Annotated in this window: 46 protein-coding genes (2 of these 46 cut by a window edge); 21 read left to right on the plus strand and 25 right to left on the minus strand. The window is 62.8% G+C overall.

Annotated elements, in window-relative coordinates:
- The 12 genes from ACWBU6_RS15055 to ACWBU6_RS15110 all read right to left on the minus strand — a co-directional run.
- Positions 1-1,443: the 5' portion of a DUF4157 domain-containing protein gene (locus ACWBU6_RS15055; protein ID WP_452644147.1), read on the minus strand. 168 nt of this gene lie to the left of the window's left edge; only the first 1,443 of its 1,611 coding nucleotides appear in the window; its start codon is at positions 1,441-1,443; its stop codon lies off the left edge, out of view.
- Positions 1,440-1,727, minus strand: a complete 288-nt coding sequence (locus ACWBU6_RS15060) for a hypothetical protein (protein ID WP_452644149.1) — start codon at positions 1,725-1,727, stop codon at positions 1,440-1,442. The genes ACWBU6_RS15055 and ACWBU6_RS15060 overlap by 4 nt, the downstream gene beginning before the upstream one ends.
- Positions 1,724-3,859, minus strand: coding sequence for an ATP-binding protein (locus ACWBU6_RS15065; protein ID WP_452644151.1), 2,136 nt, complete (start codon positions 3,857-3,859; stop codon positions 1,724-1,726). Before ACWBU6_RS15065 ends, ACWBU6_RS15060 begins: the two co-directional genes overlap by 4 nt.
- Complete coding sequence (locus tag ACWBU6_RS15070) at positions 3,856-5,091, minus strand: DUF4255 domain-containing protein (protein ID WP_452644153.1); 1,236 nt, start codon at positions 5,089-5,091, stop codon at positions 3,856-3,858. The genes ACWBU6_RS15065 and ACWBU6_RS15070 overlap by 4 nt, the downstream gene beginning before the upstream one ends.
- 880 nt (positions 5,092-5,971) lie before the next feature.
- Positions 5,972-6,706: a T4 family baseplate hub assembly chaperone gene (locus ACWBU6_RS15075; RefSeq protein WP_452644155.1), complete on the minus strand. Its 735-nt coding sequence runs from the start codon at positions 6,704-6,706 to the stop codon at positions 5,972-5,974.
- A gap of 2 nt (positions 6,707-6,708) precedes the next feature.
- The gene (locus ACWBU6_RS15080; RefSeq protein WP_452644157.1) at positions 6,709-7,233 is read right to left on the minus strand and encodes a phage tail protein; all 525 of its coding nucleotides are present in this window, start codon (positions 7,231-7,233) and stop codon (positions 6,709-6,711) included.
- 22 nt (positions 7,234-7,255) lie between these two features.
- Positions 7,256-8,800: a phage tail sheath family protein gene (locus ACWBU6_RS15085; RefSeq protein ID WP_452644159.1), complete on the minus strand. Its 1,545-nt coding sequence runs from the start codon at positions 8,798-8,800 to the stop codon at positions 7,256-7,258.
- 521 nt (positions 8,801-9,321) lie between these two features.
- The gene (locus ACWBU6_RS15090) at positions 9,322-10,290 is read right to left on the minus strand and encodes a type VI immunity family protein (RefSeq protein WP_452644161.1); all 969 of its coding nucleotides are present in this window, start codon (positions 10,288-10,290) and stop codon (positions 9,322-9,324) included.
- Positions 10,291-10,315: 25 nt separating this feature from the next.
- Positions 10,316-11,200 (minus strand): PAAR-like domain-containing protein, encoded by an 885-nt coding sequence (locus ACWBU6_RS15095; protein ID WP_452644163.1) that lies wholly within the window; start codon positions 11,198-11,200, stop codon positions 10,316-10,318.
- 4 nt (positions 11,201-11,204) lie between these two features.
- Positions 11,205-12,278 carry a beta-ketoacyl synthase N-terminal-like domain-containing protein gene (locus ACWBU6_RS15100; RefSeq protein ID WP_452644165.1) on the minus strand — a complete coding sequence of 358 codons (1,074 nt, stop codon included), beginning with the start codon at positions 12,276-12,278 and terminating at the stop codon, positions 11,205-11,207.
- Complete coding sequence (locus tag ACWBU6_RS15105) at positions 12,278-13,282, minus strand: DUF2169 family type VI secretion system accessory protein (RefSeq protein WP_452644167.1); 1,005 nt, start codon at positions 13,280-13,282, stop codon at positions 12,278-12,280. Before ACWBU6_RS15105 ends, ACWBU6_RS15100 begins: the two co-directional genes overlap by 1 nt.
- Positions 13,283-13,285: 3 nt before the next feature.
- Complete coding sequence (locus ACWBU6_RS15110; RefSeq protein WP_452644169.1) at positions 13,286-14,581, minus strand: methyltransferase domain-containing protein; 1,296 nt, start codon at positions 14,579-14,581, stop codon at positions 13,286-13,288.
- 499 nt (positions 14,582-15,080) lie between these two features.
- On the opposite strand from ACWBU6_RS15110, the gene ACWBU6_RS15115 reads away from it, so the two are divergent.
- The 5 genes from ACWBU6_RS15115 to ACWBU6_RS15135 all read left to right on the plus strand — a co-directional run bounded on the left by ACWBU6_RS15115 (position 15,081) and on the right by ACWBU6_RS15135 (position 22,274).
- Positions 15,081-16,685, plus strand: coding sequence for a methyl-accepting chemotaxis protein (locus tag ACWBU6_RS15115; RefSeq protein ID WP_452644171.1), 1,605 nt, complete (start codon positions 15,081-15,083; stop codon positions 16,683-16,685).
- Between the two features lie 271 nt (positions 16,686-16,956).
- Complete coding sequence (locus ACWBU6_RS15120; protein WP_452644173.1) at positions 16,957-17,844, plus strand: universal stress protein; 888 nt, start codon at positions 16,957-16,959, stop codon at positions 17,842-17,844.
- 426 nt (positions 17,845-18,270) lie between these two features.
- Positions 18,271-19,161, plus strand: a complete 891-nt coding sequence (locus ACWBU6_RS15125; RefSeq protein WP_452644175.1) for a c-type cytochrome — start codon at positions 18,271-18,273, stop codon at positions 19,159-19,161.
- Positions 19,162-19,250: 89 nt separating this feature from the next.
- Complete coding sequence (locus ACWBU6_RS15130) at positions 19,251-21,386, plus strand: DNRLRE domain-containing protein (RefSeq protein ID WP_452644177.1); 2,136 nt, start codon at positions 19,251-19,253, stop codon at positions 21,384-21,386.
- A 66-nt stretch (positions 21,387-21,452) separates the two neighbouring features.
- The gene (locus ACWBU6_RS15135) at positions 21,453-22,274 is read left to right on the plus strand and encodes a tetratricopeptide repeat protein (RefSeq protein ID WP_452644179.1); all 822 of its coding nucleotides are present in this window, start codon (positions 21,453-21,455) and stop codon (positions 22,272-22,274) included.
- A 38-nt stretch (positions 22,275-22,312) separates the two neighbouring features.
- On the opposite strand, the gene ACWBU6_RS15140 is transcribed toward ACWBU6_RS15135, so the two are convergent.
- From ACWBU6_RS15140 to ACWBU6_RS15170, 7 genes are all read right to left on the minus strand, one after another.
- A complete protein-coding gene (locus ACWBU6_RS15140) occupies positions 22,313-23,563 on the minus strand; it encodes a styrene monooxygenase/indole monooxygenase family protein (RefSeq protein ID WP_452649570.1) in 1,251 nt (416 codons plus the stop codon).
- Positions 23,564-23,584: 21 nt separating this feature from the next.
- The gene (locus ACWBU6_RS15145; RefSeq protein WP_452644181.1) at positions 23,585-24,502 is read right to left on the minus strand and encodes a hypothetical protein; all 918 of its coding nucleotides are present in this window, start codon (positions 24,500-24,502) and stop codon (positions 23,585-23,587) included.
- A 36-nt stretch (positions 24,503-24,538) separates the two neighbouring features.
- Positions 24,539-25,540: a DUF4150 domain-containing protein gene (locus ACWBU6_RS15150; protein ID WP_452644183.1), complete on the minus strand. Its 1,002-nt coding sequence runs from the start codon at positions 25,538-25,540 to the stop codon at positions 24,539-24,541.
- Between the two features lie 8 nt (positions 25,541-25,548).
- Entirely contained in the window at positions 25,549-26,556 is a 1,008-nt protein-coding gene (locus ACWBU6_RS15155) for a hypothetical protein (protein WP_452644185.1), read from the minus strand.
- Positions 26,557-26,560: 4 nt separating this feature from the next.
- Positions 26,561-27,646 (minus strand): DUF2169 family type VI secretion system accessory protein, encoded by a 1,086-nt coding sequence (locus ACWBU6_RS15160; protein WP_452644187.1) that lies wholly within the window; start codon positions 27,644-27,646, stop codon positions 26,561-26,563.
- Between the two features lie 100 nt (positions 27,647-27,746).
- Positions 27,747-28,409, minus strand: coding sequence for a hypothetical protein (locus tag ACWBU6_RS15165; RefSeq protein ID WP_452644189.1), 663 nt, complete (start codon positions 28,407-28,409; stop codon positions 27,747-27,749).
- Positions 28,410-28,419: 10 nt separating this feature from the next.
- On the minus strand, positions 28,420-30,474 hold the full coding sequence (locus ACWBU6_RS15170) for an SUMF1/EgtB/PvdO family nonheme iron enzyme (protein WP_452644191.1): 2,055 nt from the start codon (positions 30,472-30,474) through the stop codon (positions 28,420-28,422).
- Between the two features lie 257 nt (positions 30,475-30,731).
- Between ACWBU6_RS15170 and ACWBU6_RS15175 the strand changes: the two genes are divergently transcribed.
- The 16 genes from ACWBU6_RS15175 (at position 30,732) to ACWBU6_RS15250 (ending at position 48,698) form a co-directional block, all read left to right on the plus strand.
- Entirely contained in the window at positions 30,732-31,823 is a 1,092-nt protein-coding gene (locus ACWBU6_RS15175) for a type VI secretion system protein TssA (RefSeq protein ID WP_452644193.1), read from the plus strand.
- A 90-nt stretch (positions 31,824-31,913) separates the two neighbouring features.
- Positions 31,914-32,426, plus strand: coding sequence for a type VI secretion system contractile sheath small subunit (gene tssB, locus ACWBU6_RS15180; RefSeq protein WP_452644195.1), 513 nt, complete (start codon positions 31,914-31,916; stop codon positions 32,424-32,426).
- Between the two features lie 41 nt (positions 32,427-32,467).
- Positions 32,468-33,961 (plus strand): type VI secretion system contractile sheath large subunit, encoded by a 1,494-nt coding sequence (tssC, locus tag ACWBU6_RS15185; protein WP_452644197.1) that lies wholly within the window; start codon positions 32,468-32,470, stop codon positions 33,959-33,961.
- A 50-nt stretch (positions 33,962-34,011) separates the two neighbouring features.
- Positions 34,012-34,494: an Hcp family type VI secretion system effector gene (locus ACWBU6_RS15190; RefSeq protein WP_452644199.1), complete on the plus strand. Its 483-nt coding sequence runs from the start codon at positions 34,012-34,014 to the stop codon at positions 34,492-34,494.
- Positions 34,495-34,513: 19 nt separating this feature from the next.
- On the plus strand, positions 34,514-35,005 hold the full coding sequence (locus ACWBU6_RS15195; protein ID WP_452644201.1) for an Hcp family type VI secretion system effector: 492 nt from the start codon (positions 34,514-34,516) through the stop codon (positions 35,003-35,005).
- 55 nt (positions 35,006-35,060) lie between these two features.
- Positions 35,061-35,894 carry a type VI secretion system accessory protein TagJ gene (locus ACWBU6_RS15200; protein WP_452644203.1) on the plus strand — a complete coding sequence of 278 codons (834 nt, stop codon included), beginning with the start codon at positions 35,061-35,063 and terminating at the stop codon, positions 35,892-35,894.
- 2 nt (positions 35,895-35,896) lie between these two features.
- Positions 35,897-36,409, plus strand: coding sequence for a type VI secretion system baseplate subunit TssE (gene tssE / locus ACWBU6_RS15205; RefSeq protein WP_452644205.1), 513 nt, complete (start codon positions 35,897-35,899; stop codon positions 36,407-36,409).
- 2 nt (positions 36,410-36,411) lie between these two features.
- The gene (gene tssF / locus ACWBU6_RS15210; protein WP_452644207.1) at positions 36,412-38,286 is read left to right on the plus strand and encodes a type VI secretion system baseplate subunit TssF; all 1,875 of its coding nucleotides are present in this window, start codon (positions 36,412-36,414) and stop codon (positions 38,284-38,286) included.
- Positions 38,262-39,317, plus strand: coding sequence for a type VI secretion system baseplate subunit TssG (gene tssG, locus ACWBU6_RS15215; protein ID WP_452644209.1), 1,056 nt, complete (start codon positions 38,262-38,264; stop codon positions 39,315-39,317). Before tssF ends, tssG begins: the two co-directional genes overlap by 25 nt.
- Positions 39,310-42,000: a type VI secretion system ATPase TssH gene (gene tssH, locus ACWBU6_RS15220; protein WP_452644211.1), complete on the plus strand. Its 2,691-nt coding sequence runs from the start codon at positions 39,310-39,312 to the stop codon at positions 41,998-42,000. Before tssG ends, tssH begins: the two co-directional genes overlap by 8 nt.
- A gap of 30 nt (positions 42,001-42,030) precedes the next feature.
- Positions 42,031-44,319, plus strand: coding sequence for a type VI secretion system Vgr family protein (locus tag ACWBU6_RS15225; RefSeq protein ID WP_452644213.1), 2,289 nt, complete (start codon positions 42,031-42,033; stop codon positions 44,317-44,319).
- A gap of 27 nt (positions 44,320-44,346) precedes the next feature.
- Positions 44,347-44,823, plus strand: a complete 477-nt coding sequence (locus ACWBU6_RS15230) for a DUF6484 domain-containing protein (protein WP_452644215.1) — start codon at positions 44,347-44,349, stop codon at positions 44,821-44,823.
- Between the two features lie 10 nt (positions 44,824-44,833).
- Positions 44,834-46,123, plus strand: coding sequence for a TIGR02270 family protein (locus ACWBU6_RS15235; protein WP_452644217.1), 1,290 nt, complete (start codon positions 44,834-44,836; stop codon positions 46,121-46,123).
- Positions 46,124-46,125: 2 nt separating this feature from the next.
- Positions 46,126-46,287, plus strand: a complete 162-nt coding sequence (locus ACWBU6_RS15240; protein ID WP_452644219.1) for a hypothetical protein — start codon at positions 46,126-46,128, stop codon at positions 46,285-46,287.
- A gap of 40 nt (positions 46,288-46,327) precedes the next feature.
- Positions 46,328-47,899 (plus strand): type VI secretion system-associated FHA domain protein TagH, encoded by a 1,572-nt coding sequence (gene tagH, locus ACWBU6_RS15245; RefSeq protein ID WP_452644221.1) that lies wholly within the window; start codon positions 46,328-46,330, stop codon positions 47,897-47,899.
- A 16-nt stretch (positions 47,900-47,915) separates the two neighbouring features.
- A complete protein-coding gene (locus ACWBU6_RS15250; protein ID WP_452644223.1) occupies positions 47,916-48,698 on the plus strand; it encodes a PP2C family protein-serine/threonine phosphatase in 783 nt (260 codons plus the stop codon).
- Positions 48,699-48,701: 3 nt separating this feature from the next.
- Here the strand turns inward: ACWBU6_RS15250 and tagF are convergent, their stop codons facing one another.
- From tagF to ACWBU6_RS15280, 6 genes are all read right to left on the minus strand, one after another.
- Positions 48,702-49,433, minus strand: coding sequence for a type VI secretion system-associated protein TagF (gene tagF / locus ACWBU6_RS15255; protein WP_452644225.1), 732 nt, complete (start codon positions 49,431-49,433; stop codon positions 48,702-48,704).
- Complete coding sequence (gene tssM / locus ACWBU6_RS15260; RefSeq protein ID WP_452644227.1) at positions 49,415-53,023, minus strand: type VI secretion system membrane subunit TssM; 3,609 nt, start codon at positions 53,021-53,023, stop codon at positions 49,415-49,417. Before tssM ends, tagF begins: the two co-directional genes overlap by 19 nt.
- An 11-nt stretch (positions 53,024-53,034) precedes the next feature.
- On the minus strand, positions 53,035-54,348 hold the full coding sequence (locus ACWBU6_RS15265; RefSeq protein WP_452644229.1) for a DotU family type VI secretion system protein: 1,314 nt from the start codon (positions 54,346-54,348) through the stop codon (positions 53,035-53,037).
- Positions 54,349-54,350: 2 nt separating this feature from the next.
- Positions 54,351-55,682 carry a type VI secretion system baseplate subunit TssK gene (tssK, locus tag ACWBU6_RS15270; protein WP_452644231.1) on the minus strand — a complete coding sequence of 444 codons (1,332 nt, stop codon included), beginning with the start codon at positions 55,680-55,682 and terminating at the stop codon, positions 54,351-54,353.
- Positions 55,683-55,731: 49 nt separating this feature from the next.
- A complete protein-coding gene (gene tssJ / locus ACWBU6_RS15275) occupies positions 55,732-56,205 on the minus strand; it encodes a type VI secretion system lipoprotein TssJ (protein ID WP_452644233.1) in 474 nt (157 codons plus the stop codon).
- A 153-nt stretch (positions 56,206-56,358) separates the two neighbouring features.
- Positions 56,359-57,671: the 3' portion of a 3-oxoacyl-ACP reductase gene (locus ACWBU6_RS15280; protein ID WP_452644235.1), read on the minus strand. The gene runs 25 nt beyond the window's last position; the window shows 1,313 of its 1,338 coding nt (coding positions 26-1,338); the start codon falls outside the window, past its right edge — the gene reads right to left on this strand; the stop codon is at positions 56,359-56,361.

Here is a 57,671-nt window from a genome sequence, read left to right on the forward strand (position 1 = left end):
GCCGCTGGAAAGGACCGGTGCAGCGTAGTGGAAGTTCCATGAGTCATCCGGGTCGGCGGTGTACTGGAATCCCGGCATGTCCTTCTCCGTGACGATCGTCATGCCTTGTCCTACGCGCGGAACAGCGAATTTGTTGATGCCGTACTTGCGGTCGAACCTATCCTTTTTTCTGGGCGACAGGGCGTCGTAGGCGGCGTACGCCTCGGCGCGCGTCAGGTTGGCGCCGAATTCCTTCTTGTAGATTTCTTCCGCCCAGATTTCCGGTGTATTGGGGTTGTCGCCCTGATAGTCTTGGGCCGACAGTGCCTCCTCCTTTTGTTTGCCGGGAATGCTCTTCTCGATCGCCGAACCGGCAAAGGCGCCGGCTACGGCACCAATCACGCCGCCGAGCAGTCCAGCCGCCAGCGCGCCGTCCTCGCCGCCGCCGCCGAAATAGCCTATTGCGGCTGCGCCGCCGCCTAGCAATCCGGCGCCAAGGATACCCCCGAGTATGCCGCCCGTGATACCGCTGCGCTGTTCCGGTTTGCCCTTGATGACGCCCACATCCCTGCCGCCGCTGCCCATGATCTCCCGGCAGGCATGCCCGCAGTCGGATGCCAGGTTGATGGCGCTACCGTCCTGCTGTACCGGTTCCACTTCCGTCAGCGCGGACGGCCGCCATCCTTTGGGCGAACGGCCGGCGAGTTCGGCGCCGCCGGATCTTGGCCGCAGCCGGGCACGCGACGCCATCTTGCTGAGCACGGCGTTGGCGTCGTCGATCATCGATGCTTCCGCCCATGCGCGTTGGCTTGTGCCGGGGCCCCAGCCATTGTCCTCGGCCGCCATGCGTCCATCATCGGCCACTCGGAGCCGGGAACCCGAAGGGTGTTTCCAGCCCAGCGACATGTCCGCCAGTTGTTCGTCGGCCGTGAAGGCGGTGAAGCGCCGCACGGTGTGGCCATCCGCCTCGCCACCGGCGTGCTGGGCGACGTGCGCCAGTTCATGTGCCAGAACATGCCTGCCGCTGTCGGTGCCGGGCGCATACTGGCCCGGCGCGAAAGCGATATGGCTGCCGCTGGCAAAGGCCAGGGCGCCCAGCGACTGTGCCGAGCGGCCCGCTTCGGCATTGGTGTGCACCCGCACGGCAGCGAGGTCGACCTTGCCGGTCCCGGCGCCGGCGGCGTGGGACGCGGCCGGCGCCTGACCGCGCGCGGCTACGGCGAAACGCTCCGCCTGTCGTTCATGACGGTCGCCAGGTTCGCCGATCCGAGTGGCGGCGGGCGTCGCGGGCGTCACCCGCACGCCGCAAAACTCGCGCGCCAAACGCGGCTCCATCCAGGTCCGTGTGGCTTGATCGAGCGGCTGGCCGCCTGACGCAAGGCCGCTCCGCACGAGGGAGGACACGGAGGCCCCGGGCGTGCCCGCACGGTCACGCGAAGCAAGTGTGGCGGCGCTGCGGCTCACGATACGCCTCGCTGTGGATCCGGCCGTGCACTGCGCTGAATGCCTTCGTAGGTCGCGTGCGCGATGCGGCGTCCCAGCTCGGGAGTTGCCGGCGAGCCTGCCAATTCCAGCACTCCGCCGGCGACAGCGCGGGAAGATCCGCTTTTCAGCGGCGCCTGGCCATCACCTTGCGCCAACAGGCGCGCCAGTTCCTGTTCGATCGCCGCCTGCAGCCGCGGCAGCTGGCTTGGCCCCGGGTCGAGGCCTTCGAGCACGATGCGTTCGATGTGGACATAGGTCGTCACGGCCGCGCTCCTGTTTTGGCGGCGGTTTCCTGGCAGCGGAAATCGGCCTCATTGATGGGCCGTTCGAGCTTGCGGAACTCGCTGCGTGCAGCGTCCATCGCCAGCGGCATCGTGATCGGCATATTGGCCCGGGCCGCGAGAAATGCGGCGTTGATGGCGATGTTATGAATATGTCCTCCAGTGAGGTTCAACCTGGCCAGCCGGTCGAAATCGAGTCCTTCGGCGGGGGCGGCGGCAGGGAATGCCTTGCGCCAGATTGCCTTCCTTTCAGTCGCTGTAGGGAAAGGGAAATTCACCACGAAGCGCAGCCGGCGCAGGAATGCGGCGTCCAGCGCGCTCTTCATATTGGTGGCCAGGATCGCCAGGCCACGGTACGACTCCATCCGTTGCAGCAGGTAGTTGATCTCGATATTGGCATAGCGGTCGTGGCTGTCGCGCACTTCGCTGCGCTTGCCGAAGAGCGCATCGGCCTCGTCGAAGAACAGGATGGCGGCGCCGTCTTCGGCGGCATCGAACATCCGGCGCAGATTCTTTTCCGTCTCGCCGATATACTTGCTGACGACGGCGGAAAGATCGATGCGGTAAAGATCTAACCGCAAGTCGTTCGCCAGCACTTCGGCCGCCATTGTTTTGCCCGTGCCGCTGTCGCCCGCGAACAGGGCATTAATGCCCAAGCCGCGGTTCATGCGGTTGGCGAAGCCCCATTCCTGATAAACGGTGCCGCGCTGACGGACCTGCGAGGAGATCTGGCGCAGCATTTCCATCTCTGCCGGCGGCAGTACCAAGTCGTCCCAGGTCGCCTTCGGCACCAAGCGCACGGCCAGGGCGTCCATGCGCGGACGGGCGCTGGCCAGGCAGGCATCCCATAGGCGCCGGTGGAGTATTTCGGCGTCTGCGTCGCCGGCTTCACGCGCGCTGCGGGCCAGATGCTGCAGCCGTGCGAAATCGACATCGAATTGGGCCGCCAGCTGTGCCGCGCTTGCCTCGGCGCCAGTCCCTTTCAACGCTGCGCCCCACGCGGCCTGCTGTTCACCGCTGTCGGCACGTGCGATATCGACGGCCAGCACTGGCGCCGCAAGTCCAGGCCATGCTTCGCGCGTATCGAGAAACACCATGCCCCCGACCCGGCTAAGGAAGTTGGCGAAAACGGGGCTCTGGGCGGCGGCCTCGTCCGCTACCAGATACAGCGCCAGCGGCAGCAGCATGCTTTCGCGCTGCCAGAGGCGCAACAGCGCGTCGAGTTCGTGCGCCTGCTGCGGCAATTGCTGGACCGTCAGGCGGTGAACCTGCAACGGCAGTTCACGGGCCAGCACCTGAACCACCAGTTCCTTACTGGGTGTGTCGGGACCGAGCAATTGCACGACGGGCAGCCGGCCGCCGTGGTGGCGGCGCATGCGATGCAGTAATTGGTCGGCGGCTTGTCGGTGCGAGGGTGGAAGCGGGACGTCGGCCGCCAGCGTGAGCGGCGGCATGGGCACCAGCATGGGCGCCAGACGCTCATCAAGATAGTTCAGGCCTTTCAGATAGCTGAGAATGCGTTCATCGAGGCGCAGCGCACTGGCAGTTAGCGGCTGGGTGCCGGCCTGGTTGACTTCAAGCAGGCGCAGGGAGCGCAGCGGCCGTTCGGGCGACAACGCTCCCCATGCCGGGTCTGCGAACAGCGCGAGCGCCAGCGCGAAAGTTGGATAGGGCCGCGCCGAATCGCCCTGGGCCTGCGCGCACAAGGTTGGGATGCGGGTATCGAGCTCCATAGCCGCGCAAAGCAGCAGAATGTCCTGTTCGAACGGGTACAGCCCTAGCCGCTGCGCCAACAGGACCAGGGCAGGTGGCGTGGCGCCATTCTCGGTCGGCGGGGCGAGGTCGGCCACGCTGCGTGCGAGCGCCGGGTCTTGGGCGCCCGCCATCGATCCTGGAACCAAAGGCGCGGCCACAGCCTTGGCCGGCGTGCGCTTCCATGTAAATCTCGCGGGCTTCATTTCTGCGGCGAGCGCCGTCTCGGGCGGGCGCGCCGCCGGTGGCTTCGGGGCGGCGAACGCCTCCAGTCGCGCGCGCAGCCAGCTCAGCGCGGCGGAGAGGTAAGCGGCGTTGGCCTCGGCCCATTTGAGCTCGGCTTGATTGATATCTTCTTTCATGTCACGGTCACCTTTTGCGAGGCGTCGAACACGGGTGGGCTGGACGTGCGGTCGACCAGCAGGCTGTCGACGCCATCCACGCGCAACCGCACCCAATATTGACCGGCCGGCACGTCGCTGGCTTCGAACGTCAGCGTACCGGTCTGGTTGGCAAAGGGCTGCACCGCGATCTCGCGGGCGCCCAGCAGCAAAACGACGCGCTGTTCCGGCCGAACTTCAGGACTGCAGGTGACCGTCCAGGTAATGTCGCCTGACGGGGCGCTTGGCGGCGCAATGCTGATGGACGGGGCCAAGGCCAGGCCGATGCCATTACTGGTGCGGCGCTGAGTCTCGTTCGGCCGCTGCACCCGCACCTGCACCGTGTACAAGCCAGCCGGCCACGAAGCCGGCAGGTTGGGCACAACGACGGACAATGCGCCATCCAGCACGCCGGGGGCGGGCGCAATTTCGAGCGGGGCATCCCAGCTCTGATGCTGGAAGGCGACGCCAACTTTCGTGCCCCCCAGATGGTGGCCGGTGAGTGTTACCGAGTCGCCCAGCCGGGCGGCGGGCTGCAGACCAGGGGCGGCCGCAGCCTGCAAGGTGGGGAACGGCGGCAAGAGATCGCCCAGCGCCGCCGCGCCGCTGTCGCCCGGGCCGCGCGTCAGCACCGGCAGTGGCATCTTTGGCGGCAGCGTACTTTCGATCAGCACCACGGTGACCTGATAGGCGACCGACAGCCGGTATTGTGTCTGGAACGCGGTCCAGAGCTTGGAAATGTCTTCCACCGACATGGGTTGCAGCGTGATGCGTACGCGCTCCACTTGCCGGTCAAGGTCGCTGTCCGGCAGCGCTGCGGCGACGGCGGCGCGGATCTCGGCCGGCGCCAGCACTGCATGATCGTGCAGCACATTCATCGCGCGTGCCATCAATTGGTGACTGAACGGCTGCGAGGTATCGTTGTTGCGGCCGTAGGCCGTCATCAGGTAGTACAGCTCCAGCGCGAGCGGTGGCATGCCGCTTTCTCCCGGCATCAGCTGGCGCGGCAGGTCCTGGTTGCGCCATGCCGCGTTAGGCAGCATTTGATAGAGGAAAAGATTGATCTGGTTCGCCGTGTTGGCGCCGTCGCGGGCCCTGTCGGGTGTCAGGAACGTCACTGTAGTATCGCCTAGCCCCGGGCCGCTGCGCACGCCCTGTTCGATCAAGGCTTGCAGCGTGGAGGTGACAGCCGCGACGGCCAGCGCATTGCTCATGGCCTGTCTCCGCGCGCGCGCTGACGCAGGTAGTCGTCAAGGCCTATCGGCTTCGGTGCCGTGCTTTCCTTGCGCACTGGCGCCCGCGGGGGCGTCGTCGCGCGTATCTCGATGCGGCCGATGGATACATGGACGGACGGTGCGGCATAGCCGCCTTGATCTGGCTGGCCGCTGGGACGCTCGCGTAGACGCTTGGCGGAAGTAGGGACAAGTAGGCGGGGCACGGTTTCACGTGGCGGCAACGGGGCTGGCTGCAAGGCGCCGGCAAAAGCTGCGAGCGAGGCAGGCGCTGGGGGGGGCGGCTTTTCAGCGGTGGCAACAGGTATCTGGGCCGGGACTGGCGCGCCTCGTGCCGCAGCGGCGTCAGGATGGGGTTGCTCGTTCCCCGGGGGGGATGATGACCACGATTGGCTCGGAGTTTCCGATGCGGTTCGCTGCCGATCAGCACGCGCTTGCTCGCCGCGCGCAAGTTGCGCTTGAGTATGGGGCGCTTCCATCTGGTCGTAGGCAGCGGGCTGTGTGGCGCGCAACGGTGTTGGTGCTGCCATCGGGGTCTGTAATTGTTCCTGCGGCTGCGCCATCGAAGCTGACACGGCCGGCGTCGATACCGGACTCTCCAGTGGCGCGGCCCGTTCGGTCTCGGCGCGGTGATGCATCGCGTGTTGAGCTTGGGCGGGGGGCGTCTCGCGCTGGGATACGCTCCAACGAGCCCTGGGCGATTGTTCGGCGGCCAAGGCCGGCTCCGTGCCTTCCTCGATAGGGGGCGTGCGGGCAAGCGCGCTTTCCGCCTCGGGCTCGAACAGCGACCGCACGTGTGGTCGCACGGCGCCCGGCGCGCCGGGGCCCAATGTGCGTGCCACGAGCGTGTCGACAAAACCGTTCATGCTCCCACCATCTCCAAGTAGCAGCGGCGCCTAAACGGACTCAGGCCAAGGATCTCGCTCTCGCTCCAACCGTAGGCGCTGGCTAGCGCGTGAACTTCGCGCAGCAATCGACAGGCCCAGGATTCGATCTCATCCCAAAAGAACGAGACGATGTCGAATAAGGCCTGCCACCGGTGGCCGCAGGCAGGGCACTCGACCGCGATGCGCAAGTCGGCGCCAGCGTCGGCTTGCGCCATTCGCGCTTCGACCGCATCGAGCACGTGGGCCGGCAGACGATCGACGCGGACTTGCGTATCTGCCTGCCATGCCTCCAGCACGCAGCGCCCGAGCAATTCCAGGCGCGGCGCGGATTGGCCGGCAATGCCGGCGCACAGCGCTGCCAGGTCGTCGCTATTGACGCAGCGGAAGCGCAGCGCATAGCCATCGACCTCCAGTTGGTGCGGTTCGTCGTCGGCGGACCGTTGCTGCGGCAGGTCGGCATGGCTGAAGGCCAACTCCAGCTGCTCGCCGCATTGCGGGCAGGGTGCAACGCTGGCGATGCGCGAGCCGAATGTGGCTTCGCGCAGCGCAAGCAGCAAGGCATCGCGCTGGCCGATAGGCATTTGCGCCAGCTGGCCAGGTGGCGTGGACGGGTAAGCCGCCGCCAACAGCAGCGCGGCCCGTGGCAGCGGACCTTGCGCCCGCCCGCGCTCCCAGATGTCCATCAGGGCCATTGCCGACAGGGCGTGCATGATCACGCGCCGGCGGACAACGTGGGCTCGCTGGGTTCCGCCACTTCCTTATCGCGCTCCCATCCCTCATTCTCCAGTTTTATGTGCTGGATTGCTACGGCGTTGGCATTCGCATCGAGGTCTGGTAGTGCCTGGAATTCTGAAACCCAGCAGCGGTACACTTTGTACGTAAGCGCCAGCTGGCCCGATTCGTTGAATACTTCGATCAGGATATCCTTGCGAAAATCCTTCAGCGAGACTTCTGCGCCCAGGCCGGCCCCAACCTGCCAGACCTTGTTGGCCCACTTTTCAAACTCGAGATCGTGCGTGACGCCCCGTTCCAGCGTGATCGCTTCGAACTCGGTACGCCCCGGCGACTTGCGGCTGGTGCTCGGATCGCCGCCCTCACGGTGCTTGACGACCTCCGTAGTGCGCTTCAGCATGCCGACCTTGGAAACTCCGGCGACATAACGGCCATCCCACTTGACCCGGAATTTGAAGTTCTTATACGGATCGAAGCGCTGAGCATTGACGGTAAACTGGGCCATGATGAACTCTCCCCAAGTGCGGTCAGACGGCGATTTGTCCGGCGATCTGCTGGATCTGGACGACGACGAATTCAGCCGGCTTCAGCGGCGCGAATCCCACCGCGATGTTGACGATGCCCAGGTTGATGTCGTTTTGCGTCGTAGTCTCTTTGTCGCACTTGACGAAGTAGGCTTCTTGCGGCGTGCGGCCCTGGAAGGCGCCTTGCCGGAACAGGTTATGCATGAAGGCTCCGACGTTCAGCCTGATCTGCGCCCATAGCGGCTCATCGTTCGGTTCGAAGACGACCCATTTCAGTGCGCGGAACAGGCTTTCTTCGATGAAAAGCGCGGTACGGCGCACCGGTACGTATTTCCATTCGGAGCCCACTGCGTCGTTGCCGCGCAAGGTGCGGGCGCCCCACAAGATCGTGCCGTAGACACTGAAATTGCGGATGCAGTTGACCGCCTGCTGGTTGAGCACGCCGTTCTCCAGGTCCGTCAGTGGCACGGCCACGCCGGCCACACCGGTCAGGCTGGCATCGGTACCGGCGGGCGCTTTCCATACGCCGCGCGCACCATCGGTCTTGGCATACAGCCCGGCCACGAAGCCCGCCGGCGGGAACAGCCTCAGGCGATTTTCGGCGAGGGGGTCGGGCGCGCTGACCCATGGGAAATAAAAGGCGGCGTTGATGGCGTCCTCGCCAGTCAGCCCGGTCGGGCCATCCTTTTGGTTTGTGAACGTCGCATTCTCCGCGCAGTCGGCAATCAGGAACGCGCGGCGCTTGCGGCAGAATCCTTCCAGCGCCGCGAGGGTGGTATCTTTGCTGAGACCCGGCACGCTGAGGATGTTGAACAGGTCGATATAGTCCAGAAGGTAGGCGCCGCCCGTGCCGTCGGCTGGAAGCGCGGCGGTGGAGAAGGCGTCGTCCGTCGGCGCTAGCACCACGCCATCCTGGCCGCCGGTCAATTTGGCTGTATCCGGAATGATGCCATCGGCGGCGATGTCGGTATCGTCGGGTGGGTCGGTGGCGTTGTCCGCCACTTCAGCCGTGACGAAGGCGGAGCCGTTCTTCAGCACCGACTCGACAAAACGCGCATCGCCGGGCAGCATCGACAGGTTTTCGAAAACTTCGACCGGCACGCCTTTGGGATCGAGCTTGATATTCATCACCTGGAGCTGGAAACGCGTGGGCTCGTCAGGGCGCTGCCGTGTCACGATGGCGTAATCGTGCGACCAGATGCCGGGATTGGCTGCAGTGACTGTCAGTTCGCCCAGTGTGACGCTGGCGGCGACCGCATTGTCCGCCGCGGTGTCGCTGTCCAGAGTGGCGAGCCGGACGATATAAGCTTGCTGGCCTCCATTGGCAAAGAAGTGCGACACCGCGTAACCGAGCAGGCTGCGCTTGTCCATGCCCCCATATTGGCGGAAGTAGTCGGGCCAGCTCAGCACCAATCCGGCGCGGTCGACCGGGCCCTTAGGCGCCCAACCTATGAATGCGGCGATGGACGTTGCGACACCGGTGACGGTGCGCACGCCACTGGGGACTTCCTGGATATAGACGCCGGGATAATTGACGGCAACTGGCATGGGAGCATCTCCTCCGCAGGCGCCGGCGACCCATGGCCGGCACTGCCCTAAATTAGAAGCAACTGAACACGGTGCTGCGCGCGCGACACTGCTTCAAGAAGTCACGCCGTGCGACTTCAATCGGGTGTGGTCTGTGTTTGCTGGCGGCCGCCACGGTCTTGTGCGAAAGGCCGCATTCCACGTCTGGCCCCAGTGATTGTTCGTACGCTGTTGTGTCCCGGATGCGGAATCTGGGTAGCAGTACTGTAGTGATATTCTTATTATTGTCGTTAATGCCAGACTATAAGGGCCGATCGTAGCGCCAATGTGCCCAGTCCGTCAACGCGTTATTCTATTGATGAGTTGTTTTATGGAGAGAGAAGCGCACGCCTTTCGCTGCCTGCCTATTGGGGACGCGGTGATTGCCTGGATAGCTGTGGTCATTGAGCGCAGTGGCGCCGTTTTGACTTTTACGGCGGCGCGTGCAGGAACCACCGCGCACTGCCGCCTCCTTGCGTGGACGCGCGATTCGCCCTCTAGCTTCACGCGTTGTCCCAGTCGCCTGCCGCCAGCCCGTCGTACCGCCGCAACCACGCTTCGGCCGTGGCGGTCTCGTTCATCCCGACATAGTAGCCGTTGGGATAAAGAATCGGCTCGATCAGCCGGGCGACGTCGGGCAGTTTCCCGATGTCCGGACCAAGGCGGTTGCGGTCGACGACCGGCGGCAGCTTGGTCGAGCGGATCAGCAATCCCGTGCCCACCTTGCGCAACTCGCAGCTGGCGAGCGCCCGCCTGATCTCATCTTCGCCGCCAAGCGCCGTCACCCGGTCGGCATCCAGCAGGTTGAGCCAGTGCGCGGTCAGGACCTTACCGCGCATTTGCCGGGCGACGAAATCGTGGCCCAGGTCGAAGCCCAGAAAGCGTTGCGCGAGCTGTTCGATTTCGTCGCCCGATTGCGGCATGAAGGTCGTTGGGTGGATGTACGACATGCCGGCGTGGCCGCTACAGGTCGGGAACAGCTTTGCGAACTTTTCGAACATGGCGACCGTGGTGTCAGCCGTATTCCGTTCCACCCAGTCCCAGGGAAAATCCAGCCGCAGAACGCTCTCAGCCTTCTCCGCATTTTCGGCCAGGTCGAAATTTATGCCGGAAAACCTCAGTCCGTAGTCGCCCGCCTGCCCATCCAGCGTCGCCGACAGGACAAGGAAGTGGCCCTCCTCGTCGTCCGGCGTGTTGCCGAGCGCATTGAACACCGTCTGCCTTGCCGCGTCGTCGAAGGGGCTCCAATCCGAACCGGTCACCGGGTCCATGAAGCGTTCTTTAACAGCGGCGATCGCGTTCGGCGGCACCAGGCCAAGATAGGCGTCCAGGGCACGCGCCACGGCGGCCTTGAGCGCCACGTAATTCGCACGTGTGTAGAACACCATAGACACCGACGGCCGGACGATCACTTTCGGCTGGCCGCCGAAGTACTGGGTACGGGTGAAGACTTCGGGCGATCGGATGGGCATGCGACATCTCCGTAGCAGTGGTGGTTTATCGGCAAGCTTGGCTGGTGATGACTCGGGGTTGGGCAGTAATTCCCAATTGCTGGCTGAGTCTTGTGTAACGTTCGTACTGGCTTTCGGGCCCGTCGCCATAGAAGTCACTGGCGGCTTTTCCTTCTTTGCTGCAGGGGAACTTAAAGTCAAAAAACTGCGTGGGCTGGCCGCCGCTCATCGCACAGGCGTCGGGGAAGCACATGCCCTTTTTAATCTTCTTGGCGGCGCTCAAGGCCTTTCTCGACGTGGTCAGGAAGTTGCCGTCGACGTCGTAACCGCGCTCGCCCCCCAGGTCGGGAGGCGGCTTGTGCGCCGCGATGGCATCCTCGCAGCAATCGTGTGCCCGGATGCCGTCGATCTTGCAGTTGCCGGTTTTGGGCGTGTTCTGGTGACAGTCGCACATGATGTCCTGTAGCGCCCGTTCCTCGGCCGACGCATTCCGGTCATACTGGTGCACGCCCATCATGGTGGCGCCGGTGTTGGGTGGGCTGCCGCTGGGGCCGCAGTTGTTGAGCATGGGCTCGCCCAACAAATGCACACTCTTGCCTTCCACTTTGACGGTCATGGATCCGGGCGTGATGAACCTGGCCGGTCCATGGGTGTTGGCCGAGATCAATCCCCCGCCTGTGCCCTTGCTTGCCATGTCGCCCATGCTTTCAAACATCGCACCTCGAATCGCGATCGTGGCGCCATCGAACTTGACCGTGGTCGAGTAGTCCTTGGGCGACGTACCCGACTTGGCGATGTTGGGCAAGGGCGATGGGACGAACGGCGCTGGCGGCCCCGGCATCTTGCAGACGTTCGGCAAGGTGGCTTTGGCGATGCCGCGACTGCCGGAGGTGACCGGCGTTTTGGGTGGGTGGATTGCGACCGTCAGCATGGCGTCAATGCTCCGTGGGATCGGACGTTGATAGCAGCAAGGCCCCCCGCATCCCGCCTTCCGAGCTGCAGCACAACAGCGAGACGCGGCCGGCGGCGTATCCGCGCTGCGCGGCCTGGCAGGCCAAGCTGGCGAACAGCGGCCCCGAGGCTGCGCCGACGTCGCCCCAACAATCGGCTGGCGATTGGTAGGCTGTCGGGTCGCTGAAGTGTTGTCCCAGGCGCAAACAGACAAATCCCCATTCCTCGCCACGATAGCGCTGGCCGTTCTGATCGAGGTAGATGGCGTCGACGCGGCCTCCGGCCTCCGGCATGCCGGCAAGCGCCGTGCGGACGGCCGCCGTCAGTCCCTCGCCCAGGCACAGCTCGCTCGTCTTGATCAACCTTGCCTCCTCGGCCAAGCCGCCGCGCCACACTGTCGCCAGGGGACGCAAGCCCAGCTGCTGGCAACGGGCGGCACCCATCAGGAGGCAAAATCCAGCCGCCTCGCCTGGCACAAAGCCGGAGCGGGAAACCGTGCCCATCAGTTGTCGGTTCCCGTCGAGCCATTCCATCGTTTCCGGATGGAGGTAGCTGTCGATGCCGCCAGCCAGGCACATTTCGAGCGAGCCGTCGCGGATGCGCGCCGCTGCGCTTATCAACGCAGCCAGCCCGGCCGCGTGCCCGTGCAAGGCTATATGGATAGGTGACAGCCCGGCTAGCCGACCGCCAGCCATGGAGAGCTGGGATAAACCTGTTTTCACCACCTGCGCATCGCCGGGAGCAAAGCCGGGCCGTATCTCGGGAAGGCCCAGGAACAGCGGCAATTCGTGGTGCAGCCCCGCTCCTTCGGCCGTCAACGGTGCGCAGGCCTCAAGCAAGGCGTGCTCCGCCAGCGCCTGGAAGCGTTCGGGGCCGATGAGCTCGGGGTGCAGGCAGCTGTCCAGTGCGGCGGGCATGGGCTCACCGGCCTGGTCCACCAGATAGGGATGTACCGACATGCCGCTGATCGCCGCCCGGTAGGCCGCCGCGCTGGACGCCGCGTGCAGGCCCAGCGGGGTGCGCGCGCCATGGGCGACTATGTACACGGGTGTGTCCATCAGAGGACTCTCTTTTCGCGCACGATGGTGTCTTCCAGGTAGTCGATATCACCGGGGCAACTGATCACGCTCTGCCACACCATGATGACGCGCGGGTAGTCTGGTTCGATGATCACCGAGGCCACACGCGCGCGGTGCTCGATGGTGCGTCCGTCGATGAGCGTATTGAAGGTCAGGTGGATCTTGGGCAGGGCGAAGCGCAGCAAACCGCCGGGCGTCAGGTTGACGAGGTTCACGGCCTCGCCGCCGCGCAGTGGTGCCGGTGGGCGCTGATCGGCTGGAGCGCATTGCAGGCTGTGCGGTTCCCAGTCTTCGGGCAGCAGCGGCATGCGCTGTTGCTGCCAGCGTTCGTCGTAGGTCCCGGCCAGTTCGCGCCGGGGAGACCACGAGCAGTCCAATGCACCGAAGCCGGCCGGCCCGGCCTGCTCGACGCTGCCATCTGGATAGGAAAAATTGGGCAAGGGCTGCCCCGGTTGGCGCAAGCCGGCGCTGGCCAGACCACAACCGACGGGATTCCGCGCCTCGAGCCGGTGCTTCGCGGGGTCGGGATCGTGGCGATCGTAGCCGCCATAAGCCCGTTCGTACATGATAGGCAGTCGCTCCACCGGCGATGTCACCGAGGGCCGCACGCCAAGCACACCCCGCTCCCAATGGCGCTCGCCGGTCACCCTGAGAACCTTCCTGACGGGCCCTACGCTCATGCCGATGGCGAATTCGGTGCTTGGCCGGCCCTCCGGCGCGCAGGCCGTGCCGTTTAGCAGGATGTCCGTCGTCGGCTTGGCCGCCACCAGGTCGGCCTCGTAACGCAAACTCGAACTACCCGGTGCGCCGTGGTGTTCGGGCGCCAGCAGGGGCGCGATCTGCTCCTGCGCCAGCACGGTCCGGCCGTCCGCCGTGATGTCGAAGGTGCCCTTGACGACAACGATCCATTCGTGAACGCCATTTTTGTCGCGCCCCCATCCTCCGGCGGCCTCGTAGGGAGTGCGGTTCTTCACGGCCCACATGGCTCAGTCTTCCATCGCAGCGCTCAGTGCAACGCGCATGTGGTGGGCATTGGTGACGTGCGCATCCATATGGTGCTGGGACTCGAACTCGTTGAGCGGATTGGGGTCGACACCGAACGCCTCCATGTCGACCTGCCGCAACTCCACCAAGCCATGGCGGTGCAAGGCCAGCAAATCACTCTGCACTGCGGCGACGTCGTCAAACAAGGCGCTGACAGGGGCGCTGCGGGGCCATAGGCGGTGCAGCATCTCCAGGGCGCGCGCCATCGACGCATGCCCGGCGTCCACCGTGTAGCCGGACGGGTGGACAAAACGCGCACAGGCGGCGCTGTCGCCTTGCCTGGCGGGCGTCAGTGACGAAGCGACGTGCAGTGCCGAGACATCCAGCAATGGCGGATGTCGCGCGGACGACGCGTGCGCCAGCAGCGGTGAATGTAGCTGGCGGTAGCAAAACAGGTCCATCGTTTCGTGCAGCGATCGGCCGATCATCTCTCCAGTCCTGAGCCTGGCTTCCAGGCCCTCTTGAACGCGCCCCGACGGATAACTGAAGTCGGCATCGGCCACGTAGTCGAAACCATGGGCGGCAGCGAGTTGCAGAAACTCGCTGCGCCAGAAGGCGTGATTGTCGGCGGTAAGGAATTCGTGGGCGACGTAGGACGCTTCGCTTTCCTGGACAAAGCGAAACTCATTGGCCAGCAAGGCCGAGTAAGCATGCTCGCCACCATCGAGCAGGTCGGCTGCCTTGGCCGATATCGCCTGGGCCATCAGGGCGCGGGAGCGCAAATCGACGTCGCGTGGGACCGATGCCGACAAGAAGTCACGCACCATGCCGCGCACGATCCAACCCGGCTTGGCGTTGTAATTGAGATAGAGCAGGCCATCGGGCGCCAGCCTGTCCGCGCACAGCTCGAGCAGATCCCGTAAGGTCTGTTCCGGAACCCAGGAACAGACGCCATGGGCGATGATGTAGTCGAACTGACCGGCCAGCCGGCGATTCGCCGCGCCGAAGTCGGCGTGGACGAATTCGACGTTACGCAGGCCCAGCGCGGCGGCGCGGCTGGACGCCGATGCGATTTGGCGCTCAGCGCCATCGACGCCAATGAACTCCGCATGCCGCCGGAAGTATGCCATGGGCAGCAAGTTGCCTCCGTCAGCGCACCCCAACTCGAGCACGCGGTAGTGGTCGAGCCGCGTGCGAGGGCCCCCGTGCAACAACGACGCGAGTGCCAGCCGCTCGGGCGCCGTCCACTCAATTGGTACGCAGCGATAGGGAAACTCGTCGTATGGGTTGACGGACACGGAGACCTCCCTGGAACTCCAGCAGGTATTGGCAATTTTAGTACAGCACTTGGAAAATTCTCATGTTCACTTCAAACATCGATGCAGTGAAGCTTGAGAACACAACACTATCAAATCAATGAGTTACGCGACTTCGCGATGCCGTGGCTACAGCCCGTAGTGCTTCCAACGATCCGGCCTATCTGGGCCACTGTGCGGAGGTCCATGCCACCTCGCACGATGCTGATTGCACTGTGGCGCAACGTGGAGGCGGTTGCAGTTATCCGGAGACCAGCGATCTGCAGCGCTTGCTTGATCGGTCGCCGTGGCAAGAAGGGCTGAGTTTCTTGGTGGAAATTGCATCCTGCCTCGGCCTCGCGAATGCTGTTCGGCGGCACTTGCGGAACCACGACTCATTTCAGCAACGAACCATGCCATTCGTACAGAATAGTCGTGCGGGTTGATGCATTGCCTCTACAATGAAGCTTGCAAGTTGGAATCATCCACTTTGGAGGATGTCATGATTTTGCATCGAATGAAAATCCGTGCACGCTTCCTTGTAATGCTGTGCATATTCGGGGCAGGCTTTGCGTTATATGGCGTGTGGTCGTTCCGCACCTTGAATGAACTCAAGGTCAATGGCCCGGTGTACGAGCGCATCGTTCAGAGTAAGGACCTGATCGCCGACGTTCTTCCTCCGCCTGAATACATCATCGAGTCTTACCTGGTCTGCCTGCAACTGGCCGATGCGCAGGACAAGTCCAGCCAGGATCAACTGATTGAGCGCCTGCGCAAATTGAACATGGACTATGTGGCGCGCCACGAGTACTGGATGAAGGCTGGGCTCGAGCCGGAGTTGGGCAACGCCTTGCTTAAAGAAGCGCACGACCCGGCCGAGGAGTTCTATAAGCTGGCGTTCAATGAGCTGGTGCCGGCCGCACGCTCGGCTGATGCCGACGTGATCAAGGCAGTGACCACCAAGATCAGCTCGGCATATGAAAGCCATCGCAAGGCGGTGGACAAGGTAGTTGAAATGTCGACCAAGCGCGCCGGGGACGACGAACTCCGGGCGCGCGAGAGGATCGGTTTCGCCTCGCGGCTGCTGCTATTGATTCTGGGCTTGTCGCTCGGCGCTGGTATTGGCTTCGCTTGGTTCATCATGCGGGGAATCCTTGCGCCGCTGAACGACGCGGTGCATGTGGCCCGGACGGTGGCGGAAGGGGACCTGAGGGAGGTCATCGTCGCTGAAGGGGATGACGAAACCAGCCAGTTGCTGAAATCACTGCGCGAGATGAATGAAAGCCTTGTGACGATCGTGCGGCAGGTACGCTCCGGAGCGAACGCGATCGCCGACGCCTCCAATCAGATCGCGGCAGGCAACATGGACCTGTCAACCAGGACTGAGCAGCAGGCGAGCTCGCTCGAAGAAACAGCGTCGTCGATGGAGGAGCTGACCAGCACGGTGCAGCATAACGCCGATAGCGCGGACCAGGCAAATCGGCTTGCCATGGCTGCGTCAAGAACCGCGGAGGAGGGCGGGCAGGTGGTGAGCAGGGTCGTTGAGACGATGGGGGCGATCAACAGCTCCTCGCAGCGCATCGTCGACATTATCAGCGTGATCGATGGTCTCGCGTTCCAGACAAATATCCTGGCGTTGAATGCGGCTGTCGAGGCCGCGCGGGCCGGAGAACAGGGGCGAGGATTTGCTGTCGTCGCGTCGGAGGTCCGCAATCTGGCACAGCGGTCCGCCGCTGCCGCAAAGGAAATCAAGGAGCTTATCAATCACTCGGTCGAGACCGTCAATAACGGCAGCATGCTTGTTACGCAGGCTGGGGATACCATGCAACAAGTGGTGCTGAGCGTGCGGCAAGTGGCAGAGATGATTGGTGAAATTGCCGCTGCAAGCCGAGAGCAGACAGATGGGATCGCACAGGTGAGCACCGCGATCACGCAGATGGACCAAGTGACGCAACAGAACGCGGCGTTGGTCGAACAGGCTGCCGCCGCAGCGGAAAGCATGCAGCAGCAGACCCAAGCACTTTCCAACGTCATTCGTATCTTCAAGCTTGATAGCGATGCTTCGATAGCGCCCCGGCGGCAGAGTAAGTTGGTGGCAACGCAATAGTGTGGTTCCCTGGGCGGTGCTATTCAACACGGGACGCGATGCGATCTCGTAGTTTGTGGCGGCTATGTGGCCCGTGACGGGAAGCAATTTTCAGAATATTCGGCGTACGTTTGATGCAGATCAAACGTGCGGCGGTACCATTGGTTCCGCCGTTGCTGCCGGGTGGCGAGGCGTGGACAATGTCGGCGTTGCCTGCAGTGGTTGCCGAGGCTGGCTGGTTGCCTCGAGACGCCCGAGCGCAAAAAAATAATAGCAAGGGGAGACAGTCGAAGTGAGCATTAACCTGAGCAAGGTCCTTGCAGCAACGGACTTGTCCGTCAATGCTGCGTATGCCATTGAACGCGCCGCGATGCTGAGCAAGGCTGCTGGGGCTCGGTTGGAAATTCTGCATGTGGCGAACTTGGCGCCACTGGAGCGGCTGCGACTTGCGGTGGAAGATAGCCCAGGAGCCATACGGTATCGCGTGCTGTCAATGGCGATGAAGGTACTGGATGATCTTGCCACATCTATCCATCATCGCCACGGCATATCGGCCGACACGCGCGCCATTGCCGGCCTTTTGCTGGCAGAACTGGCGAAAGAGGCGGATGCGTTGGCGGACGGACTGCTCGTCTGCAGCGCCGGAGGCGAGGGCGCTGACCGTCACTTCGGACCAGGAACGACCGCATTGCGGCTGCTAAGTACTGCCGCATGTCCGGTTCTGGTAGTTAAACAGGCGCCGATCGGCGGTTACAAGCGAGTCATGGTGCCGCTCGATTTGTCGGACGGCTCGTCGCGGATTCTTCATCATGCGCGAGCGGTAGCGCCGGAGGCGGAGCTGACCCTCTTGCATGTGGTTGAAGTGCCGTTCGAAAATGACCTGCGTTACGCGAGCATGGACGACGAGGTAATCGAACGGTACGTGCAATTGGCAAGAAGCGACGCGCTGGCGAGACTGCAAGTGCTGGCGAAAGATGCTGGGCTGCCGGCGCAGGACGTGCGCGTGTTGGTGATGGAGGGAGATCCGCTCGCCAGTATCCTGGAGGTCGAACTGGAGTATGCGTGCGACTTGGTCGCGATGGGCAAGGATGGGGAGGGCGCCCTGTCGGAGTTCCTGCTTGGCTGTCTCACGACGCGGGTGCTTGCCGCATCGCGAGGTGACTTGCTGGTTTCGGTGTAGCCGGGCGGCTGATCGGTCGCGCGCTGTACGGCGCCGGAGTCGGCAATGTGAATCAGGCCAGATTCAATGTCCACGTAGTAACGCCTTCTCTTGTGTCGGTGCTCATGGCGACGTCGCGACCCCAGCTTGCAATATAGGTCCAATCGTCGTCCTCCCTCCATGCCAAGGTGTCGAAACTCGTGGCGCGCAGACGGAACCGGACGCTTAGATCAACATTGTCCTTGATCCACATGTCGTCGCCGCGTATGCGCAACTGGATTTTCAGGTGACGGGTTTGTTCGCTGATGCCACAAGCAGATCTAGTGGAGCTATCGCCATGCTATTGATCGATTGCTCGCTGGCTGCAAATCGTGCTTGCGTTGTCATCGAGATGTCATTTAGTGTCGGTACTGTCTGCGGTTTCCCGCATTTTTTCCATACACTTCCATGATCGATAAAAATTCGGTTGCAGCTGAGGGAAAATATCCGCTGAAAGGCATGGCATCTTCGGCATTCGCGTCCATAGCGCTCTCGGCATCGCTGCTGTTTCTAAGCTTGGCCGCAGACACTTCGGCGCAGGAAAGTATTCGACCCGCATATACGGCTGATTTTGTGGCGCAGATGCTCGATTACGTCTCCCGCGACTATGCGCTCGCCGTATCGAATGGAAAAGTCATCGATGAAGACGAATACGTTGAGCAACTCGTCGTGAGCGGGTCCGCGCTGGAAGTCAGTGACCAGGTAAAGGCGATAAGATTACAGCCTGCTATTCGTGCGGATATCGGCAGGCTCATTGAGCTTATCAAAGAAAAAGCGCAACCCGAGGCTATCAAGAAGCAGGCGTTGAAAGCGCGCGATGCCATTTATGTGGCAGCCGGAACTGCGATGGCACCCCGGAACTGGCCCAGCCTGACTCAGGGAAAGCAAATCTTCTCCGCACACTGCGCATCCTGTCACGGCGCAATGGGCGATGGCCGTGGTGTCACAGCACAGGCACCGGGTTCGATGCCCATGAATTTTCTGGATTCGGCACGCATGGCATCCATGTCCCCGTTGTCCGTCTTTAACACCGTCAAACTGGGTGTTCAGAACACCGCAATGCCAAGCTTTCCTTCCCTGGCAGAAGAAGAATTGTGGGCCGTTTCGTTTTACGTACTTTCGCTCAGATCTCGAATGGAGCTACCCGCCGCAGCCAGGCTTGACAGGACGGCCGCAGATCTTTGGTTGAAGGCAGCGGCCACGCTTCCCGATGAGGAGTTGATGCAGACACTGCCGGGTTCTTCCAGTGAGCGCCTGAAGTCGCTGGCGCTGCTCAGGACCCATTCCTCGGACCGCTAGTGACCCGAATTAGTCGATATGACTACCAAAGCTGCGCCGTCAATGAAACGATAGCGCTGTTCTACAAACCAAGAAGATAGAGGGAACAAATGCTATATAAAGGAATGTATCGCGTTTCGAAGTCCTGCGTCGTGCTCTTCGTTCTGCTTTCGTCATCGCTCGCCTTTGCTGCGACGGTGGTACGCGGGCCTTACCTTCAAAGCGCAAGCAGCGATAGCATTACTGTGCGCTGGCGGACCGATGTTGCAACCGATAGCCGGGTCCAGTTTGGTACCAGTTCAGGCAGCCTGACGTCAATCGCATCGAATGCCACATCAACCACCGAACACATCGTCAAACTGACTGGCCTCAGCCCGAACACGAAGTACTTCTACAACGTTGGTTCCAGTAGCGCCGTGCAAGCAGGCGACGCCACGTACTATTTCGAAACCTCGCCGACGGCCGGTACGTCGGTACCCACCCGTATCTGGGTGATCGGCGATGCAGGCACAGGTACGTCCGGCCAGGCAGCCGTGTACAACGCCTACCGCAATTACACCGGAACCACCTACACGGATTTCTGGATGATGCTCGGCGATAATGCGTACAACAGCGGTACCGACGCTGAATACCAGACCAAGATGTTCAATATGTATCCGGAGATGATGCGCCAGTCGCCACTGTGGGCCACGCTGGGCAACCATGACGGCGCCAGCGCCGATTCCGCGACGCAGACCGGCCCATACTATGACATCCACACCTTCCCGAAGAACGGCGAGGCCGGTGGCGTCGCCTCCGGAACCGAGGCTTACTACTCGTTTGACTATGGCAATATCCACGTCATCGTACTGGACTCGAACGAGACCAGCCGTTCGACCACCGGCGCGATGATGAACTGGCTGAAAGCCGACCTGGCCAATGTAACCGCAACCTGGTTGATCGCCATCTGGCACCATCCGCCCTACACCAAGGGCTCGCACAATTCGGACACCGAGACGAACCTGATCGAAATGCGCAAGAACTTCCTGCCTGTTCTGGAAAACTATGGCGTCGACCTTGTGCTTACCGGGCACAGCCATTCGTATGAACGCTCGAAGTTCATCGACGGTCACTACGGTCTCTCGAGCACCTACAACAGCTCGTTTGAGATCAATGGCGGCAGTGGCCGTGTCGATGGCACGGGCGCTTATACGAAGACCGCCAGCTTGCCGCATTCCGGCGCAGTCTATTCGGTCGTCGGCGCATCGGGCCAGGTCAGTGGCGGCTTGTTGAATCACCCCGCCATGTATTTGTCGCTCAATGAACTGGGTTCAATGGTCCTTGATGTCTCGGGCCAAACCATGGACATCAAGTATCTCAACAACAACGGCACAGTGCGCGACTATTTCACCATCAGCAAAAGCACCACGCCACCTACTATTCCTGCGGCGCCTGGCAGCTTGACGGCAACAGCCGCGTCGTCGTCTGCGATTAACTTGACCTGGGCCGACAATTCGAACAACGAAACCGGCTTCGATATCGAGCGTTCCACGGACAACGTCAATTGGGCAGCGCTGTCCCAGGTCGGCAGCAACATCCAGGCCTACAGCAATACCGGGCTGGCCGCCAGCACCAGCTACTACTACCGGGTCCGTGCCAAGAACAGTGCCGGCGCTTCGAGCTATTCCAATGTGGCCAACGCCGCCACGCTGGCTGCCGGCAGCACGACGGTGACGGTGGACCTGCGCGATGGATTGAACGGCTACGCCGGCACCCAGGACACCTACGTCGCCAGCGGTGCTTCCGGCGCCAACTTCGGCACTTCTTCCGCAATGCTGGCCGATGGTTCTGACGGCACGAACGGCGAACTGGTCTCCCTGCTCAAATGGAGCCTGACGGGCATCCCGAGCTCCGCCACCATCAAATCGGCCCGTGTCAACTTGCAAGCCTTTAACCCGAGCGGCGGCACGTACCGGCTCTATGCTCGAAACGTTGCCTGGGCCGAAAGCACAGCCACCTGGGCCAATGCCAATATTGCCGGCAACCAGGGGGCCGAGATCGGCAGCTTTGTGCCGAATACTAACGGTGTTCACACAATCGCACTCAATCCCGCCGGCATCGCCCTGGTGCAGGGATGGTTGAACGGTACGGTAGCCAATAATGGCCTGACCGTCCGCTCTACCAGCAGCGACGGCGTCGATTTCCGCTCCAGTGAATATGGCACTGTTTCCCAACGGCCGACCTTGAGCATTACGTATCAAAACTAATCGGTAATGTTAAGCACGAATCTGGCGGGGGAAGTACCCCGCCATTTCGCTTGTTGAGGACCCATCATGCAGTTCAATCAACTGTTATTCGCGCTGTTCTTCTTCACTGGGCAGGCGCTGGCGCATGGCTCCTTGCACCACCAGATCCAGGATCTTACCAAGACGATGCTGCGAGAAGGTAAGAGCTCGAAGTTGCTCGTCAAACGGGGCAGGCTTCACATGGAACACGGCAACAACAAGTCCGCAAGCCAGGATTTCCTGCTGGCCCTGAAGTTGAATCCTGAGGAGCGGTCCGCCTACTATTACTTGTCGGAGCAGGCCTTTCACCAGAAAAAACTACCCGACGCGCGTAGGTATGCGGAAAAGTTCCTGGCGACACTGAAAGGTGAGCCCGGTGCAATAGTGCGGGGCCAAAGCCTTTACGGGCAGATCCTGCTTGCGCAGGGACAGTACCGTGCCGCCGAGGCATCCTTCCGTACTGCGGTGGATCAGGCAGCAGAACCCTCGCCGGAGCATTACCTCCACCTTGCCGATGCACAGAGTAAAGCGGGCGCCACTGTGCAGGCGCTCGCGAGCCTGGATGAAGGCATGCAAAAACTCGGGATGTTGAACGTGCTGCAGAACAAGTCCATTAGCCTGAACGTTGAGTCCCAAGCGTGGGACGACGCCTTGAAACGCCTGGATGCGATGATAAGGCAAGGCCAGGGCCTGCCCGAGCTTTACCTGCGCAAGGCAAGGGTCCTGCTCGCAGCAGATCGCCAATATGCGGCACAAGAGGCGGTGCGCGAGGGGTTGACGTCAATCGACCAGATCCCGAACGCACGCCGAGAGACCCCGGCAATGAAGCAGGTGCAAACCGAATTGATTGCACTGCAACCAGTGCATTGAAATCCCTTTGCAATTGCACCGTTCTGCCAGGGCTTTGCTCAGGCCGCGGCGCGATCAGGGTTCGCCATTTTCTGCGCAACGAACCGCTCGCAGGCGTTAGCGTCGACCCACCATGGGAAGTAGTCCGGCGGGTTGTTGAAACCGTTGGCGACAGCGCTTGCCAGGGGAGGGCAGTTGCCGGCGGCGCCCAGCAAGTCGAGTACGTGCGGCGGCGGCGGGCAGAGCAGGGAATTGGTCCATGTAACGACCTTTTCGCCATACTCCCAGAAGCGTTCGAAGGTTTGTTCCATCCAGTTGCGAGTGTAGGGCCGGCCGCCATGGGCAAGGATGGCGTCGAGATAGACGCGGGCCGCCTTGGTGGCGTTATTTGAACCCTGGCCGGTGATCGGGTCATTGATCACCACAGCGTCGCCGAGGCCGAACACCAGGTTTCCGGAAGGGAGCGTGGCGACAGGCTTGCGCACTGTGGGCGCGAAGCTGCCGGCCAAGATGCCGTTGGCGTCGGTCAGTTCCACGTGCCTGGCACGCTCCGCTTCCCACGGCAGGAAAGCGCGCAGCAGGTGCAGGCTTTGCTCGAGATGGGCAAGGGGGGACTTGATCTCGCGCCAGCAATCCATCGGGCCGCCAGGAACGCCTTCGAACACCATGATGTCGCAAGGACCGCTGGTGGTCAGGGCGGGGAACACGAAATATTCGCCGACACCGGGGATCAGATTGAATGCCACGCGTGAATATTCAGGTGCCGGGTGCAAACCGTTCACGTACGTCAGGGCCAGGGCGCGCTGCGGCTTGTCAAACACCGAGCGGTCGGCATCCCGCTCGAACATCCGGGCGATTTCGCCTTTACCCGCAGCCATGAGCACCAGGTCGTTCTCGGCAGCCAGGCGTTCCAGTTCCTTGATGCCCACGTCCTCAATCAGCAATTTGCCGCCGCGCTTTACAAATTCCTCCATCCAGGCAGGCACCTTGATGCGCTGGTCGACGGCTTGTGCGGGACGATCCAGCCGGGCACTCCAGTCGATCAGTTTTTCCTGTGGTGCGGCGGGATTGGGAACAGTCAGTCCAATGCCATCCACCGCCGGACATGCATCATCCCAGTAATTCAGGCTGAGATCCCGTTCAATCTGCAGGGAGGCATCGAACATGCATTGGCTTGACATGACACGTCCATTCTGAATGTCGCCAGGCGTGCGGTTGCTTGCTACGGTAACGCCGTACCCCTTGGCCAACAAGCCCAACGCAAGGGGCAAGCCAGCCTGCCCACTGCCAACAATTGCGATCTTGCGCATCATCTTTCTCCTATGCGAAAACTAAGCGGGAATGCTGTGGCCAAAGAAGTAGCGTTTTCCCTGTCTATATTTTTTGATCTCATTTGAATCGAGGAAGTCTCGTATGGCAGCGGATATTGTCAGGAACTGAGGTTCGCCATTTCGGAAGAAGTGGCGGCAATCTATGCCGGTGTTGGCTTCCAGCTTGTGCCGGTATTTATAGAACGATACCGGTGCGGCCTCGCGGACCAGGTCCAGAAACTGCTGTGCGAAAACACGCACATCAAACGGCGCTCCGTTCCAGACCGTCACACGGCCGGCGCCATGCGCTTCTTGTAGCTTGGCGTGCGCGGCCTGGACAAGATTCGGGAAGCGGAGCTGCTCGTCGGCTAGTATGCCCAGGTTCTTGGTCATTGCCGCAAAACGCGGATTCGCTTTCACGCGATCAAGGAGTTTCGTTGGCGCAAATACCTTGGCTTCGGCTGCAATCTCCCCGTCGTCGTGTTCCAGCAAATCGGAAATGGCATAGCCGATCACTTCGTGGTCATGCAAGCCTTCGGCGCGATGCCATGCATCCAGCATCGCTGGAACCAGCCAGAGGCAGCCTGCAAGGGAGGCCGCTTCGCATGCGTACATGCGGGACGACGCATCATCGCCGCCCATCACCTCGGCCAACATGTCCAGATCTTGGTCGCGACCCAGATCGCCGACGAGAAGAATGGCCACTCGGGCTAGCGCAGGTGGTTTATGGTCATTGAATAGTCGGCTTAGCAAAGGCACGCCGGAGTGGTCGCCATGCTTTGCGTGCTCAAGTACGGAAGCCAATATCAGCCAGGGATTGTCCGACTGCAATAGTGATGGCGCCAGGAGGTCGAAGGGCGGTGCCGAATGCAGTTGCAAGCCATCCAGGCGCCAATCGAAAGTCCCGTGTAAAAATGCAGGCAGTTCTTTTGAGTTCATGGTGGCGGATTCGTTTTTACAAGGACTAAGACCATACTACAAGCCAAGTGCACGCTGATGATAGCGGGATATTTGCCCCTGCACAGTTCCGAGTACCCCTTCAAGTTCGGAACATTTCGGCGAAACTGGCGAATGATTGCCTGCCCCGATAGGGCAGCCACCAGCCGAAAGAGCTGTCTTATGCGCAATGCTTGTAGCGCCAGCCCGGCGTGCACTACGATTCTGCTCAGCCTGCCGCAACACTTGCTTTGCGACCTCCTCGCCATATGTGTCAACGAAGTAGTCTTCAGGAGTCAGCGGGGACATCTGATCTTGAAAATCCTGTCGTCCCTTCTTGCTTTCAGCCGATGAGACCGCATAGTGGGTGCTGCAGGGATCGGTGGGCTCGTTACTGGGCAGTATATTGGTACAGTTTTCGAGTTGCGCCATCTGGATCGCGGTGTCAGCCAGTTCGATTGCCGCTTGCTCGGCCTTGTTAGGCGGGCAACCAGGGTAGCTTGGGTTATACCATGCGCTGGCGGGCATACCATTATTCGCGGCCTGGGCGGCAGAATGTACCGGACCGTTGCAGCAAGGACACTTGCCCGCATCAATGAGCAAGGCCTGCGCCTCGAGCGTCATTGAGGGAAGTGTTGCGCCTGGATCGCTTGCGTGGTTGCTGGTCGCAATGTCCCCATGGCGGCAGACATTCCTTCCCTCAATGAGAACGTCCATCGACCAGGCCTGGAAGCAGGTTTTCCCGGTAATCTGGTGGGTTATGACACTCATTCCAAAGCTTCTCGTGGCAGCCTCGTTTCCTAGAGTCGCGGGTTGATAATAAGACTGTTGCGCAAGCGCGGCTGGTTGGCCCCCGAGCTTGACAGTCTTCGACCCTTCTTTGAGGTCAGTGGAAAATGAAGTGTCCGGATAAGGCACGGGGATCGGCCCGGCTGGTGGGGATGGTGGTGACAGGCAAACATCTGGAAACTGCGCAATCGCTTTGTTCATTCCGGATTTGGCAGCGATCTCCATCCCGTCGGCATAGACTTCGTGTGACATGAGCTTCCCTAACTTGTGACTAATGCCGCTGCCCGGGAACCCGTGGCTGTGCTCGCATGGGCGAGAGCGGTTGGGCCAGGCGCGTAGCCGTGCCGGAAAGCCTGCTCAGCCCAGGCAAGCTGGAGCAGGCCTGACACTGCGCCACAATCACCGACTGAACTGGCCGGGTGCCAAATGACCTGGCTTTGGCGCGTTTGCAGCATCAGGCGCGACTGCGCAAGAGCGAGCTCCTCGAATCCATAAGATTCGCCCGAAATATCACACAGGCGAAAGTCCACATCGTGCATGGGGATGCGTGCTTCTTCCAGCGCTTCTTTGACCGCCGCAGCCATTCCTGTGCCAAGCATGGGGTGATCATTCAGCGCCGTGGCTGTTTCGGTAGCGAAACCAAGGCCCTGGACCTTGACGTGGCTGACAGCCATGGGCTTCGAGCTGACCAATGACACGCAGGCGGCTTCACCCGGAATCACTCCGTCAGGCAATACGGGGGTCTTCAGGCGGCGTCCGCGGCTTAACCAATTGAGGCTTCGGGGATCGATAAACGTATCGACCGCGGCAACCAGGCAGGCATCGTAGCCGTCCGCGATCAACCTGCGCGCTTGCGCCAGGGCCTTAAAAGTTGCGGCGGAGCCATAGTCGAGGTGGCTGGAGGCAGCGCGGTCAAAGCTGAATCCAAGGTGTGACTCGACTTCAGCGACAAGGTGGTGCAAACTGCCGCCTGGCTGTTCTGGCTCACGAGTACAGAGAAGAAGTGGTGACCGGATCAAATCTTGCGCGAAGCGCCCATCGATACCGTCGAAGGCTCCCGTCAGGAGCTTGATAAGACGTTCCCGGCCACAAAGGTCGCTCGTGATCCCCGGCACGACGGCGCCGGTGATCGCTTCCCCGTTGTTATCGACAAAATGCAGTTCCCCAAAAGCTGAAATTCCGGCCCTCATCGCAGCCGCAGCGCTGGCGGGAGTGAGTCCGACGGGGCAGGCCAGGCCCAGGCAACTGACATAAAGAGGCTGCGGCATTCGCTCAGATTCCCTTCCGTAACGCTGCTACTGCGTCAGCCAGATTCCTGTAATGCGGTTTCCATGCGAGTGTGGACCGGCGCTGTACTCCCAATTGAATTTCGCGTAGCGCTAATACTTTGCGCGGCAGGACGACGCCCGCGCGCCCCAGTAGTATTACTCGCCGTGCAGCGGGCTCCAGAATCAGGGTATCGGCCTTCAATGCCAATGCCTCGGTTCGATCATCAAAGTAGAAGCGCACCGGGACTTCGAAGGATGGGAGCCGGACAGCGAACAGCCCCTCTTCACTCATATTGCGGCAGGCAAAGGCCGCGCCGGGCCATAACGTTGGCAGTTGCTGATCCTGTGGAGCAGACTGAAAGTACTGGTCATCGAAATCTTTGGGCAGGAAGGGACGGGTTGTCTCCATCCAAGCCTGATCATAGGTTCCTGCGAAGCCGATCCTGGGCCGCCAGTTGCGGCCAACCGGCGCGAATCCTATGGGGCTGGGTTTATCGAACCAGAAGCGCATGGGCTTGCCTGGCAATTCAATATTGGGAAGCGCCTTGCCAAGAATCGTTGACGGATCGCTATTCAGATGGAAACCCACGCCAGCCGGGTTTCGGAGTTCGCATCCGTTTTCCGTTACCTGTTCATTGGATAAATCTGCGCCCCCAAAAGCACGGTCCCACACCAAGGGAAGACTTGTAAAAAGCTGTGGCGCCGAGGGCGAGATGCCCAGGATACCTCTTTGCCAGCATCGATCGCCGGTTACCAGCGCTTCCTTCATAAAGCCGGGCCCCGACAATGCGACGACCAGTTCGGAAAGGGCACGGTGCCCAGGAACAATCGCTTGCGCATGCAGCAGTACATCCGCCCGCAACTTTACCGGCGCAAAATCGCATTCATGACGCAAGGAGCTTGACCCAGGCTCACCATAATGCTGGTCGCAATATACGAAAGGTACCTGGGCCGCTGCGGGCTTGCATTCGCTGTCAAGGCCAACGTCGAATGTCGCTTTGACGACTACGACAAATCGTTTTATTCCGCCTTTGCCTGTGTATGCAAATGGCTCAGCGAGAAAGGGAGTGGTGTTCGATGTGATCTGCACTCGCCCCCCCTTTGAGAAGCGTGGATGTCTGCAAGATGGCGGTCAGCGAAACCGTTGCCGCTCCAGGGTATATGCAGGTACTCAAAGGTGCTTTACGCGTTTACGCGGAGGCCGGCGGCAGCGGCGTTACCGAAATCCGTTTAACGGTGATGACCACATCCTGGTACATGCTCTTGTAGTTCCTGTCCTTCCCTTCGGCGTTTGCCAGTTCTGCCAGCGAAACGTCCCGGGTGCCGAAGTACTGGTTTTGCGGCGAAATCTGGATCTGGACCTGCTTGGGCAGTGAGCGAACGATGCGCTGGCGTTTGCCGGCGCATGCTGCCGATTGGCAGACCTGGACTTCGATGTAGTCGACGACGGTGTCCAGTATTACCATGTAGGTCCCGATGGCCAGCCGCGCCGGCCGTTTGGGTTGCTGCGAAACGGTCAGCCTCACGCGTTCGCCCCGAAGAGGCTTCTGCAAATCGAAAACCCCGATAGCGTTGGGTCGCGGCTTGAGGCCGATACTGCCCTCATCGATCTTGAACACATTGAAATAGCTCTTCTGCAAGGACAGCAGGCGCTGCGTTTCTTCCTCGAGCTCCTTGGCGTTGATGGCGGGCTTGCTTTCTGCTGGGAGCTGCTGGGCCGACGCATCGGGCGGCGCAGGCTCGGCCGCAGCGGGGCCAGTTGCCTGTCCGGCAGGTGGCGCGGTCTCCAGGCTGGCGCAGGCCGCCAGTGCGGCGGCCATCAGGACGGTCAGTATGTAGTGGTGGCGTTTCATTCAGACCCTTTCAGCGGGCAACCCGGAAGCCGACGCGCGCATCTGCGTTGGCGCGATCGTCCCAGGTGCGGGCGGATGGACGGACGTCAGCTTCAACGGAATCATAAGCGCCTCCTTTTTGCACCTTCTTCCTGCAGCTGGCGTTCTCTTTCGAATCACGTTTCGAAGGAGCATCGGCGTGGCTGCCATACCAGCAATCGTCGACCCATTCATAAACGTTGCCGACCATATCGTACAGGCCCCGGTTGTCCTTGAAGCTGCCGACCGGTGCAGGCGACGTGATCGGAAGATGGCTGTCGCATTGGCCGCAGTGGGCGTTATCCTGGCCAATCGCGTCGCCCCAGGGATAGGCCGTCGTGCTACCGGCGCGTGCGGCGTACTCCCACTCGGCCTCAGTGGGAAGGCGATAGGCGATTCCCGTTTTGCCGGATAGCCAGCTGACAAACTGTTGGCTGGCATCCCAGCTCACTTGCGTTACCGGCAGCTTGCCTTGGGTGTTTGCCGCTGTCTTGATTGCCGGGCAGGCGCCATCGGCAACGCAAAGCTGCCATTGCTCGACGCTGACTTCATGCGCGGCGATGCTGAAGGCTGCGACAGGTCGGGTGACATCGCCGAACTCCTCGCTGGCAGCACGCGTATCTCCCGGCATCGCGCCCATGCGGTAGTTGCCGGCAGGGATGTCCACCATGAGCGGACAAGCGGGCGAGCCGTCGCTGAATGTCAGCGTGCAAGCCGCTGGCACTGGTGGTGCCTCGGGTTTTGGCAAAACGGCGGGTGCGGGCTTGGGTACTTCCTTGACGGCTACTTGTGCGACAGGCTTTGGCTTGGAGGACGGCCAGAACAAGGCCGCTCCGAGCAAGCCAAGTACAGCGGCAATGCCGTATATTTTTGCTCCACGCCGCCAGGCAGGTCCGCCTGGTTCCGGAGGCGCGGCGGCGGGTTCCGCATCGGCCTGCGGCGCTACCGTCACGGCCCGCGGCATTGCCACGATGGTAGCTTCCGGATCGGCGACGGGAGCGCCAGGACCCGTTTGCGTCATCCGCCCCGTGGTGCGCACGGTCCGCGGTGCGGACTTCGGTCCTTCGGTGTCGGGCGCGCGAGTGAATGGCATGGAGACCGGACCATGGCCTTCCGGCGACTCGAATCCGAGCATGGTGCGGAACTGGGCCACGCTTTGAGGCCGGTGCTCGGGCCTCAGGTTCAGCGCCGCATCGAGCGCTTCCAGGAAAGTGGTGCTGTAACGCCCCCTGGCGCTGACCGCCAGCGGTACCATGGAGTCGGATAACAGCCGCGACATGGCCGCCGGCGGCACCGACTCGGTGATGATGTAATACGCCACCGAGGCCAGGGCGTACAAGTCGGTCCAGGGGCCGTGGCTGATATGGTTCATGTCCCCATATTGCTCGATGGGAGCATAGCCGGGCTTCAGGATGACGGTCAGGGTTTGCGTCACATCGCCGATCACATGGCGTGCCGCGCCGAAGTCCAGCAACAGCGGGGTGCGGCCTTCGATCATCAGGATGTTGTCGGGCGCGATGTCGCGGTGATAGCAGCGCTTATCGTGCAGCACCTCAAGGGCGTCCAGGATCTGACCGAGAAACTTCTTCAGCCATGCTTCGTCGGTGAACGCCGCGCGTTCAAGCTTGAGTAGCTGCTTGAGGGTCGGCGCATCGTAGAAGGGCATCGCCATATAGCCGGTGCCATTGTCTTCCCAGAAGCGGTACACCTTGACCAGGGAAGGGTGGTCGAACTTGGCAAGCAGCTGCGCCTCCTTCACGAAGCTTTGCAGGCCGATCCGGAACGCCTCCGCGTAGTGCTCGGAAAGGATGGTCACATGGGTGTTGTCCTGCCTGCCGGCGAAGGACACCGGCATATATTCCTTCAATGCGACTTCGCGTCCGAGCGAATGGTCGTAGGCGCGATAGACGATGCCGAATCCGCCTTGCCCGACCACACTCCTGATCTCGAACTCCGCCAGCATGGTGCCGGGAGCGAGGGCATGTGGCGACACGCGTCCGGGCCTGAGCACGGTCTGGTCATTGTCGCTGAAAGACTGGTCGGTCATGTTGATCCTGGAATGGAAGGAAACCTTAACGGGTGGCGAATACTGTCGATTTGCTCATGCTCCTTATGCGGAAGTATAACGATTAGTCGCACATCGGGTGCAGGAAAAATTCACGCGGCACGTGTGGCGGCGCGCCTTATATGGAAGGCCGTATCGAAAATGGGCCGATATTTTTCGCGCGGAAATTTCATCGGCATGCGCGGTGACAAAGCGAGAGATTTGAATGATATTTCGGAGATAAAATTGCAGAAGACGCCATGCTTTTTGCGCATCGGATTTTCGGAGAATCTCCTGTAACGACGGGCTGTATCGATCGAGCGGAATCATCGGCGAAGTATCAATCGAACGTGGAGGGTTACTGCGTGCTTGATATGAATGAGTTGCTGGCGGAGGTTGCCGAGCACCCTCCGTGCGGTCCATATCTTGAATACGATCCCTTGTACCAGGAGTTGGAGCGCATTGCAGGTGGCAAGGCGGAGCAAAGGCTTGGCGATAATGTGGTCCCTGCCGAACCGCCCGATTGGTCGCAACTCAAAAGCAAGTCTCTCCATCTTTTTTCGCGGACAAAGGACCTTCGCATAGCGGCGTTGCTGACGCGCGCGCTGGTTCGCACGGAAGGCATTGTTGGCTTGAATGAGGGCTTGTCCTTGCTGCGTGCGATGCTGGAGCGCTATTGGGACGAAGTGCATCCCCGGCTTGAAATCGATGGCGAGCACGACCCCGCTGTGCGTATCAACACAATCGCGTTCCTGGCCGATAGCGGAGCATTACTGGCGGATGTGCGCAATGCCTTGATCGTACCGGCTGGCCCGATGGGGCGGGTCAGTGTGCGTGACCTGCTGGCAGGCATTGGCAAGCACAAGCCGGTGGGCGGGGAAGTAGCGCCTTCCATGGCGCAGATATCTGCGGCAATCGCTGTCGCTGCATCGAAAGACTCCAGCGCTTTTGACGCAGCGCATAGCGGCATGAAAGAGATCGATGCGATCCGCGCGCTTCTTCTCGATAAGCTGGGACCCGGCCAGGTGCCGGACCTGGCAGGCTTGCAAGAGATGCTCAAGGCGGTAGCGCAGGCCTATGATGAGGCAATGGGCACCGCAACGCCAGGCGGCACCGAGGCCGGGATGGAAGAGGTCCCACCGTCCGGCGAAGTACGCGATCGCGAAGATGCGATTCGGCAGCTGGAGAAGATTTGCCTGTTCTTTGAAAGGACGGAACCCGGCAATCCGGCGCCCTTGCTGATCCGGCGCGCGCAGCGATTGATGAACAAGAATTTTGTGGAGATCATCCAGGACCTGGCCCCCGACAGTCTGGGCCGCATCCAGGATATTGCCGGCGTCAAGAAGACCTGAGCGGACAAGTTCCGGCCACCGGTTTGCAGGGAAAAGGGAGAGCGGTTCTGCGGACGCTCAATGTATTGGCTTTCTTTGTAGGAGCAGGTCATGGCAAAAGACAGCAGTCAGAAATTCATCGCCCGCAATCGTGCGCCGCGCGTTCAGATCGAGTACGACGTGGAGTTGTACGGAGCCGAGAAAAAGATTCAATTGCCGTTCGTGATGGGCGTCCTGGCTGACTTGTCCGGCAAACCTGTTGATCCGCTGGCGCCGGTCGACGAACGAAAGTTCCTGGATATCGACGTCGACAATTTCAATAGCCGGATGAAAGCCATCAAGCCGCGCGTAGCCTTCCAGGTACCGAATACCCTGACAGGCGAGGGCAATATCAGCGTCGATATCAGCTTTGAGAACATGGACGATTTTTCACCTGGCGCGGTGGCACGCAAGACCGATGCTCTGAACAAGCTGCTGGAGGCGCGCCAGCAATTGTCCAACCTGATGACCTATATGGATGGCAAGTCCGGGGCGGAGGAGCTGATCGCCAAGGTGCTGAATGATCCCGCCTTGCTCAAGTCCCTGGCCAGCAGCGCCAAGCCGGCTGACAACCCGGCAAGCTGAGCATCCAGTCAAACGCGCCATCACCTACCGGAGCTAAGGAAATGTCTGAAACCGAACTGATTGCGGAAAAGTCCGAAAGCGTCGCATTGGCGGAGAATGAATTCGCGTCATTGTTGCAAAGGGAATTCAAGCCCAAAAGCGACGAGGCAAAATCCGCTGTTGAACAGGCCGTCCGTACCCTGGCGGAGCAGGCCCTGTCGCAAACGAAGCTGGTCGGCACCGATGTGCTGAAGTCGATCGAGGCAATCATTGCGGCGCTCGATCACAAGATGACTGAACAGATCAACCTGGTCATGCACCATCCGGACTTCCAGAAACTGGAAGGCAGCTGGCGCGGACTGCATTATCTGATCAATAACACGGAAACGGACGAGATGCTGAAGATCCGTGTCATGAATATTTCAAAGCAGGAGTTCGGCAAGACGCTGAAGCGCTTCAAGGGAACCAAGTGGGACCAGAGCCCCTTGTTCAAAAAGATCTACGAAGAAGAATACGGCGTGTTCGGTGGCGAGCCTTTCGGCTGCCTGGTCGGCGACTTCGCCTTCGACCATAGCCCGCCGGACGTCGAGCTGCTGGGGGAAATGGCCAAGGTCTCGGCCGCCGCCCACTGCCCCTTCATCGCGGGCGCCTCGCCGACCGTCATGCAAATGGACTCGTGGCAGGAACTCGCCAACCCGCGCGACCTGACCAAGATCTTCACCACGCCGGAGTATGCGGCCTGGCGCTCGCTGCGCGAATCCGAGGATGCGCGCTATATCGGGCTTGCCATGCCGCGCTTCCTGGCGCGCCTGCCTTATGGCGCCAGGACCTCGCCGGTCGAAGAGTTTGATTTTGAAGAGGACACGGGCGCAGCCGATCACAGCAAGTACACCTGGACCAACGCTGCCTATGCAATGGCCGTGAACATCAACCGCTCCTTCAAGCTGTATGGCTGGTGCTCGCGCATCCGCGGCATTGAAGCGGGCGGCTCGGTGGAAGGCCTGCCTGCCCACACCTTCCCGACCGACGATGGCGGGGTCGACATGAAGTGTCCAACCGAAATCGCGATCAGCGACCGGCGCGAGGCGGAACTGGCGAAGAACGGCTTCATGCCCTTGGTCCATCGCAAGAACTCCGACTTCGCCGCCTTTATTGGCGCGCAGTCGCTGCAAAAGCCCTTCGAGTACGACGACCCGGATGCGACTGCGAACGCCAACCTGGCGGCACGCTTGCCTTACCTGTTTGCCTGCTGCCGCTTTGCGCATTACCTCAAGTGCATCGTACGCGACAAGATCGGCACGTTCAAGGAGCGCGAGGACATGCAGCGCTGGCTGCAGGACTGGATCATGAACTACGTCGACGGCGACCCGGCCCATTCGTCGGAAAGCACCAAGGCGCGCAAGCCTCTGGCCGCCGCCGAAGTGGTGGTAGAGGAAGTGGAGGGCAATCCCGGCTATTACACCTCCCGGTTCTCCCTGCGCCCGCATTTCCAGCTGGAAGGCCTGACGGTCTCGCTCAGCCTGGTTTCGAAGTTACCTTCAGCAAAAGCGGCATGAAGCAACTGCACCGAACTTAAACGAAGCGCGAACAATCAAGGAGGAAGGCCATGGCTGTCGATATGTTTTTGAAGCTGGATGATATCAAGGGCGAGTCGCGGGACGACAAGCATAAGGATGAAATCGACGTGCTGGCCTGGACCTGGGGCCTTAGCCAGTCCGGCACCATGCACTCGGGCGGCGGCGGCGGCGCGGGCAAGGTGAGCGTGCAGGACCTGAACCTGACCAAGTTCGTAGACAAGTCCTCGCCCAACCTGATCATGGCCGCATGCAACGGCAAGCACCACAAGGAAGCCCAGCTGACCATCCGCAAGGCCGGTGAAAAGCCGCTGGAGTACATCAAGATCACGATGAAGGAGGTGCTGGTCTCCTCGATCGAAACCGGCGGCAGCGGCGGCGAAGACCGCCTGACCGAAAACATCCGCCTCAACTTCGCCGAATTCAAGGTGGAGTACACGCCGCAGAAATCGGACGGCGCGGGCGAGGCCGCGGTGGAGGCGGCCTGGCATATTGCGAAGAACGTCAAGGCATAGCGCGGGCGCGGGAGGGCAGATGGCGCAAGGCGATATGTTCCTGAAAATTGATGGCGCCAGGCAAGGCGCCATCAAGGGCGAGGCGCAGGATTCCCTCCACAAGGACGAGATCGATGTACTGGGCTGGTCCTGGGGCATGGAAGGCAACTACCTGCACGGCCAGACCACAGGAAAAACCTCGGTCCGGGAACTCAAGGTCGCCAAGCGGGTGGACCGCGCCAGTACCGCCCTGATGGCGGCGCTGCGCGGCAACGAGGTGCTGAAGGAAGCTGTGCTCACAGTGCGCAAGGCGGGCGGCGCCGATCCGGTGGAATACTTCACCATCTCGATGTCGAAAGCGCGCATCTCGGCCATCAGTCTGCAATCGAGCCCGCCTGGCGAGTTTGCCGAACTGACCGAGGAACTGAGCATTGCGTTCAGCAAGCTGGTGGTGGAGTACAAGCCGCAAGGCGCCGACGGCGGCTACCGCGGCAGCACGTCGTTTGAGATGGACATTTACGAAAGCCAATAATGAAACGCTGCATCTGCCTTGATCGCGCGCTGCAGGCAACGGGCGGGGTGGGCCCATGAGGGATACCTGGGAAGCTGAACAGAGCTTGCGCAATGGCGACCCCGCCGCCGCCCTGCAACTGCTGCAGGAATCGGTGCGCCTGGCGCCGGACGATGCCAAGCTGCGTATCTTCCTATTCCAGCTCTTGCTGGTGCTTGGCCAATGGGACAGGGCGTTGACGCAGCTCGGCGTGGCGGCGGAGCTGGATGCGGCGGCCCTGCCCATGGCGCAGATGTATGGCGATGCCATCCGGTGCGAGGCGCAGCGAGCCCGCGTGTTCGAGGGAAGCACGGCGCCAATGGTATTTGGCCAGCCCGACGAATGGCTGGCCCTGCTGGTCGAGTCGGCGCTGCAGGCAGGCCGCGGACAGGCCCTGCAGGCGGAGCAGTTGCGCGAGATGGCCTTCGGACGGGCGCCGGCTTCCAGCGGAACGATCGACGGCCAGCCGTTCAACTGGATTGCCGATGCGGATCCGCGCCTGGGACCGGTGCTGGAGGCCGTCATCAACGGGAAGTATTACTGGCTGCCGTTTTCCCACCTGAGCGAAATTGTGCTCGAGGCGCCCGAAGACCTGCGCGACCTGGTGTGGATGCCGGCCCATTTTTCATTCATCAATGGTGGCGAGGCGGTCGGCCTGATCCCCACGCGCTATCCGGGATCGGAGTCGTCCGGCGACAGCGCCTTACTGCTGGGCAGGAAGACCGACTGGCGGCAGGTGGCGCCGGGCAACTTCCAGGGGCTGGGCCAGCGCATGCTCGCCACCGATGCCGGCGAGCTGCCGCTGATGGACATACGGCGCATCAGGATCGACGCGCCGTCCGCCCCTGCCGCCGACGGCGGGATGGGCTAGCAATGGCAGAACTGACGCCGCAAGAGCGGCTGCAACCGGCGCTGCTCGATCGCCTGGTGGACGAAGCCCCGGATGAGAAACTGGAGGCGCCTGCGGACCGGCTGTTCGGCAGGGAGCGCCTGCGGGCAGCGGTGCTGCGCGACCTGGCATGGCTGTTCAATGCGGTGCGCCCGGGCAGCGATGCCGGGCTGGCGGGATACGGGCAGGTACAGCGCTCGGTGCTCAATTTCGGGCTGCCAGCACTGTCCGGCGAGACGGCTTCCACCCTCGACCTGATGGGAATGGAACGCAGCATCATGCAGGCCATCCTGGATTTTGAACCGCGCATCCTGCCCGCCTCGCTGCAGGTGCGTGCGGTAGCGCTCGATTCGATGCTGGACCAGCACAATATCGTGCGCATCGAGATCCGCGGCGATCTGTGGTCCGATCCCGGCCCGCTTGCATTATGCCTGTGCACGGAGGTCGACCTGGAAACCGGCGTGGTGGAACTGCAGGATCTTGGCAAGGGCGGCTGAACATGGATCCACGCCTGCTTCGCTACTACAACCAGGAATTGCAGCACCTGCGTGAGATGGGGGCGGAGTTCTCGCGCCAGTTTCCAAAGATCGCCGCCCGGCTGGGCATGGACGGCATCGAGGTCAGCGACCCCTATGTGGAGCGCCTGCTGGAGGGCGTGGGCTTCATGGCGGCCCGCGTGCAGCTCAAGCTGGATGCCGAGTTTCCGCGCTTTACGCGCCGCCTGCAGGAGATCGTCTACCCGAATTTCCTCGCGCCTACGCCATCCATGCTCATCGCGCAATTCCGTCCGCAGCCGGACGACACCAACCTGGCGCAGGGCTTGACCATTGCCCGCGGCAGCATCTTGCGCAGCGCGCAGGGCAAGGGAGAAAGCGTGGCGTGCGAGTTCCGCACCGCGCAGGATGTGTCGCTGTGGCCGATTGAAGTGTCGTCGGCCGAATACTTTTCCTTCGCGCCAGACCTGCCGTTGACCTCGCTGCCGTCAGCGCAGCGCATCAAAGGCGGCGTGCGGCTGCGCCTGAGAACCACGGCCGGCCTCCAGTTCCAGCAACTGCGGCTGGAGCATTTGCCGGTTTTCCTCTCGGGCAGCGACGACATCGCCTATAAGTTGCATGAACTGTGCCTTGGCGCCTGCGTCGGCATGCTGGTGGCGCCCGCCGCGCGCCCCTGGCCCTGGCACGAGTTCCTGGCGGCAGCCAATGTCAGGCCGCTGGGCTATCTCGATGAGCAGGCGCTGCTGCCGGCCAGCTTGCGATCCTTCCAGGGTTACCGCCTGCTGCAGGAGTACTTCGCATTCCCGCAGCGCTTCCTGTTTGTCGACCTGCATGGCCTGGCGCCGGCGCTGCGCCGCTTTGATGGCGATGCACTGGAGCTGGTGCTATTGTTCGAGCGCGGCGATGCATCGCTGGAAAGCGTGGTCGATGCTTCCAATTTTTCCCTGTTCTGCGCACCGGCAGTCAACCTATTCCCGAAACGCGCCGACCGCGTGCACCTGGGCGACAGCAGCCATGACTACCATGTCGTGGCCGACCGCACCCGCCCGATGGATTATGAAATCTACGAGGTGAACAGCGTTACCGGGCATGGCGTGGGCAGCGACAGCGAACGCAGCTTTGCACCTTTCTACGCGGCCTACCATGCGGAGCCAAGGCAGCATACAGCTTACTTCACCACGCAGCGCGAGCCGCGCGTGCTGTCGGAAGCGCAGAAGCGCAACGGTTTCCGGTCGAGCTACGTCGGCAGCGAAGTGTTCATTTCGCTGGTGGACCCCGACGAGGCGCCATACCGGCACGATTTGCGCCAGCTCTCCATCACCACCTTGTGCACCAACCGCGACCTTCCATTGCATATGCCCCTGGGAACGGCAGCGTCGGACTTTGTGCTGGACCATGCGGCGCCAGTGGCAGCGATCCGTTGTCTCAAAGGGCCGTCCAAACCGCATGCCCCGCCTTGGGAAGGCGCAGCGGCCTGGCGCTTCATCAGCCATTTGTCGCTCAACTACCTGTCCTTGCTCAATACCGACGAGGGTGAGGGGGCGCAAGCCTTGCGCCAGATGCTCGCCCTGTACGCCACCAGCACCGGCGGCAGCCTGCAACGGCAGATCGATGCGCTGCATGCCGTGCGCGCCGCGCCTATCGTGCGCCGGCTGCGGGGCCCGGGACCGATCTCGTTCGGGCGCGGCTTGCGTGTCGAGCTGGAAGTCGACGAGATGGGTTTCCAGGGGGGCAGCGCATTCCTGTTCGGCAGCGTCATGGAGCAGTTCTTCGCCCGATACGTGTCCATCAACTCGTTCACCGAAACCGTGCTGCGCTCGACGGGACGCGGTGAAATCATGCGTTGGGAGCCCAAATGCGGGACAGGCTTGATCATCTGAGCTACTTCCAGGCGCTGGAGACGGAGCCGTACCGTCACGACTTCTTCCAGGCCCTGCGCCGTATCGAATGCCTGTTCCCGCAACTGCCGCGCATCGGGCAGGCGCTGCGGCCGGCCGACGAAGCGCTGCGCCTGGCGCAGCAGGCGGCCATGGATTTCGCACCGGCCACGCTGGCATCCTTCGGCATGCCGCCCGGTTCGGCGGTACCGCGGCTGGAGGTGCGCTTTTTCGGCCTGCTGGGGCCGAACGGCCCCTTGCCCCTGCACTTGACCGAGTTCGCGCGCAGCCGCAGCGAGCACGCGGGCGACCTTGCATTGACGCGCTTCCTGGACCTGTTCCACCACCGCTTCCTGGCCTTGTTCTACCGTGCCTGGGCCCAGGCCCAGCCGACCGTCAGCCTGGATCGGCCGCGCGAAGACCGCTTCTCGATTTACGTGGGCTCCCTGTGCGGCCTTGGCGATGCCAGCCTGCGCGAACGCGACGTGGTGCCCGATAGTGCCAAGCTGTTCTATGCCGGCCTGCTGTCGCGGCAGGTACGCAACAGTGACGGGCTGGTGGCCTTGCTGAGCGGCTACTTCCGCCTGCCGGTGACGCTGGAGCCGTATGTCGGGCACTGGCTGACGCTGGACGATGAGGACCGCACCCGCCTGGCCGGACGGCGAACCCTGCCGCAACCGCGACTGGGGCAAGGCGCCGTCCTGGGGCGCCGGGTGTGGGACCGTCAACACAAGTTCCGCCTCTGCCTTGGTCCGCTGGACTTGCGCCAGCTGGAAGAATTCCTGCCCGGCGGCCAGGCGCTTGGCAAACTGGTCGCCTGGGTGCGGCAATACCTGTGCCTGGAGCTCGAATGGGATGTGCGGCTGATCCTCCAACGTGGCGAGGTGCCGCCGGCGCGCCTGGGCAAGTCCCAGCGCCTCGGCTGGAGCACCTGGCTCGGCACCCAGCCGCGCCAGCAGGACGCACGCGACGTGGTACTGGACCCGGAGCGGCTGACAGCCGCAATTTCGTCAAAAGGAAAACATCATGGGTGAAATCAGCCGCATTGCCCTGTTCGGAAAGTTGAACAGCCTGGCATACAAGGCGATCGAGGGAGCAACCGTGCTGTGCAAGCTGCGCGGCAATCCCTATGTCGAACTGGAACACTGGATACAGCAGATCTTGCAGGAGCAGGATTCCGACCTGCTGCGCATCGTGCGCCATTTCGAGCTGGACGCATCGCGCCTGGCGGCCGATATGACAGCAGCGCTGGACCGCCTGCCGCGCGGCTCGACCTCGATTTCCGACCTGTCCATGCATATCGAGAACGCGGTCGAGCGGGCCTGGGTGTATGCCACCCTGATGTTCGGCGAAGCGCGGGTGCGCAGCGGACACCTGGCGGTAGGGATGCTGAAAACGCCTTCCCTGCGCAACGCCCTGTTGCATATATCGCCCCAGTTCGAGCGCATCAGGCTCGACACCCTGACCGAGGACTTTGCCGCCATCGTTGGCGGTTCGCCGGAAGAGCATCTGCACGCGAGCGACGGCAGCGGCCTGGCAGCGGGGCCGGGGGAGGCCAGTGGCGCCATGGCTCCGGCCCAGATGGGCAAGCAGGAAGCGCTCAAGCGTTTCGCAGTGGACCTGACCGAACGCGCGCGTAAAGGAGAAATCGATCCGGTAACGGGCCGCGACCAGGAAGTGCGGCAGATTGTCGACATCCTGATGCGGCGCCGCCAGAACAACCCGATCCTGACCGGCGAGGCCGGGGTCGGCAAGACGGCGGTGGTGGAGGGGTTTGCAGCACGTATCGCCTGCGGCGATGTGCCGCCGCCATTGCGCGAGGTGTCCCTGCTGATGCTCGATATCGGTCTGCTGCAGGCCGGCGCCAGCATGAAAGGCGAGTTCGAGAACCGACTGCGCCAGGTGATCGACGAGGTCCAGGCGTCGCCCAAGCCGATCATCCTGTTCATCGACGAAGCGCATACCCTGATCGGCGCCGGCGGCGCGGCCGGTACCGGCGATGCGGCGAACCTGCTGAAGCCGGCCCTGGCGCGCGGAACCTTGCGCACGATTGGCGCGACGACGTGGGCGGAGTACAAGAAGTACATCGAGAAGGACCCGGCGCTGACCCGGCGCTTCCAGGTGGTGCAGGTCGGCGAGCCGGACGAGGACAAGGCGATCCTGATGGTGCGCGGACTGGCCGGGGCGCTGGAAAAGCATCACCGCATCCAGGTGCTGGACGAGGCGATCGATGCTGCGGTGCGCCTGTCGCGCCGCTACATCCCGGCACGGCAGCTGCCCGACAAGGCCATCAGCCTGCTCGATACCAGTTGCGCGCGGGTTGCCATCAGCCAGCACGCGACGCCGGCCCAGGTGGAAGACAGCCAGCGGCGTATCGAGGCGCTCGAGACGGAACTGGACATTATCGGCCGCGAGGAGGCGATCGGGCTGGACGTTGCCGAACGGCGCAGCGCCGCGGAGCAGAAGGCCAGGGCGGAGCACAGCCGCCTCGACGGTCTGCAGACGCGCTGGCACAACGAAAAGAAGCTGGTCGACCAGATCCTTGCGCTGCGCGGCCAGTTGCGCGCCGATGGTATTGCGCTCGACGGGCGGCAGGAGGCGGCGGGACAAGCTGAAGATGCGCCGCCGCCGGCCGCAGGGCTGGAGCAGCTGCACGCCCTGCAGCGGCAACTGGCCGAGCTGCAGGGCGAGGCGCCCCTGATCATGCCGGCTGTAGACGCCCAGGCGGTGGCTTCGGTGGTCTCCGACTGGACCGGTGTTCCACTCGGGCGCATGGTGAAGAACGAGGTGACGGCCGTACTCAAGCTGGCGGACACCCTGAACCAGCGGGTGGTCGGGCAGCGCGCGGGACTGGAGACGATCGCGCGCCGGGTCCAGACCTCGCGTGCCAAACTGGACAATCCCAACCGGCCGATCGGCGTCTTCCTGCTGTGCGGCCCCTCGGGCGTAGGCAAGACCGAAACCGGCCTGGCCCTGGCCGAAGCGCTGTATGGCGGCGAGCACAACATCATCACCATCAATATGAGCGAGTTCCAAGAGGCCCATTCGGTGGCGACCCTGAAGGGATCGCCGCCGGGCTACGTCGGTTATGGTGAAGGCGGCATCCTGACGGAAGCGGTGCGCCGCAAACCATACAGCGTGGTCTTGCTGGACGAAGTGGAGAAGGCGCATGCGGATGTGCATGAGATCTTTTTCCAGGTGTTCGACAAAGGCTGGATGGAAGATGCGGAAGGCCGCCATATCGACTTCAGGAATACCCTGATCCTGCTGACTTCGAACGTGGGCTCCGAGCTCTTGATGAAGCTGTACAAGGATCCGGAACTGGCGCCGGCCGCCGACGGCATCGCCAGGGCGCTGCGCGAGCCGCTGCTGAAAGTGTTTCCGGCCGCCTTGCTGGGACGGCTGGTGGTGGTGCCGTACGCGCCGCTGTCGGACGAGATGCTGGGCAATATCATCCGCCTGCAACTGGATCGCATCGGCAAGCGGATCGCGGAACAGCACCGGATCCGCTTCAGCTATGACGACCAAGTGCCGGCACTGATCGCCGCGCGCTGCAACGAGCTGGAAAGCGGGGCGCGCGTGGTGGACGCACTATTGACCAATACGATGCTGCCAAGGATTAGCGCGGAACTCCTGATGCGCAGCCTGGGCGGCACGCCCGTCGCGCAGATAGGAGTCGGCGTGCGCGATGGCGAATTCGATTACAGTTTTGCATAGGCCTGTATGGGCCGGGACGAAGGGTGCCGTATGCGCAGGGCGATCGAGATCGTAACGCCGTTGGGGCAAGACGTACTGCTCTTTCAGCGCATGAATGCGAGTGAGGAGCTGTCGCGCCTGAGCGAGTTCGAACTGGATCTGCTGAGCGAGCAGGGGGACATCAACCTCGACCAGATTCTTGGCAAGAACGTGACGGTAAAACTCGAAACGCACGGCGAGGCTGTGCGCCATTTCAACGGCTACGTCACGCGCTTTGCGCAGGCGGGCATGTCGGGACGCTACCATGTGTACCGCGCCATGGTCCGCCCCTGGCTATGGTTCCTGACGCGCACCGCCGATTGCCGGATCTTCCAGGACAAGACGGTGCCGGAAATTATCAAGGAGGTGTTCAACGATCATGCGGTTGCCGACGTAAAGAGCAACCTGAGCGACAGCTACCATAAATGGAATTACTGTGTGCAGTACCGCGAGACCGACTTCAACTTCGTCAGCCGTCTCATGGAACAGGAAGGCATCTATTACTACTTCACGCATGCGGAAGGGCGCCACACCATGGTCCTGGTCGACGCCTACAGCGCCCATGAGCCGGCGGCGGGCTGCGACGCCTTGCCGTTTATCGATGCGGACCGGGTCGTGCGCCCCGAGCAGGAATACGTCAAGCAATGGAAGTACGCGCGGGAGATCCATCCCGGCAATTGCCAGATCACGGACTTCGACTTTGAGCGCCCTGCGGTCGACCTGGCGGTAAAAACCAAGCTGAAGCGCGAGCATGTATTGTCCGATTACGAGATATACGACTATCCGGGCTGCTATGTGCAGGCGGCCGACGGGAACCGCTATGTGCAAGCCAGGATGGACGAGTTGCAGGCCCGCTTCGAACTGGCGCGCGGCGACACCAATGCCCGCGGCCTGAGTGTGGGCCACCTGTTCAAACTGACCGGGCAGCCGCGCGCCGACCAGAACCGCGAATACCTGGTCACGGCGGCCACGCATATCCTGGAGTACAACGCCTACGAAACCCAGGATGCCGCGAGCGCCGGCGCCAGCTATGACTGCAGCTTCACAGCGCTTGCCAGCCGCCAGCAATTCCGGCCCGAGCGCACCACTTCGAAGCCGTTCGTGCAGGGGCCCCAGACGGCCATTGTGGTCGGTCCGGCCGGCGACGAGATCTACACCGACAAGTATGGCCGCGTGAAAGTGCAGTTCCACTGGGACCGCTACGGCAAGAAGAACGAGAACAGCTCGTGCTGGATCAGGCCTTCCCATCCATGGGCAGGCAAGAATTGGGGCATGGTGTCGATCCCGCGCATCGGCCAGGAAGTGATTGTGGACTTCCTGGAAGGCGACCCTGACCGGCCCATCATCACCGGCCGCGTGTACAACGCCGAGCAAATGCCGCCGTATGCCTTGCCGGCCAATATGACCCAGACCGGCATCCTGAGCCGCTCGTCCAAATCCGGCTCGGGGGCGAATGCCAACGAACTGCGCTTTGAAGACAAGAAGGGCGCGGAACAGGTTTTCCTGCACGCCGAAAAGGACCAGGATATTGAAGTTGAGAACGACGAAACCCATTGGGTGGGACATGACCGCCGCAAGACGATCGACAACGACGAGACGACGCACGTCAAGCATGACCGGACCGAGACGGTCGACAACAATGAAACGATTACGATCGGTGTCGACCGGACGGAGCAGGTGGGCAGCAACGAGACGATTACCATCGGCTCGAACCGGACGGAACAGGTCGGGTCCAACGAAACGATCACCATTGGCGCTAACCGGACCGAGAGCGTGGTTTCGAACGAAACGATCAGTATCGGGGCAAACCGTACCATCACGGTAGGCGCTAGCGAAACGGCGACAGTGACGGCCCAGCGTACGCATACCGTCGGCATCAACGAAACGATTACCGTGGGTGCGGCCCAGGAAGTGACGATCGGGGCCCTGCAGATGATCACCGTCGGCGCCAACCAGCTGGTGAACGTGGGCATCAACCAGTCGGTGGAGGTGGGCGGCAACCAGTCGACGGATGTGGGCGCCAATATGTCGGAGAGTGTCGGCGGTTCCCAGTCCAGCAAGGTCAGCAAGGGCCGCACCGCCTCGGTGGGCGATGACGACGCGCTCAAGGTCGGCAAACACCTTGTCATCGATGCCGGCGATTCGGTCACCATCAAGACCGGGAGTGCCAGCATCACCATGAAGAAGGATGGAACGATCGTCATCGAAGGCAAGGACATTACGGTAAAAGGCTCTGGCAAGATCAATGCCAAGGCGAGAAGCGATATCGTGATGAAGGGATCGAAGATTCTCCAGAACTGATTGCGAAGTGCCTGAGTGGAGGTGGCTATGAGTGGCAGGGATCTGATCGCCGAGGAAGCCGCGGCAGCGGCGGCAGCGGCTGCAGGTGTGGTGGTGGGCGAACTGATCGGGATGGCCGACGAGGGACGCGTCCCCGTTGTCCTGTACTCCGGACAGCACGGGACGGCGGGCGTCCGGGCCCGTACGGTGGTTGACTTGCATGCGCCCCATATCGGCGGCAAGGTCGTACTGATGTTCGAGGGTGGCGATATCGACAAGCCTATCGTGATGGGCGTGCTGCGTGGCGGAGTGGGTTGCCCGCTTGCGCAACGCCCGGGCCAGGTCGAAGCGGATGTGGATGGCGAGCGGCTGGTGGTCAGCGCCAGGGAGCAATTGGTCCTGCGCTGTGGCAAGGCCAGCGTGACGCTCACCAAGGCCGGCAAGGTGCTGATCCAGGGAAGCTATCTGCTGAGCCGCTCTTCCGGTGTCAATCGGATCAAGGGCGGGGCCGTTCAACTCAATTGAGAAAGGCGATATGCAGCTGAACCCCGTTCCGATCGCGCCGGCCCGTCCACAAAACGTGGTGCCCGATGTCATCTTGCAACACGTGGAAGAAGCTGCAGTGCTGCGCGGCGTGCGCGCGCTCCTGGTGCGGGCGCCGCACGTCGCGCTGCACCAGCTGCGGCGCCTGGATGACCGGCTGGCCGCCCACCTTGACGGGGTGTCGATTGCCGGCGAATTCGGCAAGGCAGCGTGCAGCGAGGCGCTCGAGGACCCGCAGACGGGACAGGTTTTCACGGCTACCGTGCGCGCCCTGGAAGATGGGGACATGCCGATGCTGAACCGGCTGCTTGCGCTGGCCGAAGCAATGCCGGAAACGCAGTCCGGCCTGGTATCGGCCACTGGCTGGGTGTCGGCGCGCTTCCTGCAAGGGACAGTGCGCGAATTGCTCCATTCGCCCAGCGCTTTTCGGCGGCGGGTTGGCATCAGCGCCTGTGCCATGCACCAGGTTGACCCGGGCGACGCGCTGGAGACGGCACTGCATGACCGGGACCATCGATTAAGGGCCAGGGCGCTGCGCAGTATCGGCGAAGCCGGCCGGCGCGATCTATTGGACATCTGCATGGATGCCATGGATGGCGACGATCCGGCTTGCCGCCTGTGGGCTGCCCGATCGGCTGTTTTACTGGGAGAGCGGGACAAGGGCATCGCGGTCCTGGGCGGTTTGGCGGCGCATGAGCCGGAAGCTCGCCCTTATGTGCTGCCCATCCTGCTCAAGGTGCTCGCTCCAGCCCAGGCTGCCGCCGCCTTGAAGCGCCTGGCGCAGGAACCTCGGGCGCTGCGCCTGCTGGTCATGGGCAGCGGCATGGCGGGTGACGTCGCCTGCATGCCATGGCTGCTCAAGCAGATGGAGGACGCGAAGCTGGCCCGCCTGGCCGGCGAAGCATTCGCGACAATCACCGGCCTCGACCTTGCCTCACAGGACCTTGAGCGCAAGCCGCCGGCCAACTTTGAAGCCGGCCCGAACGACGATCCTGCCGATGATGACGTCTCGATGGATGAGGATGAGGGTCTGCCGTGGCCTGATCCCGGGAAGATTCACGCGTGGTGGCAGGACAAGCAGGCCGGCTACCAGCCCGGCGTGCGTTATTTCATGGGCCAGCCTGTGGCGCTTGAGCACTGCAGGAAAGTCCTGCGCGACGCTTGCCAGCGGCAACGGATGGCGGCTGCGCAGTACCTTTGCCTGCTGCAGCCGGGGACACCCTTGTTTCCAACCAGCGCACCGGCCTGGCGGCAGGCGCGTTGGCTCAACAGGATGGGTTAGGCATGCATGCCAGGACCATTCTCGCCGTGCTCTCCCTGCTCTTCCTGGCAGCGGCAGCCTTGCGCTGTTTCCGTGACGGCGGCCACGTCGCCGCAGCCAGCAAGACATGGTTCCTGGTGGGCGCCATTTTCGCCCTGGTGAGCGGCTGGCTTTGGCTGTCCTGACCGGGCGGATAGCACTGAATGTCTTTCGTGAGGCCTACTGATGATTATGATCAAAGCAGTTTCCTTCAACGGCCAGCCGATCACCACCGCACTGGGCGCGGAATTCGGTGAGGACGGCGGCGTGATTGGCCGGGGAAGCGGCAATGCGCTGGTGCTGCCCGATCCCGAGCGCTTCGTGTCGCGCGCCCACGCCGCCATCGCTTACCGTGGCGGAAACTATGTCATCCGCGACCTGAGCAGCGCCTCGCCGGTCTACCTCAATGGCATCCCGTTGGGGAATGGACGGGAGGCCAACCTTGCCTGCGGCGACGAACTTCGCATCGGAGCCTACGCCTTGCAAGTGCTGCCTGAGGCGCCGCCAACGGCCGGTCCGTCGGGCCCGGACCGCGCCGGCGTGCCGGTTGACGATCCGTTGGGAATGTTTGGCGATAGCGCCATGGCGCCGCTAGCGCAGCAAGTGCCGGACAGCACGGCACGCGGATCGGGCGGCATTCCGGACGATTTCGATCCTTTTGCCGACTTGGCGCCGGCGAGCGCTGCCGGCGAGGGGCATGGCTCCGGCCCAAGTGCGCCGGACGGCCTGCAGTTGGGACTGGAACCGGCCGGCAACGCGGATATCAATCAGCTCTTTGGCCTGGGGCCGAATGCCGGCAAAGGCCTGTTCCCGGATGGGCATCCTTTGGCCGCGAACCCGGCCGATATCGGTTCAGCGGACCCGCTGGTGGCGCTGGGAGCCATGCCGCAGCCACAGCCCGCAGCGGACAGCCAGCGCGATGACGCGCCGGAGATCCACGCTTCGTTTGTGCCGCCGAAAAACATGGTGGTTTCCTGGAAGACAGAGGAGCAACCGCTGGCAGGCGGCATCAAGACCATGACCATGCGTTCGCCGGCAGAACCGGTTCCGAGGGCGGAGGACAGCGCGCCCATCCCGGCCGGACCCCAGGCGCCAATCCGGGAGGCGACGGCGCCGCAAGCGCCGGCCCTGCCGCCGGGACCGGATGCCGACGGCGACTTGCTGCACGCTTTCCTGAAGGGGGCCGGCGTGCCTGACCTGGAAATGGGCGCGTCCCTGACGCCGGAGATGATGGCAATGTTCGGGCAACTGCTGCGCGAGTCCCTGCAGGGAACGCTGGACCTGCTCATGGCAAGGACATTGACCAAGCGCGAAATGCACGCGCAAATGACCGTCATCGCCATGCGCGAGAATAACCCGCTCAAGTTCTCGCCGAATGTCGAAGTCGCGCTGCACAGCCTGTTGGTGCCGCGGGGTAAGGGCTTCATGCCGCCGCTGCAGGCGATGCGGGATGCGTACGACGATTTGCGCGCCCACCAGTTCGGCGTGATGGCCGGCATGCGGGCGGCCCTGGCGAGGGTGTTGTACCGCTTCGATCCGGTGCAGCTGGAAGAGCGCCTGACCGACAAAAGCCTGGTGGACACGCTGCTGCCGGCCAACCGCAAGGCCAAGCTATGGGCGCAATACCTGGAACTGTACACCGACATCACCAGGGAGGCGGAAGACGACTTCGACACATGGTTTGGCCGCGAATTCCTGACTGCCTATGAAGCGCAGATGGCCAAGCTGAAGCAGGACGGCCAACGGGACCTGCGCTAAGCCCGGGTACGCAGCGATGGAACTGACGATCTCCGTGCTATCCGAACCCGGCGGCCGCGCCGTCAACGAAGATGCTTACGGTTGCTGGTCGAGCCCAAGCACCTGCTTCTGCGTCCTGTCGGATGGGGCCGGCGGCCACCAGGGCGGTGCGGTTGCCTCGCGGCTGGCAGTCGAGCATGCGCTGGCATGGTTCCACCGCTGTCCGGAATGCAGCCCGGAATCCGTGGCACAGGCCATTGCGGCAGCCAATATGGCGATCGTTGACGCGCAGCGCAGCATGCCGCAATACGCGGAGATGCGGGCAACCATTGTCGTCCTAGCCCTGGACTCCGAGCGTGGCATCGCGCTCTGGGGACATGTGGGCGACTCGCGCCTGTACTGCTTCCGTGGCCAGCGCATCATCTTCCAGACGCGCGACCACAGCGTATTGCAAGGCATGGTCGATGCCGGCTATATGCAACTGGAAGACCTGCGCAACTCCCCGCATCGGAGCGTTTTGCTGGCGGCCCTTGGCGATGCGGATGCATTCGAACCGTGCATCCAGTCTTCGGCCTTCCGCGTGGGCGATGGCGACATCTTCCTGCTCTGTACGGATGGTTTCTGGGAGCACCAGGCCGAGCCGGCGATGGAGCAATCGCTGCTTGCGGCCCAGTCGCCGCAGGCCTGGCTGAGCCGGATGGAAGGCGAGATAAGGGCGCAGGGCAGCCGCCAGCAGGACAATTACTCGGCATTGCTGGTGGCGTGCAAGGGCGTCAGCATGGCCGGCGCGGAAAGCGCGCTGGGCGAAGACAGGGCCTGAAGCTCAGTTCGCAGCGTCGAGCAGGGCGGCGAAATCCAGTTCGTGCGGCATGCCGGGATAAGCCTGCAGCCGGACCGCGCCGCCTGGCGCCGCCACGCTCCACCAGATGCTTCTTCCGTAACCCGCGCGGCCGGCCTGGTTCAGTCCTGCGTCGCGGAACAGCGTGCCGAGGCTTTCCCGGGACGGCAGCTCCAGGGCCAGTGCCGATCCTGGCTGACCGTTCCACCAGCGATCCATGCGGCGCGCACCTTCCTGTTCCCGGCATTCCCGCGGCACGGGAAAGGCGCTCGCATGCAGGCGCTGTTCGAGCTGGGCGGGATCGAAACCGACATCGAGGCATGCCAAGGCAAGCTGTTCGATACCGGCAAACCAGTCCTGTGCGGCCAGCAGCGTCTCCATGATTTCGGGCAGCGGTTCCAGTTCCACTGCAATGGTCAGGGGAAAGTGGCGGCCGACCTTGTCAACGCTGGGCATCATGGCGCCGGCCCAAGCGGATTCGCCGCACACGCCCGGCAGCAGGGCGAAATTCCACAGCGGGCCGTTCAGGTAGCGCTCCAGCCAGCGCTCCTGCAGGTGGATGCGGCTGCTTGCCATGCCGCGCTGCAGCCAGGCGTCCCAGAAGCTGATGAATGCGGGAGGCAGGCGCCGTGAGGCAAAGTCGCCCAGTGCCGGGAGCTTGCCGTACCACCCGGGCAGCCGTGGCGCGCAGCCTGCCATCACAAGGCCCCCGGACATTGGAATTGCCCCAGTTCGGGAAGCCGGAAAGGGTTGCGCACGCTGTTGGTCAACACTTCGAACTGCGCCTTGCGCCCATCGACATTGAAGGTGGCGAAGAATTTTTCGGGCTGGCCCGTACCGTCGACCTGCACCTGGTCGAACAGGCGGAACAGCGCCCATGCGCCTTCAAAGGTGCGTCCCGACGCACCGGCCGTGCTGACTGGGCTCAGCTGCAGCCGCACCTGGGTGCTGCCGCGCGGGCCGGGCCACTGGACCTGGGCGGGCACTGCCGGGCCATGGCTGTACTTCACCAGTTGCCCGTCCACATCCAGGATGAACTGGTTGATCGAGGCATCCATCGTCACCGGCTTGAGGTCGAGGCGCATGCTGATGGCCGGACCGTTGCGGAAGAACACGTCGCGAATGGTCTGGGCCCGCTGGAACTGCAGCAGGGCGGCCGAGCTGGCAGGCGCCGCCGCATCGTTCACCGGACGGAAACTCCAGGGCCGCGTCGCGGTATTCACGTAGGGCGCCAGGTTTTTCTGAAAGAAGTCGTCCATCAGGCCGCCAGGGGCGAACAGGCGGCTGAAATCGTCCGGTGTGACGTCGCGCGTGCTGCCCCTGGCGAAAGGATAGCGGCCGGCGATGGCCTTGTTGCAAAACTCGCCCAGCGCGGCTTGCATTGCCTGGCTCAGGTTGCTGCGTGCGACGCCGAGTGCCTGGCTGGCGCCGCCTGCCGACAGGGTCAGCAGGATGGAACGCAGCGGCTCGGGCTGGCGGCTGCCTTCGGCCTTGACCTTGTTCGGCACATCGCTGGGCGGCGGCGTATTGGCGCTTTTGAGGGCCGAATCGGTGGCAGTCAGCAACATGTACAGCTCGTTGATGAGCGCAATGCTGGCCTCGATCGGTGCCGGCTGGCCAGGCGCCGGGCTGCGGACCTGGCGCCGCAGTGCATCGAATTGCCGGTCAACGATATTTTCCGGCAAGGCCGCGCTGGCGGCTGCGCCGTCCTGGCTAGCCGCCTGGCCAAACAGCTTCAGCAGTTCCTCGCGGGTGGACTTGAGCTTGTCGCCGGCCTTGTCGGCAACGCTCTTGTCGGCATCGTCGAGCTGGACCAGCGTCACTTCCTTGACTATCGCGCGCAGTAACTGGGGCAAGGGCGAGTCCGGCGCCGACAGGATGCGTGCCAGCTCGATGCTCTGCTTCAGGCTGGTGGCCCGCACCAGCGTGATATCGTCGACGAAATTGGCCCAGGTCCGGGCGTAGTCTTGCAGGTAGAGGCGGCGCACTTCGTTCACCAGTCCGGTCTTCTTGTCCTGCGACAGGCTGCGCTCGCGTTCCGGCAATCCCAGCACCCAGCCTTCCTCGTCCGCCAGTTGGCCGGTGGTGCGGGATGCTTCCTGCAAAAACACCTTGTTATAGCCGTTGACGCTATAGATGCCGGGTACCCCGGTAGTCAAGGGCGTGCCGCTGTTGCGCCGGAAAACCAGCAGGGCGGATGGCCCGCCGGCGTTGGCAATGGTGAACTCGGGCAGGTTGCTGCCGGCTCCCTGGCGCTTGATGCGGTTGTAGATGCGTTCGGCCAGGGGTGTCTGGGCCAGGGCCTGGCGGGTGGCGGCGATCAGGCGCGGATCGGCAGGATTGGGCGCCAGCACATCGCCGCTTGCCAGCAGCGTATCGAGATGCTGTTCCAGCTCCTGGCGCTGCGCGCGCGTCACGTCGCGCGGCAGGCTGATCTCCCAGTCGGCCGTGATGAAGGCCTTCAGCGCCGCCGGATTCATATAGCGCCCGTCGTGCAGCATGATGTAGGCCTTCAGGGCCTCATACAACAGCTCGGGATTGCCTTGCCCTTCGGCCTGCAGCTGATGTTGAATCCGCAGTTCAAGGCGCGGCAGGAAGACGTCATGCAATAGGTTGCGGTGTGCGGTCCGGGCTGCGGCGGCCAGCTTGTCGCCCTGGTACAGGCCGAAACCCATCGAGAAGGGGACACTGCCGGGTGCGCTACTGGAAACGCGTGCCAGGTCGCGCACGGCTTGCAACGCCGGCAACAGTTCCAGCACATTGGTCGTGGCAACGCCGCCTAGCTGCTGCAGTTGCCGGGCGACGGCAGCGCTGCGGGTCTCGACTACGGCGACATAGGCGCGGTTGCGGGCGAAGCTGACGCTCCAGGCCACGATGGCGCCGAAGGCCAGCAGCCCGGCCAGCAGCAATGCCACTATCTGCAGCCTGGCGCGGCGCCGCTCCCAGCGCAGGTTGGCGCCTGCCAGCCCCGCTTCCTGGAAGACCACTTCCTTGAGCAGGCGGGTGATGAAATAGCTCTTCCCGCTGGGGATGTTGGGCGCCAGCACCTTGCGCTCAAGCTGCAGCGCCCGCCCCAGGTTCCCCATCAGCCGGTCGATCGGGCTGCCTTCCTGCGTGCCGCTGGTGAAATAGACGCCCCGCAGCAGCGGTTCCTCGGTGAAGCGGGAGGCCGAGTGCAGGCTGTCGACGAATTCGCAGAGCGTGGTTTTAAGGCTGGCAAGATGCTGGGGGAACATATAGAGCTGGGCGCGGCGTTGCGGGTCGCGCTCTTGCTGCAGGCGCTCAAGCAGGCGCGCATTGATACGCTCTTCCAGTGCCGCAAACTGCGCGGCAAAACCCGGCGCGGGCGCGGTTTCCGCCTCCACTTCGCGATAGGGGAAAGTCGTGCCCCAGACTTGCGCGCGCTCCTCCTTGCCCATGTCGCTGAAGAACTCCATAAAGCCGGGGAGTAGGTCGATCTTGGTCACCAGCACGTACAGGGGGAAGCGGATATGCAGCTCGTCGTGCAGCTCCTGCAGGCGCATGCGCAAGGCATTGATATGGCTGGCGCGCTGGGCCGGGGACTGTTCGAGCAGTTCCGGCACGCTCAGGGTCAGCAGGGCGCCGTTGATCGGGCGCCGCACTCGGTATTTTTTCAATAGTTGCAGGAAACCGCTCCAGGCCGCGGCGTCCGACTTCTGGTTGCTTTCCTGCGTGGTGTACCGGCCCGCCGTGTCGAGCAGGACGGCATCGTTGGCAAACCACCAGTCGCAGTTGCGGGTGCCGCCCACGCCGCGTATGGCGGCCTGGCCAAAACGTTCGCTCAGTGGAAACTGCAGGCCGGAATTCACCAGCGCCGTCGTCTTGCCCGAGCCTGGGGCGCCGATCAGAATGTACCAGGGCAGTTCGTACACCCATTGGCGGCGCAGGTCGGCCAGCATGGATAGCAGGGACTTCCTGCCCCGAGTGCTGAGGCGAGCCTTCTTCAGGACGGTGACCGCATCCTCGAAGCGCTTGCCGAGCGTGGCCAGTTCCTCGGCGGCAACGGCGTCGACCGTGCTGCCGGCAGGCGCTGGCTGCTTCAGCAAGCCATCCATCAGGCGCGCATTGGCCCGCCGGGCTTTGAATACCTTCCATAGCTGGCGGGCGACAAAGAACAGGATCAGCAGGCCGATCAGGATCAGGCGCACCCGTGCCGATTCCAGGGGATGGTACTGGGCGATCCCGATCAAGGGGCCGGCCAGCCAGATCAACAGCGCCAGGGCCAGCAGTCCCAGGATCGCGAGGACCCAGCGGTTCAGCACCCAGGAAAGCAGCTTCTTGATCATGTCCTTGTCCTCTACTGGCCGTCTTGTTTCGGTGTCAGGATGATTTCAACTCGCCGGTTGCGCGCACGGCCGGCAGCCGTGTTGTTGGGCGCAATCGGGTTCGCATCGGCGTGGCCTTCCGCGGTGAAGCGGCCGGGCGCCCCGGTCTGCTCTTCCAGCAGCCTCGCCACGGCGCTGGCGCGCTCCTGCGACAGGTGCCAATTGGACGGGAAACGCGTGGTGCGGATTGCCTGGTCGTCGGTGTAGCCATCGACCACCACCGCGCCGGGCACGGCTTTGAGCGCTGCCGCGATGCGGTCCAGCACGTCCCGGTAAGCAGGCAGTACGCTGGCGCTGCCGGGCGCGAACAGGCCGTCACCGCGGATGGTGACGATGCTGCGGCCTTGTTCGTCCCGCACCGCAACCAGGCCCAGTTCGATCTCCCTGGCCAGGAAACCTGCCAGCCGCGGTTTCGCTGCGGGCGGCGGTGGCAGTGGCGCGGCGATCGTCGCCGGCCTGGCGCGCATGTTCTGGATCTGGCTGAATGCGGGGTCGGAGCCGCGGTTCAGCACGAAACTGAAGGTCGCGTACGCACCCAGCACCAGCACGCCCAGCCCACCCAATGCCACCCACAGCGGCAATGCCGCCAGCAGGGCCTTGCGCGGGGCGGGCACGCCCTCCCACTGGGGCGACAGCGCGCGTTCGTAGTCGCCTTGCAGCTGGCGCAGCATCAGGGCCAGGCGTTCGCGCAAGGCATCCAGTTGCGCCTTGCCGTTGTCGAGCACACGGTAACGGCCTTCCAGGCCAAGCGCCAGGCAGATATACATCAACTCCAGCAGCTGGCGGTGCTCGCGCGGCGACTCTGCCAGCCTGGAAAGCAGCTGGAAGAATTTCTCGCCGCCCCAGGCTTCGTTATGGAATCGGACCAGCAAGCTGTCCCTGGCCCAGATTCCGGATCCGCCCCACGGCGTTGATGCCGCAGCTTCATCGAGCAGGGTGCAAAGCGCATAGCGCGCCGCGATGATGTTTTCATTGGCGATCCCGGCCAGCTTGGCGCGCCGCTCGAACTCCTTGAGCTGCCGGGTCAGCGATTCCTTCGCTGCGGCGGGATCGGGGTGCTGCAAGGTAGCCCGCAATTGGGGCACCACGTTTAGCAGCGGGTTGGCGGCAGCCACCAGGGGATTCAGCCCGGAGGGCTCCGCATGCTGGGCGGAAGCGAAATCCACGCCCTCATTGGCAGGGGAGGCCGTTGCCTGCGCCGGCGGCGGGCGCTGGCGCCCGCCCGGCGTGGGCAGCACAATGGTGTGCTCCGAGTCGGCAGCGGCAAATGGATCGTCCTGGCTCATGGTTATCCCTTAATGGCCCAAAATTCGAGTTCCAGCCCCGGAAAATCGCCGGCGATATGCATGGCCAGTCCGCCCGAGCGTTCCAGCTGTTGCCACAAGTCTCCGCCGCGTTCCACTTCGAAATAGTTGAAGCCTGCGTGATAAGGAATCTGGCGCGGCGCTACCGGCATGGAATGTAGCGGAATGCCAGGCAGGGCGAGATTGACCAGGTCGCGGATGCGCTCGACCGGGCCGAGCTTGACCTGGCTGGGAAAGCGGGTACGCAGCGTTTCCGAGGGTAGTTGGGCGTTGACGGCCAGCACGAAGCCAGCCGACTTCAACAGGTCGCGGTCGGGCACTTGCGCCAGGCGGACGCCGTATTTCTTGTCCAGCAGTTCGATCGGCACCGCACTCCGGTGGAGCACCATGCTGAGGGCGCTGCGCAGTTCGCTCATCAGCGGCGCGAAACTGCGCTCCAGGTTGTCATGCTCGTAGGCTGGCTGCTGCGCGGGACGCCGGCTTTCGCGGCTGAAGGTGGAAAGGTCGCCAGCCAGCGCCAGCATGGCGATGAACAGTTCTTCCGGGTGGAACAAGGCGGTACGGCAGTAATGGGCAAAGACCGGTTCATGCCGGTTAACCGCCTGCAACAGCATGAAGTCGGCGACTTCGGCGACGCCGCCCCGGCCCGGCTGCGCCAGCTGGGCGGCAAGTTCTTCGCCGCGCTGGTGCAAGAGTCCATGCAGTTCATCGCAATACGCTGCCAGCGTGGCATTGTCGCGGATTGCCAGCGAGGGCGGAATGTAGTGCTTGTCCAGCAGCAGCTGGTTGTCGGCGCGCCGTTCGCTCAGGCGCAATACACCCAGGCAAGCGTAAGCGTCCGTCCGTTCACTCTCCAGCAGCAGCGACAGGCGCATCTGGCCGACCTGGATGGGGGAGGAATTGTTCGACGTGTGGTCGGTAACTTCCAGCTCGGTGACGCTGTAGCGCGCCAGGTTGCCCTGGCCGGCTTGCCCGGCATCCGATTCCGGGCACCCCTTGCGCCGCATCGGAACAGCCAGCATCACCAGCTGGTCGCGGGCGCTGGCCGGAATATTCAGCGGCGCCGGCGCGGCATGGGTTGCGGGGAAATCGAAGGGCGTGCCATCGGGAAACAGTCCGCTGCCTGTGGTGAGTGCCACTTTTCCCATTGCCAGCGCTGCTTCGTCGACCTGCATGGACAGGAAGCCCCAGCCATGCGAACGCGCCGGCCGGGCGCGCGCCTCGATCAGCTTTTCGAGATAGCGCTCATGCTGCTGAAAATGTTGTGGTTGCAAAAACATGCCTTCCGACCAGATGACTTTGCTTTCCCACGACATGATCGTTGTTCCTTAAATTCAGATGGGGCAGTAAGGGTGAAAGAAGGTTTCATTTTTCAGCGCTGATGGAAACGTCGCGCGAGCCCAGCTTGATCGACACCGGCATGGTCTGGCTGGCGTGCACCGGAATGGCGGCGCGCCAGGAAGACTTTTCCAGGTCGCGGAAGGCGGCGACGACCGCGACAAAGCGCGTGTCCGCTTGCAATGGCCGGTCAAATTGCTTTCTCTCGCCCGGACGCAGCGTGAACTCCTCCCTGGCAAGCAATTCGCTACCGAGGGCTTCCTTGTCGCGCTCCAGCAGGCTGAAGAAGTCTGCGCTCTGGAATGCGCCAAGGTTTTTCAGTTCGAACAGGCGCAGCACGACAGGCGAGGCGCGGCCCCGTGCATCGGGATTGACGTCGCCCGCTACTGTCACATTGGCCTTGATGAGCGCCGGTTTGGGCGGGCCTGAGGCGCAGGCGCCCAGGATGAGCAGAGCCGCTAAGCTCAGCAATTGCCTTGGAAGAGAGCGGGAGCGGGCCATCGAATTCTCCAGGAGTTGCGCGACAAGCGTGAGTCCATGATGAATAGGCAAAGTGGCTGCCTTGCAAACGATAGTACATCCGTTAACAGTGTAAAAAACTCACACTTACTCACGGTGCGCGGCCCCGCGCCTGGCGCACCCGCTGCACGCGCGCTATGCGCCCATCAGTCCTTGGCCGCACACGCGGATGGTTTGCCCGCTGATGCCGTAGGCGCCAGGCGTGCACAGGAACGCCACCAGTTCGGCGACATCGCGCGGCTGGCCACCTTGCGACAGGGAATTGAGGCGCCGGCCGATTTCACGGGTCAGGAATGGCACTTTTTTAGTCATCGGCGTTTCGATGAATCCCGGCGCGACGGCGTTGAATGTGATGCCGCGCGCCGCATGCAGCGGCGCTTGCGCGGCGACGTAGCCGATCAGGGCTGCTTTCGCGGTGGCGTAATTGGTCTGGCCAAAGTTGCCCGCAATGCCGCTGATCGAAGACAGGCAGACGACGCGCCCATGCTCGCGCAGCAGTGCGTCGTCCTGCAACTGCCGGTCGATGGCCGTGATGGCCTCCAGGTTGATTTGCAGGACCTGGTCCCATTGTTGCGGCTCCATCTTCGCCAGCGTACGGTCGCGCGTGATACCGGCGTTATGCACCACGATGTCGACGCCTCCGAAATTCTCGCGCAGGTAGCGGGCTACGGCAGCGGGAGATTCGGCCAGCGCAATATCGAGTGCCAGTGCCGAAGCGCCGAGCCGGTTCGCGGCCGTCGCCAGGTCTTGTGCCGCGGCGGGAATGTCGAGCACGACTACTTTGGCGCCTTCCTGTGCCAGGCGTTCAGCCGTCGCAAGCCCGATTCCGCGTGCGGCGCCGGTAACCAGCGCGACCTTGCCTGCCAGAACGCTGCTGGTGGGCAGTGAGGCGGGCGACGCGGTCTCCGCCGAGACCTGCACTGCCTGGCCGGAGACATAGGTGCACTGGGGACCGCAGAAGAAGCGCACGATGCCATCGAGCCGCGCCAATGCCTGGCGGGAGACGCTGGCGAGGTTGGCCGTCGCGCCGCGCCGGCCGAGTTCCTTGGCCAGTGAGCGAACGAATCCCTCCAGCCCGCGCGCCACCGCCACCGCCAAGGGATCGCCTGCCTCCGAAAGCATTGGGGCGACCAGGAGCACGCGCCCATTGCGCCCGACGCGTCGCAGCACCGGATGACAGGCGGCATACACCGCGCGCAGGTCGCCCACAGTCCGGCATCCGCTTGCGTCCATCACAAAGATGTCGACCGATTCCGTCGCCTCGACGGCGCCGGCGCTGCGCAATGCGGCAGCCAAAGCCGATGACGCGTAAGCGCCATCCATCGACGCCAGCAGGAAGGTCCTTCCCTGGAATGGCAGGACGGCATAGGGTTCGTACGAGCGCAGCAACTCGGTAGGGTTGGGCAGGCCGATGGCGCGCAGTATCGGGCCGATGACGGGCCAGCGGT

The organism is Pseudoduganella sp. HUAS MS19 (genome assembly GCF_053615455.1).

Coding starts and splice junctions, on each gene's coding strand:
- ACWBU6_RS15250 (WP_452644223.1), top strand. CDS start 47,916: ATGGAACTGACGATCTCCGTGCTATCCGAACCCGGCGGCCGCGCCGTC.
- ACWBU6_RS15140 (WP_452649570.1), bottom strand. CDS start 23,563: ATGCGCAAGATCGCAATTGTTGGCAGTGGGCAGGCTGGCTTGCCCCTT.
- tssG (WP_452644209.1), top strand. CDS start 38,262: ATGCGGGACAGGCTTGATCATCTGAGCTACTTCCAGGCGCTGGAGACG.
- ACWBU6_RS15175 (WP_452644193.1), top strand. CDS start 30,732: ATGCTTTTTGCGCATCGGATTTTCGGAGAATCTCCTGTAACGACGGGC.
- ACWBU6_RS15125 (WP_452644175.1), top strand. CDS start 18,271: ATGATCGATAAAAATTCGGTTGCAGCTGAGGGAAAATATCCGCTGAAA.
- tssJ (WP_452644233.1), bottom strand. CDS start 56,205: ATGGCCCGCTCCCGCTCTCTTCCAAGGCAATTGCTGAGCTTAGCGGCT.
- tagH (WP_452644221.1), top strand. CDS start 46,328: ATGATTATGATCAAAGCAGTTTCCTTCAACGGCCAGCCGATCACCACC.
- tssF (WP_452644207.1), top strand. CDS start 36,412: ATGGATCCACGCCTGCTTCGCTACTACAACCAGGAATTGCAGCACCTG.
- tssE (WP_452644205.1), top strand. CDS start 35,897: ATGGCAGAACTGACGCCGCAAGAGCGGCTGCAACCGGCGCTGCTCGAT.
- ACWBU6_RS15200 (WP_452644203.1), top strand. CDS start 35,061: ATGAGGGATACCTGGGAAGCTGAACAGAGCTTGCGCAATGGCGACCCC.
- tagF (WP_452644225.1), bottom strand. CDS start 49,433: ATGTCCGGGGGCCTTGTGATGGCAGGCTGCGCGCCACGGCTGCCCGGG.
- ACWBU6_RS15150 (WP_452644183.1), bottom strand. CDS start 25,540: ATGTCACACGAAGTCTATGCCGACGGGATGGAGATCGCTGCCAAATCC.
- ACWBU6_RS15240 (WP_452644219.1), top strand. CDS start 46,126: ATGCATGCCAGGACCATTCTCGCCGTGCTCTCCCTGCTCTTCCTGGCA.
- ACWBU6_RS15090 (WP_452644161.1), bottom strand. CDS start 10,290: ATGCCCATCCGATCGCCCGAAGTCTTCACCCGTACCCAGTACTTCGGC.
- tssK (WP_452644231.1), bottom strand. CDS start 55,682: ATGTCGTGGGAAAGCAAAGTCATCTGGTCGGAAGGCATGTTTTTGCAA.
- ACWBU6_RS15230 (WP_452644215.1), top strand. CDS start 44,347: ATGAGTGGCAGGGATCTGATCGCCGAGGAAGCCGCGGCAGCGGCGGCA.
- tssB (WP_452644195.1), top strand. CDS start 31,914: ATGGCAAAAGACAGCAGTCAGAAATTCATCGCCCGCAATCGTGCGCCG.
- tssH (WP_452644211.1), top strand. CDS start 39,310: ATGGGTGAAATCAGCCGCATTGCCCTGTTCGGAAAGTTGAACAGCCTG.
- ACWBU6_RS15100 (WP_452644165.1), bottom strand. CDS start 12,278: ATGGACACACCCGTGTACATAGTCGCCCATGGCGCGCGCACCCCGCTG.
- tssC (WP_452644197.1), top strand. CDS start 32,468: ATGTCTGAAACCGAACTGATTGCGGAAAAGTCCGAAAGCGTCGCATTG.
- ACWBU6_RS15235 (WP_452644217.1), top strand. CDS start 44,834: ATGCAGCTGAACCCCGTTCCGATCGCGCCGGCCCGTCCACAAAACGTG.
- ACWBU6_RS15115 (WP_452644171.1), top strand. CDS start 15,081: ATGATTTTGCATCGAATGAAAATCCGTGCACGCTTCCTTGTAATGCTG.
- ACWBU6_RS15165 (WP_452644189.1), bottom strand. CDS start 28,409: ATGAAACGCCACCACTACATACTGACCGTCCTGATGGCCGCCGCACTG.
- ACWBU6_RS15155 (WP_452644185.1), bottom strand. CDS start 26,556: ATGCCGCAGCCTCTTTATGTCAGTTGCCTGGGCCTGGCCTGCCCCGTC.
- ACWBU6_RS15145 (WP_452644181.1), bottom strand. CDS start 24,502: ATGAACTCAAAAGAACTGCCTGCATTTTTACACGGGACTTTCGATTGG.
- ACWBU6_RS15070 (WP_452644153.1), bottom strand. CDS start 5,091: ATGAGCAATGCGCTGGCCGTCGCGGCTGTCACCTCCACGCTGCAAGCC.
- ACWBU6_RS15195 (WP_452644201.1), top strand. CDS start 34,514: ATGGCGCAAGGCGATATGTTCCTGAAAATTGATGGCGCCAGGCAAGGC.
- ACWBU6_RS15095 (WP_452644163.1), bottom strand. CDS start 11,200: ATGCTGACGGTCGCAATCCACCCACCCAAAACGCCGGTCACCTCCGGC.
- ACWBU6_RS15075 (WP_452644155.1), bottom strand. CDS start 6,706: ATGCACGCCCTGTCGGCAATGGCCCTGATGGACATCTGGGAGCGCGGG.
- ACWBU6_RS15190 (WP_452644199.1), top strand. CDS start 34,012: ATGGCTGTCGATATGTTTTTGAAGCTGGATGATATCAAGGGCGAGTCG.
- ACWBU6_RS15135 (WP_452644179.1), top strand. CDS start 21,453: ATGCAGTTCAATCAACTGTTATTCGCGCTGTTCTTCTTCACTGGGCAG.
- tssM (WP_452644227.1), bottom strand. CDS start 53,023: ATGATCAAGAAGCTGCTTTCCTGGGTGCTGAACCGCTGGGTCCTCGCG.
- ACWBU6_RS15105 (WP_452644167.1), bottom strand. CDS start 13,282: ATGTGGGCCGTGAAGAACCGCACTCCCTACGAGGCCGCCGGAGGATGG.
- ACWBU6_RS15065 (WP_452644151.1), bottom strand. CDS start 3,859: ATGAAAGAAGATATCAATCAAGCCGAGCTCAAATGGGCCGAGGCCAAC.
- ACWBU6_RS15130 (WP_452644177.1), top strand. CDS start 19,251: ATGCTATATAAAGGAATGTATCGCGTTTCGAAGTCCTGCGTCGTGCTC.
- ACWBU6_RS15265 (WP_452644229.1), bottom strand. CDS start 54,348: ATGAGCCAGGACGATCCATTTGCCGCTGCCGACTCGGAGCACACCATT.
- ACWBU6_RS15170 (WP_452644191.1), bottom strand. CDS start 30,474: ATGACCGACCAGTCTTTCAGCGACAATGACCAGACCGTGCTCAGGCCC.
- ACWBU6_RS15085 (WP_452644159.1), bottom strand. CDS start 8,800: ATGCCAGTTGCCGTCAATTATCCCGGCGTCTATATCCAGGAAGTCCCC.
- ACWBU6_RS15080 (WP_452644157.1), bottom strand. CDS start 7,233: ATGGCCCAGTTTACCGTCAATGCTCAGCGCTTCGATCCGTATAAGAAC.
- ACWBU6_RS15225 (WP_452644213.1), top strand. CDS start 42,031: ATGCGCAGGGCGATCGAGATCGTAACGCCGTTGGGGCAAGACGTACTG.